This is a genomic window from Bradyrhizobium diazoefficiens, assembly GCF_016612535.1.
GTDB lineage: Bacteria > Pseudomonadota > Alphaproteobacteria > Rhizobiales > Xanthobacteraceae > Bradyrhizobium > Bradyrhizobium diazoefficiens_C.
This window is the reverse complement of record NZ_JAENXS010000002.1, coordinates 1,859,066-1,916,736: the sequence shown is the minus strand read 5'-3', so window position 1 is coordinate 1,916,736 and position 57,671 is coordinate 1,859,066. Positions and strand designations below refer to the sequence as shown.

The 57,671-nt window shown below is 63.7% G+C and carries 48 protein-coding genes (2 of these 48 running past the window's edge); 37 read left to right on the top strand and 11 right to left on the bottom strand.

What is annotated here, in order from left to right:
• Positions 1-497: the 5' portion of a formate/nitrite transporter family protein gene (locus JJE66_RS25880; protein WP_200517287.1), read on the bottom strand. 343 nt of this gene lie to the left of the window's left edge; 497 of the gene's 840 nt are visible here — the first part of the coding sequence; its start codon is at positions 495-497; its stop codon lies off the left edge, out of view.
• 694 nt (positions 498-1,191) lie between these two features.
• Here JJE66_RS25880 and JJE66_RS25875 point away from each other — a divergent pair.
• The 9 genes from JJE66_RS25875 (at position 1,192) to JJE66_RS25835 (ending at position 13,363) form a co-directional block, all read left to right on the top strand.
• Positions 1,192-2,574: an MFS transporter gene (locus JJE66_RS25875; protein ID WP_200517286.1), complete on the top strand. Its 1,383-nt coding sequence runs from the start codon at positions 1,192-1,194 to the stop codon at positions 2,572-2,574.
• A 120-nt stretch (positions 2,575-2,694) separates the two neighbouring features.
• Positions 2,695-3,123, top strand: a complete 429-nt coding sequence (locus tag JJE66_RS25870) for a globin family protein (protein ID WP_200518773.1) — start codon at positions 2,695-2,697, stop codon at positions 3,121-3,123.
• Between the two features lie 10 nt (positions 3,124-3,133).
• Complete coding sequence (locus JJE66_RS25865) at positions 3,134-4,351, top strand: FAD-dependent oxidoreductase (RefSeq protein ID WP_200517285.1); 1,218 nt, start codon at positions 3,134-3,136, stop codon at positions 4,349-4,351.
• Positions 4,352-4,353: 2 nt separating this feature from the next.
• Positions 4,354-7,056: a nitrate reductase gene (locus tag JJE66_RS25860; RefSeq protein WP_200517284.1), complete on the top strand. Its 2,703-nt coding sequence runs from the start codon at positions 4,354-4,356 to the stop codon at positions 7,054-7,056.
• 140 nt (positions 7,057-7,196) lie between these two features.
• The gene (locus tag JJE66_RS25855) at positions 7,197-9,170 is read left to right on the top strand and encodes a methyl-accepting chemotaxis protein (RefSeq protein ID WP_200517283.1); all 1,974 of its coding nucleotides are present in this window, start codon (positions 7,197-7,199) and stop codon (positions 9,168-9,170) included.
• A gap of 159 nt (positions 9,171-9,329) precedes the next feature.
• The gene (locus JJE66_RS25850) at positions 9,330-10,226 is read left to right on the top strand and encodes an SMP-30/gluconolactonase/LRE family protein (protein ID WP_200517282.1); all 897 of its coding nucleotides are present in this window, start codon (positions 9,330-9,332) and stop codon (positions 10,224-10,226) included.
• 19 nt (positions 10,227-10,245) lie between these two features.
• Positions 10,246-11,085: an aldo/keto reductase gene (locus JJE66_RS25845; RefSeq protein ID WP_200517281.1), complete on the top strand. Its 840-nt coding sequence runs from the start codon at positions 10,246-10,248 to the stop codon at positions 11,083-11,085.
• A 196-nt stretch (positions 11,086-11,281) separates the two neighbouring features.
• Complete coding sequence (locus JJE66_RS25840; protein WP_200518771.1) at positions 11,282-12,223, top strand: DMT family transporter; 942 nt, start codon at positions 11,282-11,284, stop codon at positions 12,221-12,223.
• 60 nt (positions 12,224-12,283) lie between these two features.
• Positions 12,284-13,363, top strand: coding sequence for a zinc-binding dehydrogenase (locus JJE66_RS25835; RefSeq protein ID WP_200517280.1), 1,080 nt, complete (start codon positions 12,284-12,286; stop codon positions 13,361-13,363).
• 120 nt (positions 13,364-13,483) lie between these two features.
• On the opposite strand, the gene ppk2 is transcribed toward JJE66_RS25835, so the two are convergent.
• On the bottom strand, positions 13,484-14,404 hold the full coding sequence (gene ppk2, locus JJE66_RS25830) for a polyphosphate kinase 2 (RefSeq protein WP_200517279.1): 921 nt from the start codon (positions 14,402-14,404) through the stop codon (positions 13,484-13,486).
• Between the two features lie 98 nt (positions 14,405-14,502).
• On the bottom strand, positions 14,503-14,964 hold the full coding sequence (locus JJE66_RS25825; RefSeq protein WP_045010019.1) for an Lrp/AsnC family transcriptional regulator: 462 nt from the start codon (positions 14,962-14,964) through the stop codon (positions 14,503-14,505).
• Between the two features lie 132 nt (positions 14,965-15,096).
• Here JJE66_RS25825 and JJE66_RS25820 point away from each other — a divergent pair, with 132 nt between their 5' ends.
• Together JJE66_RS25820 and JJE66_RS25815 are read left to right on the top strand one after the other, a co-directional pair.
• Complete coding sequence (locus JJE66_RS25820; RefSeq protein WP_200517278.1) at positions 15,097-17,460, top strand: transketolase; 2,364 nt, start codon at positions 15,097-15,099, stop codon at positions 17,458-17,460.
• Positions 17,461-17,765: 305 nt separating this feature from the next.
• The gene (locus JJE66_RS25815) at positions 17,766-19,196 is read left to right on the top strand and encodes an aldehyde dehydrogenase family protein (RefSeq protein WP_200517277.1); all 1,431 of its coding nucleotides are present in this window, start codon (positions 17,766-17,768) and stop codon (positions 19,194-19,196) included.
• Between the two features lie 200 nt (positions 19,197-19,396).
• On the opposite strand, the gene JJE66_RS25810 is transcribed toward JJE66_RS25815, so the two are convergent.
• Complete coding sequence (locus JJE66_RS25810) at positions 19,397-20,365, bottom strand: SMP-30/gluconolactonase/LRE family protein (protein ID WP_200517276.1); 969 nt, start codon at positions 20,363-20,365, stop codon at positions 19,397-19,399.
• Positions 20,366-20,455: 90 nt separating this feature from the next.
• Here JJE66_RS25810 and JJE66_RS25805 point away from each other — a divergent pair, with 90 nt between their 5' ends.
• The 3 genes from JJE66_RS25805 (at position 20,456) to JJE66_RS25795 (ending at position 22,391) form a co-directional block, all read left to right on the top strand.
• Complete coding sequence (locus JJE66_RS25805) at positions 20,456-21,280, top strand: NAD(P)-dependent oxidoreductase (RefSeq protein ID WP_200517275.1); 825 nt, start codon at positions 20,456-20,458, stop codon at positions 21,278-21,280.
• 89 nt (positions 21,281-21,369) lie between these two features.
• Positions 21,370-21,822 (top strand): universal stress protein, encoded by a 453-nt coding sequence (locus JJE66_RS25800; protein ID WP_200517274.1) that lies wholly within the window; start codon positions 21,370-21,372, stop codon positions 21,820-21,822.
• Positions 21,823-21,977: 155 nt separating this feature from the next.
• Positions 21,978-22,391, top strand: coding sequence for a hypothetical protein (locus JJE66_RS25795; RefSeq protein WP_200517273.1), 414 nt, complete (start codon positions 21,978-21,980; stop codon positions 22,389-22,391).
• A 105-nt stretch (positions 22,392-22,496) separates the two neighbouring features.
• Here JJE66_RS25795 and JJE66_RS25790 read toward each other — a convergent pair whose 3' ends face one another.
• Both JJE66_RS25790 and JJE66_RS25785 read right to left on the bottom strand, forming a co-directional pair.
• On the bottom strand, positions 22,497-23,426 hold the full coding sequence (locus JJE66_RS25790) for a hypothetical protein (RefSeq protein ID WP_200517272.1): 930 nt from the start codon (positions 23,424-23,426) through the stop codon (positions 22,497-22,499).
• A gap of 238 nt (positions 23,427-23,664) precedes the next feature.
• Positions 23,665-24,348 (bottom strand): GntR family transcriptional regulator, encoded by a 684-nt coding sequence (locus JJE66_RS25785; RefSeq protein ID WP_200517271.1) that lies wholly within the window; start codon positions 24,346-24,348, stop codon positions 23,665-23,667.
• A gap of 174 nt (positions 24,349-24,522) precedes the next feature.
• Between JJE66_RS25785 and JJE66_RS25780 the strand changes: the two genes are divergently transcribed.
• The 4 genes from JJE66_RS25780 (at position 24,523) to JJE66_RS25765 (ending at position 29,393) form a co-directional block, all read left to right on the top strand.
• Positions 24,523-26,241, top strand: coding sequence for an IlvD/Edd family dehydratase (locus JJE66_RS25780; RefSeq protein WP_200517270.1), 1,719 nt, complete (start codon positions 24,523-24,525; stop codon positions 26,239-26,241).
• Between the two features lie 61 nt (positions 26,242-26,302).
• Complete coding sequence (locus JJE66_RS25775) at positions 26,303-27,310, top strand: TRAP transporter substrate-binding protein (RefSeq protein ID WP_200517269.1); 1,008 nt, start codon at positions 26,303-26,305, stop codon at positions 27,308-27,310.
• Positions 27,311-27,477: 167 nt separating this feature from the next.
• A complete protein-coding gene (locus JJE66_RS25770; protein ID WP_200517268.1) occupies positions 27,478-28,056 on the top strand; it encodes a TRAP transporter small permease in 579 nt (192 codons plus the stop codon).
• Positions 28,053-29,393, top strand: a complete 1,341-nt coding sequence (locus JJE66_RS25765; protein WP_200517267.1) for a TRAP transporter large permease — start codon at positions 28,053-28,055, stop codon at positions 29,391-29,393. The genes JJE66_RS25770 and JJE66_RS25765 overlap by 4 nt, the downstream gene beginning before the upstream one ends.
• 9 nt (positions 29,394-29,402) lie before the next feature.
• On the opposite strand, the gene JJE66_RS25760 is transcribed toward JJE66_RS25765, so the two are convergent.
• Positions 29,403-30,197, bottom strand: a complete 795-nt coding sequence (locus JJE66_RS25760) for an enoyl-CoA hydratase/isomerase family protein (RefSeq protein ID WP_200517266.1) — start codon at positions 30,195-30,197, stop codon at positions 29,403-29,405.
• Positions 30,198-30,425: 228 nt separating this feature from the next.
• Between JJE66_RS25760 and JJE66_RS25755 the strand changes: the two genes are divergently transcribed.
• Positions 30,426-31,658 carry an NAD(P)/FAD-dependent oxidoreductase gene (locus JJE66_RS25755; protein ID WP_200517265.1) on the top strand — a complete coding sequence of 411 codons (1,233 nt, stop codon included), beginning with the start codon at positions 30,426-30,428 and terminating at the stop codon, positions 31,656-31,658.
• Here JJE66_RS25755 and rbsK read toward each other — a convergent pair whose 3' ends face one another.
• Positions 31,659-32,576, bottom strand: a complete 918-nt coding sequence (rbsK, locus tag JJE66_RS25750) for a ribokinase (protein ID WP_200517264.1) — start codon at positions 32,574-32,576, stop codon at positions 31,659-31,661. It abuts the gene before it with no gap.
• Between the two features lie 18 nt (positions 32,577-32,594).
• Entirely contained in the window at positions 32,595-33,488 is an 894-nt protein-coding gene (locus JJE66_RS25745) for a sugar kinase (RefSeq protein ID WP_200517263.1), read from the bottom strand.
• A gap of 210 nt (positions 33,489-33,698) precedes the next feature.
• On the opposite strand from JJE66_RS25745, the gene JJE66_RS25740 reads away from it, so the two are divergent.
• From JJE66_RS25740 to JJE66_RS25700, 9 genes are all read left to right on the top strand, one after another.
• Positions 33,699-34,547, top strand: coding sequence for a VOC family protein (locus tag JJE66_RS25740; RefSeq protein ID WP_200517262.1), 849 nt, complete (start codon positions 33,699-33,701; stop codon positions 34,545-34,547).
• A gap of 171 nt (positions 34,548-34,718) precedes the next feature.
• Positions 34,719-35,426, top strand: coding sequence for a TetR/AcrR family transcriptional regulator (locus JJE66_RS25735; protein ID WP_200517261.1), 708 nt, complete (start codon positions 34,719-34,721; stop codon positions 35,424-35,426).
• Between the two features lie 186 nt (positions 35,427-35,612).
• A complete protein-coding gene (locus JJE66_RS25730) occupies positions 35,613-36,422 on the top strand; it encodes an ABC transporter permease (protein ID WP_200517260.1) in 810 nt (269 codons plus the stop codon).
• Positions 36,423-36,476: 54 nt separating this feature from the next.
• Positions 36,477-37,469 carry an ABC transporter substrate-binding protein gene (locus JJE66_RS25725; protein ID WP_200517259.1) on the top strand — a complete coding sequence of 331 codons (993 nt, stop codon included), beginning with the start codon at positions 36,477-36,479 and terminating at the stop codon, positions 37,467-37,469.
• Between the two features lie 127 nt (positions 37,470-37,596).
• Positions 37,597-38,442: an ABC transporter ATP-binding protein gene (locus JJE66_RS25720; protein ID WP_200517258.1), complete on the top strand. Its 846-nt coding sequence runs from the start codon at positions 37,597-37,599 to the stop codon at positions 38,440-38,442.
• 215 nt (positions 38,443-38,657) lie between these two features.
• Positions 38,658-40,055, top strand: coding sequence for a hypothetical protein (locus tag JJE66_RS25715; RefSeq protein ID WP_200517257.1), 1,398 nt, complete (start codon positions 38,658-38,660; stop codon positions 40,053-40,055).
• Positions 40,052-41,203: a Gfo/Idh/MocA family protein gene (locus JJE66_RS25710; RefSeq protein WP_200517256.1), complete on the top strand. Its 1,152-nt coding sequence runs from the start codon at positions 40,052-40,054 to the stop codon at positions 41,201-41,203. The genes JJE66_RS25715 and JJE66_RS25710 overlap by 4 nt, the downstream gene beginning before the upstream one ends.
• 10 nt (positions 41,204-41,213) lie before the next feature.
• Complete coding sequence (locus JJE66_RS25705; RefSeq protein WP_200517255.1) at positions 41,214-42,419, top strand: dihydrodipicolinate synthase family protein; 1,206 nt, start codon at positions 41,214-41,216, stop codon at positions 42,417-42,419.
• Positions 42,419-43,282 carry a sugar phosphate isomerase/epimerase gene (locus JJE66_RS25700; protein WP_200517254.1) on the top strand — a complete coding sequence of 288 codons (864 nt, stop codon included), beginning with the start codon at positions 42,419-42,421 and terminating at the stop codon, positions 43,280-43,282. Before JJE66_RS25705 ends, JJE66_RS25700 begins: the two co-directional genes overlap by 1 nt.
• Before the next feature lie 139 nt (positions 43,283-43,421).
• Here JJE66_RS25700 and JJE66_RS25695 read toward each other — a convergent pair whose 3' ends face one another.
• Complete coding sequence (locus JJE66_RS25695) at positions 43,422-44,099, bottom strand: potassium channel family protein (RefSeq protein WP_200517253.1); 678 nt, start codon at positions 44,097-44,099, stop codon at positions 43,422-43,424.
• 6 nt (positions 44,100-44,105) lie between these two features.
• A complete protein-coding gene (locus JJE66_RS25690) occupies positions 44,106-45,326 on the bottom strand; it encodes a cytochrome P450 (RefSeq protein ID WP_200517252.1) in 1,221 nt (406 codons plus the stop codon).
• A gap of 106 nt (positions 45,327-45,432) precedes the next feature.
• Between JJE66_RS25690 and JJE66_RS25685 the strand changes: the two genes are divergently transcribed.
• The 9 genes from JJE66_RS25685 to JJE66_RS25645 form a co-directional block, all read left to right on the top strand.
• On the top strand, positions 45,433-45,975 hold the full coding sequence (locus JJE66_RS25685) for a phosphonopyruvate decarboxylase (protein WP_200517251.1): 543 nt from the start codon (positions 45,433-45,435) through the stop codon (positions 45,973-45,975).
• The gene (locus JJE66_RS25680; RefSeq protein WP_200517250.1) at positions 45,972-46,562 is read left to right on the top strand and encodes a thiamine pyrophosphate-dependent enzyme; all 591 of its coding nucleotides are present in this window, start codon (positions 45,972-45,974) and stop codon (positions 46,560-46,562) included. The genes JJE66_RS25685 and JJE66_RS25680 overlap by 4 nt, the downstream gene beginning before the upstream one ends.
• A gap of 66 nt (positions 46,563-46,628) precedes the next feature.
• On the top strand, positions 46,629-47,330 hold the full coding sequence (locus JJE66_RS25675; protein WP_200518770.1) for a TetR/AcrR family transcriptional regulator: 702 nt from the start codon (positions 46,629-46,631) through the stop codon (positions 47,328-47,330).
• Between the two features lie 2 nt (positions 47,331-47,332).
• Positions 47,333-48,526 carry an efflux RND transporter periplasmic adaptor subunit gene (locus tag JJE66_RS25670; protein ID WP_200518769.1) on the top strand — a complete coding sequence of 398 codons (1,194 nt, stop codon included), beginning with the start codon at positions 47,333-47,335 and terminating at the stop codon, positions 48,524-48,526.
• 79 nt (positions 48,527-48,605) lie between these two features.
• The gene (locus JJE66_RS25665; protein ID WP_200517249.1) at positions 48,606-51,701 is read left to right on the top strand and encodes a MexW/MexI family multidrug efflux RND transporter permease subunit; all 3,096 of its coding nucleotides are present in this window, start codon (positions 48,606-48,608) and stop codon (positions 51,699-51,701) included.
• 124 nt (positions 51,702-51,825) lie between these two features.
• Complete coding sequence (locus JJE66_RS25660) at positions 51,826-52,809, top strand: ABC transporter substrate-binding protein (RefSeq protein ID WP_200517248.1); 984 nt, start codon at positions 51,826-51,828, stop codon at positions 52,807-52,809.
• 156 nt (positions 52,810-52,965) lie between these two features.
• The gene (locus JJE66_RS25655; protein WP_200517247.1) at positions 52,966-56,097 is read left to right on the top strand and encodes a GAF domain-containing protein; all 3,132 of its coding nucleotides are present in this window, start codon (positions 52,966-52,968) and stop codon (positions 56,095-56,097) included.
• Positions 56,094-56,483: a response regulator gene (locus JJE66_RS25650; protein ID WP_200517246.1), complete on the top strand. Its 390-nt coding sequence runs from the start codon at positions 56,094-56,096 to the stop codon at positions 56,481-56,483. The genes JJE66_RS25655 and JJE66_RS25650 overlap by 4 nt, the downstream gene beginning before the upstream one ends.
• A protein-coding gene (locus tag JJE66_RS25645) for an adenylate/guanylate cyclase domain-containing protein (protein WP_200517245.1) crosses the window boundary here: on the top strand, positions 56,480-57,671 show its 5' portion. 59 nt of this gene lie beyond the right edge of the window; only the first 1,192 of its 1,251 coding nucleotides appear in the window; its start codon is at positions 56,480-56,482; its stop codon lies off the right edge, out of view. Before JJE66_RS25650 ends, JJE66_RS25645 begins: the two co-directional genes overlap by 4 nt.

Sequence of the window (57,671 nt, the reverse complement as noted above, 5' to 3'; positions counted from 1 at the left end):
ATGAACAGCGTCGCCATGCCGGCCGCGCCGTGGGCGGCGTAGCCGAGCGTCCGGCCTTCGCCGATGTTGCCGATCGCTGTGCCGACCTTGTCGGGGTCCTGCGTGAAACCGAACGTCGTGACGAACGCCATCATGAAGGCCACCGTCAGGGCGCCAGCGAAATTGCCGATGAAGACGAGGCCCCAGTTGCGCAGGACACCGCCGATCGTGACGCCGGGACGCTTGTCGAGCAGTGCCAGTGGCGAGAGCACGAAGACGCCGGTCAAGAGATCGAAGCCCAGCAGATAGAGCATGCAGAATCCGACCGGAAACAGCAGCGCGCCGATGATCGGCTGGCCGGTGTTGACGTTGATGGTGACCGCGAACCAGGCGGCGAGTGCCAGGATGGCGCCGGCCATGTAGGCGCGGATGATCGTATCCCTAGTGGACATGAAGATCTTGGATTCGCCGGCGTCCACCATCTTGGTGACGAATTCCGAAGGTGCGAGATACGACATCAACAGTTCCTTTGTTTATATGAACGATCGGCGAGGTCCCTGCCGGACCGGCGCCTCTGTCAGGCCAGTGAGCTTTCGTGCCCCGAGGGAACGCGTGCTGGAGAAGGACCATCGACATGCGCAACGGGATAGCGTCACGATGACCGCGCTTCGGCGGACCAGCGAACAGGCTTCGCACCCCAGTGGCCTTCGGTGGCATCGCGCCCCGACTCACTGTCAGTCATCGTTGACTAGGCAGAATGAAAGCAATCGATGTGCCAGACCGGTCGGCAACGCAGCGCGGCCGCAAGGGCCGAGTTTTGCCTTGTTTGGAAGGAGATAAGCCGCCCCCGCCCAACCCAATCGGTCGCGGCAGGCCGTTCGCTGGCGAAAAAACGGGCGCGTGCCCAAGTCTTGTGCGTCGCACAATCAGCGGGCGAATCGCCATTCAAGAAATGAGCGATCCGCAAGTTTTTGATGCAGTTTTAGGCATGATCAATATTTCATCATTCGACATAAGATATTGTTATTACTTGCATTTACCGTCTACCGCAATTTGGCACGGAGCTTGAATTACGGGTTCTGACGCCAGCGACGCCGTCACCGAGCAATCATTCAAATTGTGACACCGCCGAAAACGGGGGCTTCCCCCGAGCGTGCATCCCTGCGCCCGCGCCAGTCGGTGTCCCGCTTCCTAGTGAAAGGGAAATTTCCGATGAGGGAAGGCAATCCGACGTGGATTTCTGACTGGCGCCCCGAGGACGAGGCGTTCTGGAATGCGGGCGGCAAGACCGTCGCCCGGCGTAACCTGATCTGGTCGATCGTGGCCGAGCATATCGGTTTCTCCGTCTGGCTGATCTGGAGCATCGTCGCCACCAAGCTGCCGCAGGCGGGCTTTCACTATTCGACCGACGAATTGTTCCAGCTCGTGGCCGTGCCGGGCCTGATCGGCGCCCTGATGCGCTTCCCCTATACCTTCGCGGTGACGACCTTCGGCGGCCGCAACTGGACCATCTTCAGCGCCGCCGTGCTGTTCATTCCGACGCTGGCGCTGGCATACTTCGTGGGACAACCCGAGACGCCGTTCTGGATGATGCTGCTGATCGCCTCGACCGCGGGTCTCGGCGGCGGCAACTTCGCCTCCAGCATGACCAACATTTCCTTCTTCTTCCCGGACCGCATGAAGGGTTGGGCGCTCGGCCTGAATGCCGCCGGCGGCAATATCGGCGTCTCCAGCGTCCAGCTGCTGACGCCGATCCTGATGACGCTCGCCGTCATCAACCTGTTCCAGGCAGCGCCGGTCGGCGGCGTCTATCTCCAGAACGCCGGCCTGATGTGGGTGCTGCCGATCGCGATCGCGGTCTTCGGCGCGGTGTTCTTCATGAACAATTTGACCTCGGCCAAGTCGTCGATCAAGAACCAGCTCGCCATCGTCAAGCGCAAGCACACCTGGATCATGGCCCTCATCTACATCGGAACGTTCGGCTCCTTCATCGGCTACTCCGCCGCGTTTCCGCTGCTGATCAAGACCCAGTTTCCCACGGTCACGATCTCGATCGCGTTCCTCGGTCCGCTGGTCGGCTCGTTGTCGCGCCCGTTCGGCGGCTGGCTTGCCGACAAGGTCGGCGGCTCCATCATCACGTTCTGGAATTTCATCGCGATGGCGGCGGCGACGATCGGCGTGCTCTACTTCGTCGGCGAGAAGGACTTCACCGGCTTCCTGTCGATGTTCCTGATCCTGTTCCTGACGACCGGCATCGGCAACGGCTCGACCTACCGCATGATCCCCTCGATCTTCCGTGAGGAAAACCTGTTCAAGGTGCGCGGCAAGGGCGATGCGGCACGCGCGCTCGCGATGAAGACCGCGAGCATCGAGAGCGGTGCGGCTGTCGGCTTCATCGGCGCGGTCGGTGCCGTCGGCGGCTATCTGATCCCGAGCAGCTTCGGCAAGTCGATCGCGATGACGGGCGGACCGCAGGTCGCGCTCGCCATCTTCCTCGCGTTCTACGCCGTCTGTCTCGGACTGACCTGGTGGTTCTACCTGCGTCGCAGCCCGCAGGCTGAGGGCGCGCCAAGCCTTGCCGAAGCGCGAGTCTGAGCCTGATTCAAATCTCGCTTTTCCCCGTACGCGGGGAGAGGCCGTTCTGATGACGTTTGATCCATGAACTTTTTCCGCAATGGCGCGGACGAAGGCAAACCCAACAGACAGGACAACATCATGACGCGCGAGCAGATCACCCTCGTCCAGCAGAGCTTTTCCAAGGTCGCACCGATTTCGGAAGCCGCCGCCGTGCTGTTCTACGATCGCTTGTTCGAGGTTGCCCCGTCCGTGCGCGCGATGTTTCCCGAAGACATGACCGAGCAACGCAAGAAGTTGATGGGCATGCTCGCTGCTGTCGTCGGCGGTCTGTCGAACCTGGAGACAATTCTTCCGGCGGCGTCGGCGCTCGCCAAGCGTCACGTCGCCTACGGCGCCAAGGCCGAGCACTATCCCGTGGTCGGCGCGACCTTGCTGTGGACCCTGGAGAAGGGTCTTGGCGAAGCCTGGACGCCCGAACTCGCGACCGCCTGGACCGACGCCTATGGCGTGCTGTCCGGTTACATGATTTCCGAGGCCTATGGCGCACAAGCGCAGGCCGCCGAATAGGAGATGCCTTGTGAGTGAACCGCTGGTCATCGTCGGTAACGGTATGGCGGCCGCGCGTCTGGTCGACGAGCTCGCCAAGACCGCGCTCGGCCGCTACGCGATCGCCGTGATCGGTGAAGAGCCGCGGCTCGCTTACAATCGCGTGCTGCTTTCCTCGGTGCTGGCCGGCGAAACCGGCTCGCACGAAATCGAACTCCGGCCGGCGGACTGGTGGCGCCATCGCGGCGTTACCGTGCGCTACGGCTATCGCGTCACCGAGATCGACACCGGCCGCCGCGAGCTCAAGATCGCCGGTGAAGAGAGCATGGAATATTCCAAGCTCGTGCTCGCCGTCGGCGCGACGCCGCTGCGGCTGAACGTGCCCGGCGCTGACCTTGCCGGTGTGCACACGTTTCGCGACACGCGCGATGTCGACCTGCTGCTGTCGCTGGCGGCGGCGAAGAAACGCGTCGTTGTGGTCGGCGGCGGCCTGCTCGGGCTCGAAGCGGCCTATGGCCTGGCGAAAGCCGGTGCGCCCGTGATGCTGCTGCACCTGATGGATAGGCTGATGGAGCGCCAGCTCGATGGGCCGGCCGCCGATCTGCTCAAGACGCTGGTCGAGCGCAAGGGCATCCGCATCCTGCTCAATGCCTCGACCGCCCGCATCCATGGCGAGCGCCACGTCGAAGCCGTCGAGCTTGCCGATGGCAGCCGCATCGAGGCCGATGCGGTGATCTTCGCCGCCGGCATCAGGCCGAACATCGCGCTCGCCAAGGAGGCCGGCATTGCGGTCAACCGCGGCATCGTCGTCAACGACGAGATGCAGACCGCCTCTCCCGACATCTACGCCCTCGGCGAATGCGCCGAGCATCGCGGCACCTGCTATGGCCTGGTCGAACCGGCCTATGAGCAGGCGCGCGTGCTGGCGCGGCATCTCGGTGGCCGCCCCGCCGCCTATCAGGGCAGCGTGGTCTCGACCAACCTGAAAGTGTCCGGCGTCAGCGTGTTCTCAGCGGGCGACTTCATGGGCGGGGAGGGCAGCGAGAGCCTCGTGCTGAGCGACCGCCGCCGCGGCACCTACAAGAAGCTCGTGATCGCCGACGGATGTCTCACCGGCGCCGTACTGATCGGCGATACCGCCGACGCGCTCTGGTATCTCGAACTGATCCGCACCTGCGAGAAGATCGCCGCGATCCGCGCCGACATGGTGTTCGGCCGCGCGCTCGCCTGTCCTTCAAAGGCTGCCTGACGATGACGGCGATCGACCCGAACCTCCGCACCATCAACACGACCTGCCCCTATTGCGGCGTCGGCTGCGGCGTGCTCGCAACGCCCGACGGCGCAGGCGGTGCGGCAATCGCCGGCGACCCCGATCATCCCGCCAATTTCGGCCGGCTGTGCTCCAAGGGCTCTGCGCTCGGCGAGACCGTCGGACTCGAGAGCCGGTTGCTCTATCCGATGATCCGCTGCAAGGGCGTGCTGGAGCGCGTCGCCTGGAGCGATGCGCTCGACCATGTCGCGCACCGCATGAAGCACATCGTCGCGCGCGACGGCGCCGACGCGGTCGCCTTCTATCTCTCCGGCCAGCTTCTCACCGAGGATTATTACGTCGCCAACAAGCTGATGAAGGGCTTTGTCGGCACCGCCAATGTCGACACCAATTCGCGGCTCTGCATGTCGTCTTCCGTGGCCGGCCACCGACGCGCCTTCGGCGCCGACACCGTGCCCGGCTGCTACGAGGATCTCGACCAGGCCGATCTGCTGGTTTTCGTCGGCTCGAACGCGGCCTGGTGCCATCCCGTGCTGTTCCAGCGCATGGTGAAGAACCGGCAGGAGCGCGGCGCCCGCATGATCGTGATCGATCCGCGCCGCACCGACACCGCGAGTGACGTCGATCTGTTCCTTGGCCTGAAACCCGGCAGCGATACCGCGCTGTTCTCGGGCCTGTTCGTCCATCTCGTCGACAGCGGTGCGTTGGACCGGGACTACGTTGCCAACAACACCTCGGGCTTCGACGATGCGCTGGCGCGTGCACGCAACATCGCCGGCAGCGTCACCGCGACTGCGCTTGCGACGGGGCTGACCGAGCAGGACGTTGCGACCTTCTTCAAGATGTTCCGTGACACCGAGCGGGTCGTCACGCTCTACTCGCAAGGCGTGAACCAGTCGGCGCAGGGCACCGACAAGGTCAACGCCATCCTGAACTGCCATCTCGCCACCGGGCGCATTGGCAAGCCCGGCGCCTCGCCGTTCTCGCTCACCGGCCAGCCCAATGCGATGGGCGGCCGCGAAGTCGGCGGCCTCGCCAACCAGCTCGCCGCCCACATGAATTTCACGCCGCCGGACATCGACCGCGTCAGGCGGTTTTGGAAGGCGCCGCGCATCGCCACCCATGAGGGGTTGAAGGCGGTTCAGCTGTTCGAGGCAATCAACCGCGGCGAGGTCAAGGCGCTGTGGGTGATGGGCACCAACCCCGCGGTGTCGCTGCCCGATGCCGATTTCGTGCGCGAGGCGCTGAGGAAGCTCGAGCTGTTCGTCGTCTCCGAGAACGTGCTGTCGAACGACACCGTCGATGCCGGTCCGCATGTGCTGCTGCCTGCGCTCGCCTGGGGCGAGAAGTCGGGCACGGTGACCAATTCCGAACGCCGCATCTCGCGCCAGCGCTCGTTCCTGCCGGCGCCTGGCGAGGCGCGGCCGGACTGGTGGATCCTCAGCGAGACGGCAAAGCGCCTCGGCTTCGGCGACAGCTTCAATTACAAATCCGCCGCCGACATCTTTCGCGAGCATGCCGCGCTCTCGGCGTTCGAGAACAATGGCAGCCGGGATTTCGACATCGGCGCGCTCACTTCGCTGTCCGACGAAGCCTTCGACACGCTGAAGCCCGTACTGTGGCCCGCGCGTGAAGGCGCGGAGCCCGGCGAGCGCTTCTTCGCGGAAGGTGGCTTCTTCACCAATGACGGCAAGGGCCGCTTCATCGCGCCGGAGGTACCGGCGCTGCGCAGCGAGACCGGACCGTCGCGGCCCTTACGGCTCAACACCGGACGCATTCGCGACCAGTGGCACACCATGACGCGCACGGGTCTGAGCCGGCGGCTCGGTGCGCATCTGCCCGAGCCGTTCGTCGAGATCCATCCTGATGACGCCAACAAATACAACATCGTGCACGCCGGCTTCGCCCGCATCACCACCGACTACGGCCAGTGCATCCTGAAGGTCGTCGTCAGCGATCGGCAGCAGCGTGGTACGCTGTTCGCGCCGATCCACTGGAGCGCGATGAACGCTTCGCATGGCCGTGTCGGCGCGCTGGTCGCGCCGTTCACCGATCCATTCTCCGGACAGCCGGAATCGAAGGCGACGCCGGCTGCGATTGCGCCGTATGAATACGTCTTCCGCGGCTTTGCGCTGTCACGCAAGCAGCTCGATCTGCCGCCGAACCTGTTGTGGACCCGCGCAACCGTCATAGGCGGCTTCGGCTATCTCTTTGCCGACAATGCCGACCTTGCGCGCTGGCCGGCCTGGCTCGACGGCCTCGCCGGTGAGGACATCGCCGACTATCGCGATTTCGGCGGCGGCGTCTATCGCGCGGCCTCGTTCGCGGGTGACCGCATCGAGACCTGCCTGTTCGTCGGCCCCGCGCACGATGCCGGCGACTGGGAGGTGGTGAAGAGCGTGTTCGCGGCCGACCGCGTCACCGACGATCAGCGCCGCATGCTGCTGTCAGGCAAGTCGGCCGAAGGCGCCGCCTCGACCGGTCCGATCGTCTGCGCCTGCTTCGGCGTCGGCCGCGGCACCATCTGCGACACCATCGCGAGCGGCGCGCGTACCGCCGCCGAGATCGGCGCCAAGCTCAAGGCCGGCACTAATTGCGGCTCCTGCATCCCCGAACTGAAGCGCCTGATCGCAACGACCGAGCTGCCGGCGAAGCAGGCGAAGGTCGCGGGCGCGGCGGGGTAGGCCGGCCGCGTTGCCGGAATCGAGCTTGAGCCGCGCGCCGGCCGGTGGTTGCAAAAATATTAAGCAATTCCGGCTAGAACGGATCAATTTTCACGAATTGATACTCGTCGGGGCTGGAACGCATGTTGAGCAGACTTCGGTTGGCAGGCCGATTCCAATTTCGCCTGGGCAAGTTTCATCTTGGCCTGCGTACGCAGGTTCTCCTGCTCGGTGTCACCGGCGTGCTGATGGTGGGCGTGATCTATCTCGCCGGCCGACAGATCGAGGATCGAAGCCACAAGGTTGCTGACCGCTTCACGAAGCTCGAATCCGAGACGGCGCGTCTGTCCGAAAGCCTGTTGCAGGGGCGCGAGATTGCCACCGGATTTCTTCAGAAGCCGACCGACAAGAAGGTGGCCACGCATGATGAGACGCTGCGAGCCGCGACCGCCCATTTGACCGCAGTCGAGGAGCTTGCGGGTGCGCTGCCCGAGGATGATCCGCTCCGCAACGCGCTGTCATTTCGCCCCGTCATCAGCAGCTATGCCACCCGCTTTTCCAACGTGGTTGCGGCCCAGAAACTCGTCGGCTTCAACGAGAATGACGGATTGCAGGGCAAGCTGCGCACGGCCGTACATTCGGTCGAGAGCAAGCTCAAGACATTCGACCAGCCGCGGCTTGCCGTTCTGATGCTGATGATGCGGCGGCATGAGAAGGATTTCATGTTGCGCGGCGAGGAGAAATATGGGGACGAGCTGACCAAGCGCGTCGGCGAATTTCTTCCCGAGCTTGCGAAAGCCGATCTGCCTGATGACGCAAAGGCGGAGATCAGGAAGCTGATCGACAGCTACAAGGGCAGTTTCTTCGCCTTCATGGTTGGTCAGAGCACACTGAACGAAGAGGCTGAGGATCTGGCGCAGATCTACGACCGGTTGCGGCCCAATCTCGAGGCCGTCAGAGGCGCTGCCGGCAAGCGTTTGGATGCCGTCAGCAGCGAGCTTCGGGTCGTGCAGCGCTACGTGGTCTGGTCCATCGGTGTCACCGTCGTCATTATGATTGCGATCGCATTCTGGTTCGGGCGCAGGCTCACGGCGCCGCTGACCCGCATGGTGCAGGCAATGGAGCATCTGGCGAGCGGCGATCTCGACCGCCCGATCGAGCAGATCGACCGCCGCGATGAGATCGGCAAGATCTCGTCCTCGCTCTCCGTCTTCCACCACAAGCTGCTTGAGAACCGGCAATTGTCCGAGGCCCGGGAGCAGGCCAAGCGCGACGCGGAAGTCCAGCGCAAGCAGGCGATGCTGGACATCGCCGATCGTTTCGAAGCGGCGGTTGGCAATATCGTCGATGCCGTCACCGCCTCGTCCTCTGAAATCGAACTCGCCGCAAATGGATTGACCAATACGGCAGAGGGAACCAACGCATTGTCGGCGACGGTCGCCGCCGCTTCGGGGCAATCGTCGGCGAGCGTTCAGTCGGCGGCCGCTGCATGCCAGGCGATGGTCACGTCGGTCGGCGAAGTGGGCCGTCGGGTCGCGCAGTCGCATCGGGTTGCGCTCGCTGCTGTCGAGCAGGCCAACCGGACCAACAGCCAGATCGATGCGCTCTCGCAGACGGCTGATCGCATCGACGAGGTCGTGCGGATGATCTCGGCAGTTGCCGGGCAGACCAATTTGCTGGCGCTGAATGCGACGATCGAGGCGGCGCGTGCCGGCGAGGCGGGCCGGGGCTTTGCGGTCGTGGCCTCGGAGGTGAAGGCGCTCGCCGGTCAAACCGCGAAAGCGACGGACGAGATCGGCCGTCAGGTCGCGCAGATCCAGTCGGCCACGAAGCAGTCGGTGGGCGCGATCAAAGAGATCGGCGGTACCATCGAATCCATGGCGGATATCGCGTCCTCGATTGCAGCCGCAGTCGAAGAACAAGGCGCTGCCGCGCAGGCGATCGCGCGCGACGTTCAGCAGGCGGCGCAGGGTGCATCCGAGGTGTCGACCAGCGTCGAGAACGTCAGGCGCGGTGCATCCGACACCGGCGCCGCCGCCGGCCAGGTGCATGGCGCGGCGCTCGCTCTCCTCGACGAGAGCAAACGGTTGGGCAGCGAAGTCGAGCAGTTCCTGGCGACCGTTCGCGCGGCTTAGTCGCGTCGGGCGCTAGCTCCCTCCTCCGTCATTGCGAGCGAAACGAAACAGTGACGATGGCGGCGATAGCAACGGACTGCCATAACCAGCGTGCCGGTCGACGCGCCCTACATTGTCGCCTATGCTGCTACACTTCAGCAACAGCGACAACAAACAAAAATGTACCTGGAAACGCCGCCACGCCTGATCGAAACCAAAGTCTTCTCCGCCATGCCCGACACATTCCGCCGCAATGGCGTGCGGACGGATTGGGCCGACGCCAACCGGCCGGGCGTGCCGACGGACAGCTTCATCGAGGGGCCGTCATTCGACAGCGATGGCAATCTCTACATCGTCGACATTCCCTTCGGTCGCATCTTCCGCATTGCGCCTGGTGGCGAGTGGTCGCTCGCCGTCGAATATGAGGGCTGGCCGAACGGATTGAAGATCGCGGCCGACGGCCGCATCCTTGTCGCCGACTACATGCACGGCATCATGGAGCTCGACGTCAGGGCTGGCCGCGTCAAGCCGATCCTGACGTCACGCAATTCAGAATCGTTCCGCGGCTGCAACGATCTGCATCTCGGCTCCAACGGCGACATCTTTTTCACCGACCAGGGCCAGACCGGCCTCCACGATCCCAGCGGACGGGTTTATCGTCTGACGCCGGGCGGCCGGCTCGATTGCCTCATCGACACCGGCATCAGCCCGAACGGCCTGGTGCTCGACCCGACCGAGTCCGTGCTGTTTGTCGCGATGACGCGCGACAATGCGGTGTGGCGGTTGCCATTCATGCGAGACGGCAGCGTGTCGAAGGTCGGCCGGTTCTGCTCGTTGTTCGGCACCAGTGGTCCTGATGGCATGACCATGGATGCTGCCGGCCGGCTGTTCGTTGGCCACGCCTCGCTCGGCCACGTCTTCGTGTTCGCACCGAACGGCGAATTGATCGCGCGGATCAAGTCATGCGCGGGGCCCAATTGCACCAACGTTGCGATCGGTGGCGCGAAGAAGGATCGGCTCTATATCACGGAGTCGGCGACGGGCAGCGTCATGGTCGCGGACATCAGTGGCCTGTAGAGTATCTGAAGGATCAGACATGAACACAAATCCTTTCGGAAAGACCGGCGCAGACGTCTCCGTCATCGGGCAGGGCACCTGGTATCTCGACCATGGCGATCGCAAGCGCGCGATCGCGGCGCTTCAGCGCGGGCTCGATCTCGGCATGACCCACATCGACACCGCCGAGATGTATGGCGATGCGGAGCTCGTCATTGCCGATGCGATCGCGGATCGGCGCGACGAGGTGTTCCTCGTTTCAAAGGTACTGCCGAGCAATGCCTCGCGTCGCGGCACCATCACGGCTTGTGAGCGCTCGCTGAAGCGGCTGAAGACGGATCGTCTCGATTGCTATCTGTTGCACTGGCGTGGGTCGTATGCACTGGAAGACACCGTGACCGCGTTCGAAGAATTGGTAAAGGCCGGCAAGATCAAATCCTGGGGCGTCTCCAATTTCGACACCGACGATCTCGACGACATTCTCGATGTTTCGGGCGAAGGCAAGATCGCCTGCAATCAGGTGCTCTATCATCTCAAGGAACGTGCGATCGAGCATGCGGTGATCCCGTGGTGCGAGAAGCACGGCGTTGCAGTCGTCGCCTATTCGCCGTTTGGCCACGATGATTTTCCGGATGCGCGTAGCCAAGGCGGCGCGGTGCTGGGCCGCATCGCGGAGGCGCGTCGCGCGACGCCGCGTCAGGTCGCGCTGAGCTTCCTCACCCGTGCGACTACGGTGTTCGCGATCCCGAAGGCGTCGTCCGCCGAACATGCCGGCAAAAATGCGGCGGCCGGCAATCTCGTCCTGACGAAAGAGGAGATTTCGGCGCTGGATGCAGCGTTTCCGCGCGGTCCGAAGCCGCGTGGCCTGCCCATGCTGTAGTGCAGCAAAACGCGCTTTATTGCATTCTTAATGAAGCGTTGACGCGCGTCGACCTCAGTGCATATCGGCCTCCTGTTTTCGGAAGTTGTGAAAGCGGCGCATTTGTCGTTTTTTACAGCCGTTCCCGAATCGTATTTCCCAGGTTCCAGCCGTGACACCGCCGCCCGCCGTAGCCGCAAGGCTCGACAGTATTCCCATGCCCATGCCGGAGAAGAAGCAGGAGACGCGCCGCGCGCCTGCGCGCGTCGATCATCCCTTCAAGGGCATCGCGCTGGTGCTGCTGTCGACGGTGTTTCTCGGCTGCTCCGACGTCACCTCGAAATATCTGTCGTCGAGCCTGCCGTCGATCGAGATCACCTGGATCCGCTTCGTCACGTTTGCGGTGCTGTTCCTGCCGGTGATGCTGCCGGGCTCGCCTCTTCATGCAATGCGGACCGAGCGATTGGGCCTGCAAATCATGCGCGGGACGGCGCTGCTCGGCTCCTCGCTGTTCTTCATCACCGGCGTAAGCTACCTCCCCATCGCAGAAGCGTCCGCCACCGGCTTCGTCTCGCCGCTGTTCGTCACCGCGCTGTCGATCATCTTCCTGAGCGAGAAGGTCGGTATGCGTCGCTGGATCGCGACCGCGATCGGCCTGATGGGCGTGATGATCATCATTCGTCCGGGCTCGGCCGCGTTCCACGTCGCGGCGTTCTTCCCGATCGTCTCGGCGTTCTGCTGGGCCGCCGCGCTGATCATGACGCGCATGATGAGCGGGCGTGAGGCCGTCCTCACCACGATGGCCTATTCCGCGATCACGGGCGTTGTGATCATGACCGTGATGGTGCCGTTTGCCTGGGTGACGCCGAGTTGGACCGCGATCGGATTCGGTATCGTGATCGGTGTTGCCTCCACCGTCGGCCAGTGGATCATCGTACTCGCCTATCGCTACGGCGACGCCTCGGTGCTGGCGCCGTTCTCCTACACGCAATTGCTGTGGGTCAGCATTTTGGGCTTCTTCATCTTCGGCGAACTGCCGGACGTCTGGACCGTCACGGGTGCGGCGTTCATCGTCGCCAGCGGTCTCTACATCGCCCATCGCGAGCGCATCCGTCGCGCTCAGCTGCTGGTGCTGGAAGAGCGTTCTCCGAACCCCTGACGCAAGATCACGCGTCCCACTTCGTGGTATCAACGGCTCCAACACCATGGGAGGAGCCGGATGCGCGCTGCGATTTTCAGGAACGGTGAGATTGTTGTCGATCGGATGGCCCAGCCGAAGCCGGGCCCCGGCCAGGTCCTGGTCAAGACGCTCGCCTGCGGCATCTGCGGCTCCGACCTCCACGCGCGCCAGCATGCGCCCCGGATGGTGGAGATGGCCAGGAAGACCGGGCGCACGCCGATGGATCTGTCGCGCGATGTCGTGTTCGGCCACGAGTTCTGCTGCGAGATCGTCGATTACGGCCCGGGCACCACGGGCAAGCTCAAGCCGGGCACGCATGTCTGCTCGCTGCCCGCGCTGCTGACGGCGGAGGGTATCAAGGGCATCGGCTATTCCAACGAGTTCGTCGGCGGTTATGCCGAGCAGATGCTGCTCAGCGAGCCGCTGCTGCTGGAAGTGCCCAACGGCCTTGCGCCTGAGCATGCCGCGCTGACCGAGCCGCTCGCTGTCGGCGTTCACGCCGTGGCGAAAGCCAACATCCGCGGCGGCGAAGTGCCGCTGGTGATCGGCTGCGGTCCGGTCGGACTAGCGGTCATCGCCGCGCTGAAGATCAAGGGTCTACATCCGATCGTCGCCGCCGACTATTCGCCGGCGCGCCGCGCGCTCGCAACTCAGCTCGGTGCCGACATCGTCGTCGACCCCAGAGTGTCGCAGCCTTATGCGACCTGGGCCGAGCACGCACAGATGTCCGACGCGGAGAAGGCGGCGCGGCTGCCGTTCCAGGCCATGCTGCCGGCGCTGAAGCCTGCGATCATCTTCGAATGCGTCGGCGTGCCCGGCCTGCTGCAGCAGGTGTTCGAGGGGGCGCCGCGCGATGCCAGGATCGTCGTGGTCGGCGTCTGCATGGAGAGCGACAGGAGCGAGCCCATGCTCGGCATCATGAAGGAGCTCAACGTCCAGTACGTGCTCGGCTACACGCCCGAAGAGTTCGCGGCATCGCTGCGCCTGATCGCGGAAGGGCAGGTGGATGCTGCGGCGATGGTGACGGCGGAAGTGGGCATCGACGGCGTCGCAAAGGCCTTCGCCGATCTCGCCAATCCCGAGGCGCACACCAAGATCATCGTGCAGCCGTGGCGATAGTTTTGGCATCGTAGGGTGGGTTAGCCGAAGGCGTACCCACCACCGTCTGTTGCAGCGGAAGCGAAGGCTGGTGGGTTACGCTTCGCTAATTAATCCACCTTACGAGAGCAGGCGCCGCGATCAATACTTCGATGGCACGTACATCTCCGGCGGGATTGGGCCGCGGTGATAATCGGGATTGCGGACGCGCGGCGGCAGCACCACCTGTGTATGGCCGACCTCTTGATAGGGGATCTGGCTCAGCAGATGCGAAATACAGTTGAGCCGCGCGCGCTTCTTGTCGACGGCGTCGACGATCCACCATGGCGAATCCGGGAGATGCGTATGCTCCAGCATCGTCTCCTTGGCCTTGGTGTATTGCTCCCAGCGGCTCCGGGCCTCGACGTCCATCGGGCTCAGCTTCCACTGCTTCAGCGGGTCCCGGATGCGCATGGTGAAGCGGAACTGCTGCGTGTCGTCGGTGATCGAAAACCAGTACTTGACCAGAATGATGCCGGAGCGGATCAGCATCCGCTCGAACTCCGGCACCGTCTGGAAGAACTCCTGGTACTGCTCGTCGGTGCAGAAGCCCATCACGCGCTCGACCCCGGCGCGGTTGTACCAGCTGCGGTCGAACAGCACCATTTCGCCACCGGCCGGCAGGTGGGACACGTAGCGCTGGAAGTACCATTGCGTGCGCTCGCGCTCGCTCGGGGCTGGGAGCGCCGCGACGCGGCAGATGCGAGGATTGAGCCGCTGGGTGATGCGCTTGATGACGCCGCCCTTGCCGGCGGAGTCGCGGCCCTCGAACAGCACCACGACCTTCTTCTTCTCGCTCTGCACCCAGTCCTGGAGCTTCACCAGCTCGCCCTGGAGCCGCAGCAACTCCCGGAAATAGATCTTGCGGTCCACGGTCGGGTTGAGAACGTCGGTGTCGTCCAGCAGCTCGTCGAGACGGCCGTCGTCGAGCTCCATCTCCAGCTCCTCGTCGAGATCGTCGGCCATCTCCTGGATGATGCGCTCGCGCTTGGCGGTTTGGGCGGTACGGTCGGATGCGGTCATGGGTCTCTCTCGCGGGCTCGGATGCCTGTCGCCCACGACCATTGACGGGGTTTATTGCGCCCATGTGACAGTCGAGGTCGGGCGGTCTGGCGGCGCCGTCAGACCGGCAATGCGATCGAATATTTCACCTGGCTGAGCGCAAAGCTCGACTCGATCGAGGCGATGCCGTCGAGCCGGGTCAGCTTGGTCTTCAGGAAGGTCTCGTAGGAGGCGAGGTCGGCCGCCACCACGCGCAAGAGATAGTCGCGGTTGCCGGTCATCAGATAGCATTCCAGCACCTCGTCCCATTTCGAGATCGCCCGCGCAAAACGGTTGAGGTCCTCCTCCTTCTGCCGCGCCAGCTTGATCGAGATGAAGACGCTGACATGCAGCCCCAGCGCCTTCTGGTCCACGGTCGCGATATAGCGCGAGATCACGCCGCGCTCCTCCAGCAGTTTGACCCGGCGATGGCAGGGCGAGACCGAGAGCCCGACCTTGTCGGCGAGTTCCTGCATGGTCAGCCGGCTGTCGTTCTGGAGAGAGCTGAGGATCTTGCGGTCGATGGCGTCGAGCTCAGGCATTGGGATGAAACCTGTATTTCGTGGCGATAGATTGGGAAATTATCCCAATTCGGCAGGTATGGTGCGAAAAATTGAGAAGTTTGGTGGGGCCCGTAGGGGTAAGATCGGGGCCTTATTTCCCGGAGCATCGCCATGCCCGTCGATTCCGCGCGCCTCGAAATCCTGACCGCACTGGCCCGCAAGGCGCTGTGGCTGTCATCGTGGACCATCCACCATGCCAACCATGTCCGCGCCAACGCGGACGGCCTCAAGGTCGGCGGCCATCAAGCTTCCTCCGCCTCGCTCGCCACCACCATGTCGGCGCTCTATTTCTCGGTGCTGAAACCTGAGGACCGCGTCGCCGTAAAACCGCATGCGAGTCCGGTGTTCCACGCCATCCAGTATCTGTTCGGCCGGCAGAGCCGCGAGAAGCTCGAAAACTTTCGCGGCTTCAAGGGCGCCCAGTCTTATCCCTCGCGGACCAAGGACGTCGACGACGTCGATTTCTCGACCGGCTCGGTCGGCCTCGGCGTCGCGCAGACGCTGTTCGCCTCGCTGGTGCAGGACTACGTCAAGGCGCATGGCTGGATGAAGGATCGCCGCGAGGGGCGGATGATCGCACTGGTCGGCGATGCCGAGATGGACGAGGGCAACATTTTCGAGGCGCTGGCCGAAGGCTGGAAGCACGGCCTGCGCAACACCTGGTGGGTGGTCGACTATAACCGCCAGTCGCTCGATGCCGTCGTGCGCGAAGGCCTCTGGGAGAAGTTCGAGACCATGTTCCGTAATTTCGGCTGGGACGTGGTGATCGTGAAATACGGCCGCCTGATGCGTGAGGCGTTTGCGGAAACGGGCGGCGAAGCCTTGAAGCGCTGGATCGACAATTGCCCGAATGCGCTCTACGCCGCGCTGTGCTTCCAGGGCGGCGCCGCCTTCCGCAAGCATCTGCACGACGAGATCGGCGACCAGGGCCCGATCACCAGGCTGATCGACAAGCGCAGCGACGAGGAACTGCTGGCGCTGATGTCGAATCTCGGCGGCCACGACATGGCGAGCATGCTGGACGCGTTCGAATCCATCGATCACGACCGCCCGGTCTGCCTCATCGCCTACACCATCAAGGGCGTCGGCCTGCCGTTCCAGGGCCACAAGGACAACCATGCCGGCCTGATGACGGTTGCGCAGATGGAGACATATCGCGAGAGCCAGAACATCCGCCCCGGCCACGAATGGGACAAGTACGAGGGCCTCGCGCAGGATGCCGCGGAGCTCGATGCCTTCCTCGCGCGTGTGCCGTTCAACAAGGATGGCCGCCGGTTGAGCGCACCCGTCGTCGAGGTGCCTGCGCAGCTCGCATTCAAGCCGTCGCCGCAGATGTCCACGCAACAAGGCTTTGGCCTCGTGCTGAACGAGATCGCGCGCGGCGACAATGAGTTGGCGAAACGCATTGTGACGACCTCGCCCGACGTCACCGTCTCGACCAATCTCGGACCCTGGGTGAACCGGCGCGGCCTGTTCGCCAGTGCCGAGAAGGCGGACTTATTCCGCAGTGAGAAAATTCCATCCACGTTCAACTGGGATGCCTCGCCCAAGGGCCAGCACCTCGAGCTCGGCATCGCCGAGATGAACCTCTTCATCATGCTCTCCGCACTCGGCCTGTCGCACCACATCAATGGCGAACGGCTGTTGCCGGTCGGCACGCTCTACGATCCCTTCATCGAGCGTGGCCTCGATGCACTCAACTATGCGTGCTACCAGGATGCGCGCTTCATGGTGGCGGCGACGCCGTCAGGCATCACGCTCGCGCCCGAAGGCGGCGCGCACCAGTCGTTCGCGACGCCGCTGATCGGCATGGCGCAGGACGGGCTCGCCTCGTTCGAGCCGGCCTTCGTCGACGAACTCGCAGTCATTATGGGCTGGGGTTTTGACCACATGCAGCGCGATCCCGGCGAGGGTGGTTCCGTCTATCTGCGTCTCTCGACGCGCAGCATCGAGCAGGCGCAACGGATCATGACGCCCGAACTGCAGCAGGGCATCACCGACGGCGCCTATTGGCTTCGCAAGCCGGGGCCCAATGCCGAACTCGTGATCGCCTATACCGGCGCGGTCGCGCCTGAGGCAATCGAGGCGACCGGTTTCATCGGCGAGAGCCGCCGCGACATCGGCCTGCTCGCGATTACCTCGGCCGACCGCCTGCATGCGGGGTGGACCGCCGCGCGAAAATTGCGCCGCGATCGTCGTGGTGTGCAACACCTCAGCCACATCGAAAAACTGCTGGCGGAGCTCACCCGCGATTGCGGCATCGTGACCGTGATCGACGGCCATCCGGCAGCCCTCGGCTGGCTCGGCAGCGTCCGCGGCCATCGTGTCGAGGCGCTCGGCGTCGAGCAGTTCGGCCAGACCGGCAGCATCGCGGACCTTTATCGGCACTACGGCATCGATGCGAATGCGATCATCGATGCGGCCGAAAGCCTCACCACCGGCGCGCCGGTGCTCCATCGCAAGATGGCGGTGTAAATTCTCGTCGCCCCGGCGAACGCCGGGGCCCATACGCCGCGGCGGTTGTTGTGGGCCGCAGGTGGTAACCGGCTGAGCAAACCAACTGCGCCCTGTGGTTATGGGTCCCGGCCCCGTGCGCAATTGCGCACTAGGCCGGGACGACATCGTGAGTGAGGCCAGACCTTGCCTCGCTGCCGCCATCGGCTCATATACCTCCTGTCTGCCGCAACGCTGCACCCGCATATGGCGGGTTCAATTGCCGGCGCTTTCGTGCAAGGATGCCTGCCGAAACGCCCCCTCCAAGCCCCAAGAAGAGGTTAACGATGGTCAATCGCATGCAATTCTACATCGACGGCGCCTGGGTCGATCCCGCCGTCAAGAAGTCCACCCCAGTCGTCAATCCGGCGACGGAAGAGGCGATGTACGAGGTTGCGCTGGGCTCCAAGGCCGACGTGGACAAGGCTGTCGCCGCCGCCAAGCGGGCCTTTGCAACGTTCTCCCAGACCAGCCGTGACGAGCGCGTCGCGCTGCTCACGAAGGTCATCGAGGTCTACAAGGGCCGCCTCAAGGAGATCGGTGCCGCCGTCTCCGACGAAATGGGCGCGCCGCTGCCGATGGCCGAAAAGCTTCAGGCCGGCGCCGGTCTCGGCCACCTCATGACCACGCTCGACGTGCTCAAGAACTTTCATTTCGAGGAGCCTGTCGGCACCGCCATGGTGTTGCGCGAGCCGGTCGGTGTGGTCGGCATGATCACGCCCTGGAACTGGCCGCTCAACCAGATCGCCTGCAAGGTCGCGCCCGCGCTTGCCGCCGGCTGCACCATGATCCTGAAGCCCTCGGAGTTCACGCCGACCTCGGCGCTGATCTTCGCGGAAATCCTCCATGAAGCCGGCGTGCCGAAGGGCGTGTTCAACCTCGTCAACGGTCTCGGCCCCGAGGTCGGCGCCGCCATGAGCGAGCATCCCGATATCGACATGATCTCCTTCACCGGTTCGACTCGCGCCGGCATCGACGTGGCCAAGCGCGCCGCGCCGACCGTGAAGCGCGTCAGCCAGGAGCTCGGCGGCAAGTCGCCGAACGTCATCCTCGAAGGCGCCGACCTGCAGAAGGCGGTGACCGGCGGCGTGATGCACATGTTCAACAACTCCGGTCAGTCCTGCAACGCGCCCTCGCGCATGATCGTGCCGCTGTCGAAGATGAAGGAAGTCGCAGGGATCGCGAAGGCGGTCGCCGACAAGACCAAGGCCGGTGATCCCCGCGCCGAAGGCACCACCATCGGTCCGGTCGTCAACCGCGGCCAGTGGGACAAGATCCAGGGTCTGATCAAGAAGGGCATCGACGAGGGCGCAACGCTCGTCGCCGGCGGCCCGGGCCTGCCCGAAGGCGTCAACAAGGGCTTCTATGTCCGCCCGACCATCTTCGCCGATGTCACCCCCGACATGACGATTGCGCGCGAAGAAATCTTCGGGCCGGTGCTGACCATCATCGGCGCCAAGGACGAAGCCGAAGCCGTACACATCGCCAACGACACACCTTATGGCCTCGCCGGCTACGTCACGGGTGGTTCAGTCGAGGACGCCAAGCGCGTCGGTCGCCAGATCCGCGCCGGCAACGTCAACCTCCAGGGCGTGCCCAACGACCGCAGCGCGCCGTTCGGCGGCTACAAACAGTCGGGCAACGGCCGCGAGTGGGGCAAGTACGGCCTCGAGGATTTCCTCGAAGTGAAGGCCGTCGCCGGCTTCAACGCGGCGTAAGCTTTAGCGCCTGAACAAACGAAGCGCCGGAGCGGGAAACCGCTCCGGCGTTTTTTGTTTCGCTAATCTGTCGCGGCAATGCGAGGCCTTGTAGGGTGGGTTAGCGAAGCGTAACCCACCAAGGTCTGCTTCGCCGGCGAGAGAAGCGGTGGGTTACGCTTCGCTAACCCACCCTACGATTCTCGTGACGGCGGCGAGACCTATCCTCCCACCGCGCCCTGTGTGTTCACATACAGCGCGTAGATCGACTGGCTCGCCGCCATGAACAGGCGGTTGCGCTTGACGCCGCCGAAGCAGAGATTGGCGCAGCGCTCGGGCAGCGCGATGCGGCCGATCATGACGCCGTCGGGCGCGAACACCACGACGCCGTCGAGCTCGGGATCACCCATGCCCCAGCCGCACCAGAGATTGCCGTCGATGTCGCAGCGCATGCCGTCCGGCGTGCCGGGACCTGCATCGATGTGGACGCGCTTGTTGGAGATCGTGGTGCCGTCCGCGGAGACGTCATAGGCGAGGATTTTTCGATTGGGCACGCCGCGCGATTCCACGACATACAGAATCTTCTCATCGGGCGAGAAGCACAGCCCGTTCGGGCCGAGCACGCCTTCGGCGACGATGGTCGCCTTGCGGCTCACGGTATCGAGCCGGTAGACGTTCGGATCGATCTCGGGCTCGGCCTTGTAGCCCTCGTAATTGCCAAGCAGGCCGAAGGTCGGATCGGTGAACCAGATCGAGCCGTCGGACTTGACCACGATGTCGTTCGGCGAGTTCAGCCGTTTGCCGTCGAACGAATCCATCAGCACGGTGATCTCGCCGTCATATTCGGTGCGGGTCACGCGGCGGCCGCCGTGCTCGCAGGTGACCAGCCGGCCCTGGCGGTCGCGGGTGTTGCCATTGGCGAAATTGGAGGGCTTTCGGAAAACCGACACCGCGCCGGTCTCCTCCTCCCATTTGATGATGCGCTGGTTCGGGATGTCGCTGCACAACAGATACCGCCCGTCGCCGAACCAGACCGGGCCCTCGGCCCAGCGAAGGCCGGTCGCCAGCCGCTCCACGGCCGAGAGTTTTAACCAGTATTTTTCGAAGCGGGGATCGAGTGCTTTTATCGCCGGATCGGGGTAATAGGTCGCCGGCTGCCAGCCTTGAGCGTGGGACGATGCATCGTGCATGTGAATTCTCGTTATTACGTTCCCTCTGCCCAAATCTGCTATCATTAGAGACCTATGACCGCAAATCGGTCGCCAAAGACGAGGAAAGACATGCCGCGCATCTTGATGACGGGAGCTTCGGGCGGGATCGGAACGCGCCTGCGGAAACTGTTGCCGCCGATCTATCCGGATCTGCTGCTCTCCGACATCCGTCCGCCGGCCGATCTCGGGGCGAACGAGCAGTTCAAGGCCGCGGATCTGTCCGACCTGGCGCAGTGCGAAGCGATATGCGAGGGCGTCGACGGCATCATCCATTTCGGCGGCTATTCGGTCGAGGGCCCCTGGGACGACATCCTCCAGGCCAACATCATCGGCGGCTACAATCTGTTCGAGGCCGCCTACCGCAAGGGCGTCAAGCGCGTGGTGTTCGCTTCCTCGAACCACACGGTCGGCTTCTATCCGCGCCACCGCAAGATCGGCACCGACGTCACCGTGCGCCCGGACGGACGCTACGGAGTCAGCAAGGCGTTCGGCGAGGCGGTCGGCGCACTCTACGCCGACAAGCACGGGCTGAAGGTCACCTGCATCCGGATCGGCAATTGCGACGAGAAGCCGCTGGACCACCGCCGCATCGCGATGTGGCTGATGCCGGAGGATCTGGTGCAGCTCTGCCGGATCGGGCTCGAGCATCCCGACATTCATTTCGAGGTGTTCTACGGCGTGTCGCTGAACGAGCGCGCCTGGTGGGACAACCACCGCGCTTACGAGTTCGGCTACCGTCCCACGGGGCGCTCCGAGGATCACGTGGCGCACGCGATGGCCGAGCAGGCCAAGCTGAAGCCAGATCCGGTCGGCGATCACTTCCAGGGCGGCGCGTTCGCCAGCAAGGAATTCGACGGCGATACGAGCCGGATCATCGACTGGAAGAAGCGGTAGGGCATGAGCGTGTTGGGGGCGGCCAAATGTCTGTTTGGCCGCTCGGACCGAACTCAAGGGAAATTTTCGACGAGCAAGGGAGACCTCGAATGTATGCGAATCTTCTCTTGAGCACGGATGGATCTGACGTTGCGAGAAAAGGCCTTGAGCACGGGATCGCCTTGGCAAAGGCTCTGAACGCCAAGGTCACCGTCATCACGGTGACGGAACCGCTGCCGATCGACTACGGGGGCGGCCACGATTCAGGATGGATTCCCTCGCAGCAGGAGGTCGATAGCTTTGACGCTGCCTGCAGGGAACGTGCGGGTCGAGTGCTCGATCAAGCCAAAGCCATGGCGGAGCAGATTGGGATTTCTGCAGAACTCTTGCACGTTCCGAATGCTCACCCGGCTACTGCGATTATCGAAACTGCAAAGTCCAGGGGCTGCGATTTAATCGTGATGGCCTCTCACGGACGCCGCGGCCTCAGGAAGCTGTTTCTGGGGAGCCAAACATCGGAAGTCCTGGTGGACGGAAGCGTCCCGGTGTTGGTCGTGCATTAGCGGACGTAGGTGGTGTGAGGGACGAGGCCGGCATGACGGCCCGTTGATTCAGATCAACGTCCCGCCGGACATCGTCTGGCTCTCGATCTGTGCGATCGAAATCCAGCAACCGGTGCCCTGATCAAAGCTCAAGGGCGGCGGCGAGAGCCACGACAATGAGAATAAAATTGTCGGTCGTCGCAATGTTCGCGACCATCCTGTCAGGACTGTCGCGAGCCGCAACGCTCAGCGACGCCGAAGCCACGTTCCTCGACCAGCTCGTCACCGCATCCATGGTGCTCGAACAACGATGCGTCGGCTACGAGGTCGATGGCGCCGGCGGCGTTCAACTCGGCACCCGGCTTCTCGGCAGCCCCAACGTGGCGATGGCCATGATCGACGCCTATTCCGCGGCCATCAAAGCCCGTAATGGCGAGAGCTACGATCCCGGTAAATTCCGCGCTGAGGTGTCCGACGCGGCCGGCAAAACGTTCAAGCGTGTCTGGGCGGACTTGATCAAGGACCCGAAAGGGGCTTGCACCGACTATGGCGATGCCAGCGTGGATCGCGGCCTGCTGAGGCGGTACTGACGGCGTCTGGCGACAAGCGAACGCGTCTGCCCGGGGCATTGATTCTGCTGCCTGCAAGACGCGGCGGATGGATCTCCCGTGGGATTAGCGAGGTCGCTGGCGAAATCAACCGGCGGAGATATCGCGACTCATCTTTTGCAACCGCGTGAAAGCTGCCCACGCCTTTGGATATTCGGCGTCCTTTGAATCGATCGTGAGCAGTGCGCGGCACGCCTCGTTGATGTCTTCCGCTGAAGGACGCATTGAGATGTCGTTCGACGACTCCGCCTGCTTCCAGCGATCCTCCACGTCTTTCGCGAGTTTCATCGCTTCGGACGGGGTTCGTTTCCGGGTTGGCTTCGCAAGCAGGTGATTCGCAGGGAACGTGGGCCACGCGGCGGGAGGCCGCTCAGCGTGCCACTCACTCTCCTTGGCAACCTCGCGCGTGGCGGCCGGATTTGGCTGCTGCCTTGTGGCAGCATCCGGCGGAACGGTCCGGGCGGCCAGTTCGCGGACCTGCTGCTCCATTGTCCCACCAGACGACGATCCGCCCGCCGAGAGCGCGGGCGTCGTCAGCACGGACGCAGCGGAAGGCAGTCCTTCAGGGGCGACCTTCTGAACGGCCTTGACGACCGACGTCAGCCCGGGCGACGCAGCCGGCCGCTGCTGCACGACGTTGTCCTCGCCGGTAGGGCAGGGCCTGTATCCGGATTGATAGTGTGTGATCCGTCCGTCGTCATCGATGCGGGCGAAATCAGCGGCCACAGTGAAGACGAACGCGGCGTTGACGGATCGGCCGGACTTGTCCATCGCATTGACAGCGCCACAGACGTACCTCGCCGCGTCAGCCTCGACTGAACGTAATGTGCCGAACTTGGCAGAGTCCGGATTGATCAGCGCATGTCGGACTGCTGCTCGGGCCCGCTTATGTTCCGGGGAGAACGTGCTGATCAGAACGTCTGGGTTGAGGATGTCGGGCTGATAGTACAACCCATACTCAATGGCGAAAAATGCTCCGCCGAAGGCCACTGCTATCAGGAGACCGGGTACATTCATGTGATGGCTCCGGGCAATGGAGCCCGGCATGGTTGTTGTTTGTTTCGGTATGGTTGTTGTTTGTTTCTGTGACCATTTGCGATGGTGTCTTCTAACAGCCGGTTAATGGGTTGAGTAATTGAGAAGATTCTACCAGCAGATTAGCGGCTTGATTGGATGAGTTCCACCGAGTTCCGTCGCCGGCGCTGGTTCCATCCGGATGCACTGCTGCTGCGGTGACGACCGATCGGCGTGGGCGCTAGCGTTCTGTCTCGTCCGCAATCCGCGCCAGGTAATCCGACTTGCTGAATTGCATGTGGTCGACGCAGAGCTGTGCCAACGCCCAGCTGTCGCGGCCCTTCAACAGCTCGATCATCAACTCGTGCTGGCGCCGCGATTGCGCGAGCCCGTCGCGGTCGGCGAGGTTCTTGGCGCGCATCGGCAGCGTCAGGTTCATGTAGTCCTGGAGCGAGCGCACCAGATAGGGGTTGCCGCAGGCTGCGAACAGCGCGACGTGGAAGGCGTCGTTGGCTTCGTGGATGCCGCGCAGGTCGCGGATGTCGGCCTTCGCGCAATAGTCTCGTTGCAAGGCGGTCAACTCGTCGGTCAGGCCTTGCGGCACGGGCAGGGGGATCATCAGGGCGGCCTGCCGCGTCAGCATCTCCCGGACCTCGTAGATCTGCCGGACTTCCTCGGCCGAATAGAACCGCACGGTGGCGCCGACATTCTTTTCGCGGCGGACGATACCCCGGCGCTCCGCGTCCACCAGCGCTTGCCGCACGAAGTGCCGCGAGGTGCCGTAGCGCGACATCAGCGCATCCTCGGTCAGGCGCGCGCCCGGCGGGAGCCGGCCGAAGATGATGTCTTCCTCGAGCCGTGCGACGACATCGTCCGGATCGTCGCGCCGGACCGGCATGGCGTCTGCGGTGCGAATGTCGGACATGCCCTCAGCCTCCGGCTCAGGCCGGTCCGCCCTGTGGAGCAGGGACGGGCCGGATTGTCAATAATTTGTGTCTGCGAGAGGTGTCGCGGGCAGAAACGATCGCCCTCAGCACCTGCGTTATTGACAATCGGGGGGCAGGCTGTACCACAATGGCAAGGTGATTGGAGTGGCATGATGACGAGTGGCTTGCGCAAGGGTTTGACCAGCTACGGCGATGCCGGCTTCTCGCTGTTCCTGCGCAAGGCGTTCATCAAGGCCATGGGCTATTCCGACGATGCGCTGGAGCGCCCGATCGTCGGCATCACCAACACTTACAGCGACTACAATCCGTGCCACGGCAACGTCCCGCAGATCATCGAGGCCGCCAAGCGCGGCGTGATGCTGTCGGGCGCGATGCCGTTCGTGTTCCCGACGATCTCGATCGCCGAGAGCTTTGCGCATCCGACCTCGATGTATCTGCGCAATCTAATGGCGATGGACACCGAGGAGATGATCCGGGCCCAGCCGATGGATTCGGTGATCGTGATCGGCGGCTGCGACAAGACGCTTCCGGCGCAGGTGATGGCTGCGATCAGCGCCGATTTGCCGACCGTGGTCATTCCCGTCGGACCGATGGTGGTCGGACATCACAAGGGCGAGGTGCTGGGCGCCTGCACCGATTGCCGCCGTCTCTGGGGCAAGTACCGCGCCGGCGAGATCGACGACGTCGAGATCGAGGCGGTGAACGGCCGTCTCGCGCCGTCGGTCGGCACCTGCATGGTGATGGGAACGGCCTCGACCATGGCCTGTATGATCGAAGCCATGGGCCTGTCGCTGCCAATGAGCGCGACAATTCCGGCGCCCCACGCCGAGCGCTTCCGTCTCGCCGAGGCCAGCGGCCGCGTTGCCGCCGAAATGGCCAAGACCAAGGGGCCGAAGCCGAGCGAAGTGCTGACGCCGGCCTCGTTCAGAAATGCGCAGGTCGTGCTGCAAGCGATCGGCGGCTCGACCAACGGGCTGATCCATCTGACCGCGATGGCGCATCGCTCGCCGCACCGGCTCGACCTCGAGGTGTTCGACCAGATTGGCCGCGAGGTGCCGGTGCTGGTCGATCTCAAGCCGTCCGGCGAGCACTACATGGAGCATTTCCATCACGCCGGTGGCGTGCCGAAGCTTCTGGCGCAGCTCGGCAATCTCGTCGATCTCGATGCGAAGACGATTGCGGGGCAGACGCTGCGCGACGTCGTCGCCAATGCGGAGGACGTGCCCGGCCAGGACGCGATCCGTCCGCGCGACAATCCGATCAAGAAGGAGGGCGGTCTCGCCGTCCTGCACGGCAACCTCGCGCCGCGCGGTGCCGTCATCAAGCAGTCGGCTGCGAGCCCGAAACTGTTGCAGCATACAGGGCGCGCAGTGGTGTTCGAATCCGTCGAGGACATGACGCTCCGCGTGGACGACCCCGATCTCGACGTCACCGCCGACGACGTGCTGGTGCTGCGCAATGCCGGCCCCAAGGGCGCGCCGGGCATGCCCGAGGCGGGTTACCTGCCGATCCCGAAGAAGCTCGCACGGGGCGGCACCAAGGACATGGTGCGCATTTCGGACGCACGCATGAGCGGTACTGCGTTCGGCACCATCGTGCTGCACATCACGCCGGAATCCGCCGTCGGCGGGCCGCTGGCGCTGGTCAGGAACGGCGACAGGATTCAGCTGGATGTTGCCAAGCGCAGCATCGAGCTGCTGGTCGACGCGGCCGAGCTGGAGCGCAGGCGCGCGGCGTTGACGCCGGCCGCGGCGCCGGATGAAGCGCGGCGAGGCTATGCCTGGCTATTCAACGAGACCATCATGCAGGCCGACGAGGGCTGCGACTTCGACTTTATGCAGAGGACTGGACCAAAGACTGAGAAGGGCTGACAACCACTCGAAAGAGCGCCGAGACCGCACAAGCGCCCGGCGATTAAAACAGGGGGAGACGATGATGGTACGATCCACGCCAGGATTCCTACACGGCTTGGTGGCTGCGGCCGCCATGCTGTTCGTCACGGGAGCCGGGGCCCAGGAGGTGAAGCATTATCGCTTCGCCTATGATCAGCCCCGCAACACCGGCTATTCGATCGCCGGCGACCTCTTTGCCGACAAGCTCAAGGAGTTGAGCAAGGGCACCATGATCATCGACCAGTATCCCGGCGCGCAGCTGGGCCAGGAGCCGCAGGTGCTGCAGCTCGTGAAAGCCGGCGACGTCGAATTCTCCATCGTCTCCTCGGCCAACACCGCGACGATCTCGCCGCAGGCCGGCGTGATGTCGCTGCACTATCTGTTCCGCGACGAACAGCATGTGGTCAAAGGTCTCGCTGACCCGAAGGTGTTCGAAGCGCTCAAGACCATGATCGAGGAGACCACGCAGGGGCTGCATCTCATCGGCACGGGCTCGCAGGGCGTTCGCCACATGTACTCCAAGAAGGAGATCCATAATGTCGGCGACATCAAGGGTCTGAAGGTCCGCGTGCAGGCGACGGCGACCGAGGACACCATGTTCCCGGCCTATGGTGCCCAGACCGTGCACATGCCGTTCGGCAGCGTCTACACCTCGCTGCAAACAGGTGTCGTCGACGTCGCCGAGAACAGCATCAACGTCTATCTCGTCAACAAGCACTACGAGGTGGCGCCGGTGCTGAACATCACCGAGCACGAGGCCAACAACGCGCTGGTGTTCGTCTCCGACAAGCTCTGGCAGAGCCTTTCGGCCGAGCAGAAGGGCTGGGTGCAGACCGCGGCCAACGAGGTCAGCACCAAGGAGCCGGCGAAGGCATTCGATCTCGAACGTGCGGCGGCGGAGAAGCTCAAGAAGTTGGGCGTCAAGATCGTCGACAACGTCGACAAGAAGAGCTTTGCGGCGATCGCCGATCCTTATCTCGACAAGCTCGCCAAGGAGCTTGGCCCGCACGCCGAGAAGATCAAGAACCTGATCCGGTCGATCAATTAGGTCGCACCTACAGTTGCTTCCACGAGTCGTCCCGGCGAAGGCCGGGATCCATACTCCGCGGCGGAGCTTTGGGCACGGTGGCTGTCAGCTCGCTTTCATCACAACGGCCTGGGGCTATGGGTCCCGGCCCCCCGTGCGCAATTGCGCACTAGGCAGGGACGACATTGATGACCATCGCCGATAAACTCGTTCTGAGACGGCAGCGTCACCTCAAATGGCGCTGGCTCGACTGGCTCGAGCTCACGCTGATGATCCTCTGCGGCGTGCTGTGCTTCGGCTTCTCGCTGTCGGTCACCGCCGACATCGTCACCCGCACCATCGGCCATCCCTGGCTGTGGCTCCAGGAGGTCACCTCGACGCTGTTCATCTACGCGATCTTCATCGGGACGGCGGCGGCGACCCGGCGCAACGACCATCTCTATCTCACCGCGATCTCCGAGGCGATGCATGGCACGCCCAGGATCGTCGTCGAGGTCATCATCCGTCTCATCGTGCTCGGCGTCGCCTTCTGTCTGATCTGGTACGGCTACCAGAATTATTTGCGCGGCTTCGGCAGCTTTCGCCTTCCCTCGGGCACGCCGATCGCCTCGCTTTACGTCATCATTCCATTCTCCGGCATCCTGGTCGGCCTGTTCACCATCGAGCAGCTCGTCAACGGCCTGCGCAATGGCTTTGACCATCCCGAGCCGCCGGACGAAGATGCTGCACCCGTCGTCACCGAAGCGCAAATGAGGGCGCAGCCGTGAGCGCACCGGTTGTCCTGGCGTTGATGTCGATCTGCTTCCTGTCGTTCGGCTATCTCGGCGTGCCCGTGCCATTCTCGCTGATGGCCGGCGTCTTCATCGGCGCGATCCTGTCCGACGTCTCGCTCGCCGCGATCATTCAGAAGATTTTTGACGGCGTCGATTCCGAGGCGTTGCTGGCGATCCCGTTCTTCCTGCTGGTCGGCGAGCTCATGAGCTCGGCGAACGTGGTGGTGCGGATAGCGAATCTCTCGGTGTCACTGGTCGGGCATATCAGGGGCGGGCTGTCGCAGGTCGTGGTCGTCTTCAGCATGTTCTTTTCGGAGATGTCGGGCTCGACCACGGCCGACGTCGCGGTGATGAGCCGGGCGCTGGGCGGTCCTATGAAGCGGGAGGGCTATGAGCCTGCCTTCATCGCCGCGATCATCGCGTCGGCCTCGACCATTGCGGCGCTGGTGCCGCCGAGCATCACTGCGGTGGTCTATGGCGCGGTCGGCAACGTCTCGATCGCCGGCCTGTTCATGGCGGGCGTGGTGCCGGGCCTGATGATCGGCTTCGGGCTGATGATCTATTGCTATTTCTTCGGTCCGTCCGGCCTGCGCAAGCCGCGCGCGCCGCTGCGGCAAATCGTGTTCGCGGCCGGCGATGCGGCCCTGCCGCTGATGATCCCGGTGATCCTGCTCGGCGGTATCCTGACCGGCTGGTTCACGCCGACGGAGGCCGGCGTCGTCGCCGTGGTCTGGATCATCCTGGTCGTGATCCCCGCGCTCAACCGCGGGCATTTTCGGAAGATCCCTTACGATTTCTGCCTCGCGGGCCTGATCTTCTCGCTGCCGCTGATCACGATCGGCGCGGCCAACGCCTTCGGCTGGATGCTCGCCTATCTCCGCGGCGCCAGCTACATTGCCGAAATCATCACCTCGATCGCCGGCAATGATCCGCATCTGATCATGTTGCTGATGGTGCTGCTGTTCACCGTGGTCGGCGATTTCATCGAGCCGGTGCCGACCATCATCATCTTCATGCCGCTGGTCAACACGCTGACGGAGGCGGGCGACATCAACGGCGTCCACATGGGCGTGGTGCTGATCGCGACGCTCGCTTTCGGCCTGATCACGCCACCCTATGGGCTGGTGCTGCTGATGGCCTCGAAATTCGTCGGCGTCAGCTTTGGCAAGGCGCTCCGCGCGGCGCTGCCGATCTATGTCGTGTTCTTCGCCACCATTGCATTCGTGATTTATTTCCCGAGCGTGGTGCTGTGGCTGCCGCAGAAAGTGCTGCCGGAATCGGTCGGCTGCTTCAAGTCGCCGGCGGGGACGGGTTACATCTGCCCCAAGTGAGCTCCGAGATCACTTGCCCTTGCTTGTGAACTTCTTCACGGCGACACGGAATTCCTCCGTGCTCATCGCCATGATGATCTTGTGCTCCTCGGCATCGAGCTGCTGTTTTATCGGCGTGGTGGCAGCCGCATAGACCAGCGATTTGGTACCGGCGATCGCGGCCGGCGGATTCTGCGCCAGACGCTCGGCGAGTTGTCGCGTCGCCGCCTTCAGCTCGGTCGCGGGAACGGTCTTGGCGACCAAGCCCCACTCATACGCCTGCTGCGCCGTAAAGTTGTCCTCGGCCAGGAAGATCTGCAGCGCGCGGCGGGAGCCAACCGTGCCGACGATCCCGACCGTCGAGCCGCCATCCGGCGACACGCCGATCTTGGCATAGGCCGGGGTGAATTTGGCGTCGTCCGCGGCGATGCAGAGATCGGTGACGAAAGCGAGCCCCATGCCCGCGCCGGCGGCCGAGCCGTGCACGCTCGACAGCGAGATTTTCGGCATGCGCCGGATGATCTCGATGAAGGAATGATAGTGCCTCAGGAGTTGGCCTACGACCGGCGTCACATTGTTGGCCTCGGCCGCAGCCCCAATCGTCTGCAGATCGCCGCCCGCCGAGAAGGCGCGGCCTTCGCCCTCGAGCACCACGACCCTGATGGCGTCATCGCCTTCGATGTAGGTTGCGAGCTGCTCGAGCTTCTGCGCGATCGCGAGGTTGATCGCGTTGAACGCGCCGGCGCGGTTGAGCGTGATGGTTGCGATCGGGCCGTCGATCCGCAGCAGAGCGGGATCATCGGGTTGGGAAACGGGAGCTGGCATCTGAGATATCCCCGGCATGAGTTCGTCGCGAGCCACTAAATCGCAGAAGGCGAGGGGTGACAATCCCCGCCTGCCGCCCTTGCGCGGCCCGAAGCGATAGGCTCAAATGGGGCTGCCTTCGTTTAGGGACGGACACGAGCGCCGGCTCCTCTTGGGCGAGCAAGCCAAAACCAGCAAGAGAGGAGACGACATGGGTGACGCTCGTGTCTCCAGAAGTGGGCTGTTCCAATGATGGATGGTCCGGTGATCATTGTCGGTGCCGGCCATGCCGGCTACCAGGTCGCGGCATCGCTGCGCCAGACGGGCTTTGCCGAGCGCATCTGCCTGATCAATGACGAGGCGCATCTGCCCTATCAGCGGCCGCCTCTCTCCAAGGCCTACATCAAGGGCTCCGCCGGGCCGGAAAGCCTGATGTTCCGGCCGGAGAAATTCTACCAAGACCAGAGGATCGAGCTGATCGCCGGCCGCGCCGTGTCGATCGACCGCTCTGAGCGCAAGGTGCTCCTCGCCTCCGGCGAGACGCTTGCCTATGGCCACCTCGTGCTGGCGACGGGCGCGCGCAACCGACTCCTTGATTTGCCGAATGCGAATCTGCCCGACGTGAAATATCTGCGCATCCTCGACGAGAGCGAGGCGCTACGCGCGATCATTCCGTCGAAGGCACGGGTGGTGGTCATCGGCGCCGGCTTCATCGGCCTGGAATTCGCCGCGACCGCGCGGATCAAGGGGCTCGAGGTCGACGTGCTCGAGCTCGCCCCGCGCGTGATGGCGCGCGCGGTGACCGCCGAGGTCTCGGAGTATTTCCAGGCGCGACATCGCGAGGCCGGCATCCGCATTCACCTCGGCGTGCAGGCAACCTCGATCGAGGCCCAAGGCGGCAAGGATACCGGCAACGTCACCGGCGTCTCCTTGAGCGACGGACGACATCTGCCCGCCGATCTCGTTGTGGTCGGCGTCGGCGTGCTGCCGAACATCGAGCTTGCGGCCGAAGCCGGGCTGCCGGTCGCCGCCGGCATCATCGTCGACGAATATCTTTCGACGGCCGATCTAAACATCTCCGCGATCGGCGATTGCGCGCTGTTCGCGAGCCCGCGCTTCGGCGGCTCGTTGCGGCTGGAATCGGTGCAGAACGCCACCGATCACGCCCGCTGCCTTGCAGCGCGGCTCACCGGGGATCGGAAACCATACGATGGCCATCCCTGGTTCTGGAGCGACCAGGGCGACGACAAGCTCCAGATCGCAGGCCTCACCACCGGCTACGACCGCGTCGTGCTGCGTGGCGATCCCGCGAAGAAAGCCTTCTCGGCGTTCTGCTACAAGGGCGACAAGCTGCTCGGCATCGAGTCGATCAACCGTGCCGGCGATCACATGTTCGGCCGAAGGTTGCAGGGCATGAACCGCTCGATCACGCCGGAGCAGGCCGCCGATGAGAGCTTCGACCTGAAGAGCGCGCTGTCGTGATCAGCCCGCGCTGAGCACCGCAGCCACTTCCGCGGCCGTCGGCATCGACGGCCCGGCACCCATGCGCTGCACGCTGATCGAAGCGGCGGCGTTGGCGAAGGCGAGGGCGGCGCGCAACGTGACGCCATCGGCCAGTTGCGCCGTGAGTGCGCCCACGAAACAATCGCCGGCGCCGGTGGTGTCGACCGCCTTCACCACGCGTCCCTGCACCGCGAATTCCTCGCTGCCGGCGAGCGCGAGCACGCCGCGTTTGCCTAGCGTGATGCAGATGATCTGATCCGGCCGCGCCTGAAGCTGTCTTGCGACGGCGACGATCTTGGCGGCCTCGTCGCTGTCGGAAAGCTCGGTGCCTGCAAGGAAGCCGAGCTCGGTCTCGTTCAGCACGAGGATGTCGACGAGCGCGAGCAGCTCGCCGGACATTTTTTGCGCCGGAGCCGGGTTGAGCAGCGTCGTCGCCCCAACCGCCCGCGCACGCTGAAAGAACGCGGCAATCGTCGGCAGCGGGATCTCGAACTGGCTGACGGCGACGTCACCCTTCGCCAGCGGGACGTCCGCGACGTCGTCCGCGCTGACCAGCGCATTGCTGCCGGGAATCACGACGATGGTGTTGTCGGAGGCTGCGACCGTGATGATCGCGGTGCCGGTATGCGTCTCGGGCGTCTCGCGGATGGAGCCGGGATCGATGCCCTGCGCGTTAAGGAACGTCCTCAGCTCAGTCCCGAACGAATCCTTGCCGAGCCGCCCGATCAGCGTGGTCTTCGCGCCGAGCCGCGACGCCGCCACCGCCTGGTTGGCGCCTTTGCCGCCCGGAAAATACAGCACCTGCTGACCCGCGACGGTCTCGCCGACCTTGGGGTGGCGATCGGCCGTCGCCACCACATCCATGTTGATGCTGCCGGCGACGAAGACGCGTCCCATGACTTGTCCTTATGAATCCTACGCCCTGACCTCGAACTCGTGCCTGACCTTGGCGATGTCCACAAGGGTCGGCAGGCCGGCCTCGTTGCCGAGGCGCTGGATCTTGAAGGTCGAGGCGGCGCGGGCGAAATCGAAATGCTCGCGCCAGCTTTTGCCGGGATGCGCCAGATAGGAGTAGACATAGGCGCCGTGGAAGACGTCACCGGCACCATTGGTGTCGATCACGCGCTCGCGCGGGATCGGCATCGCCGGCATAGTCTCGACCGTGCCGGTTTCGTTGTACCAGAGCAGGCCCTTCTCACCCATGGTGATGCCGCCGATCTTGCAGCCTCGGCTCTTGAGATAGTCGAGCATCTTCTCCGGCGTGAGATCCATCTGCTCGCACAGTCGCTCGGCGACGATCGCGACGTCGATGAATTCGAGCAGCTCATGCGTGTTGGTGCGCAGGCCGCCGCCGTCGAGCGAGGTCAGAATGCCGGCCTCGCGGCACACTTTTGCGTAGTGGATCGCAGCATCGGGCTGGTGGCCGTCGATGTGCAGCGCGCGGCAGCCGGCGAGATTGAGCATCGGGAACGGATGGATGTGCTCGTCGTCGCGGCAACGGACGATGGCGCGTTTGCCGTCCTTGGGCATGATGAAGGACAGCGACGACTGGTTCACCTTTCGCCCATGCAGCGAGATCGCGTATTTCGCGCACATGTCCTGGAACATGCGACCCAGCCAGTCATTGGCCGCCGTGGCAATCAGGTCGGGAACGATGCCGAGCTTGGCGCAGCAGAAAGCCGCCGTAACCGCGTTGCCGCCGAAGGACACCGCGTAGTCCGAGGCCACGTGCTTCTCGTCGCCGGTGGGCATGTGGTCGGTGATGAAGACGACGTCGATATAGGTCTGTCCGATAAAGAGAGCCTGCATTGGTTGTCCGTGATGCGCTTGGTGGTTCGGCCGGCGGGCTTACTCTAACACCGGTTCCGCGTCGGGGACGCTGAAAATATTCGCGAAACCGCCGCTCCGAGCGCTTGAGGTCGGCATGGGGCCGGAATACGACCAACGCTAGACAATGCCAAGCCCGGACAAACGCTGTCTTTCGGCCGCCTTGTTCCGAGTCGACAAAATGGGGGGAAGATGATCACCGGCCTCGATCACGTCGTCGCTCTGGTCAAGGATATCGGTGCGGCCAAGGCGGCCTATCAGACCCTCCTCGGGCGCGCGCCGGCCTGGCAGAATTCCGGCGAGGGCGCCGACCGGGTGCTGTTCACCCTCGACAACATGACCATCGAATTGATGGCGCCAAGCGGCTTCACCGCGACCGCCGACCGCATGCGCGCGCTGCTCGACGATCAGGAGGGCGTGCTCGCCAGCCTGTGCTTTCGTGTCGCAGATATCGGCAAGATGCACCGGCGGCTGGACCGGGTGGCGCTCAAGCCGGATTCCGTCGCCGAGGTCGAGAGCACCGACGACGCAAGCGGCGCGGCTCTGCACTGGAAGCGCACGCGGGCCGCGACCGAGCTGACGCGCGGCGTGCGCATGTTCTTCCTCGAGCTTGCCGAGGAGCGCCCGCTGTCGCTCGCAACCGACACCGCGCCGATCGACGCGCTCGACCATGTCGTGATCACGACCGAGGATTCCGATCGCGCCGCCGCGCTCTACGGCGCGCGGCTCGGGCTTGATCTCGCGCTCGACCGCTCCCACCACGACTGGGGGCAGCTGATGTTCGTCCGCTGCGGCGATCTCATCGTTGAGGTGGTACGCCGCCCCGTCGCAGGCGGCGATCCTCTGCATGACCGTCTCTGGGGCCTAAGCTGGCGGGTCGCCGACATCGACGCCACCCGCGCCCGGCTGATCGCCGCCGGCCTCGACGTCACCGAAGTGCGCAACGGCCGCAAGCCGGGCACGCGGATCATGACGGTGCGGAACGGCACCTGTGGAATCCAGACCGTGCTCTTGGAGCGATCGCCGAAGCCGATGGATTGAGGCCGTCATCCCGGGGCGTCGCGCAGCGACGAGCCCGGAATCCAGTCGTCCAGTGACTTCGCCGCACGATGGATTCCGGGCTCGAAGGACGCGCCCCGGAATGACAGAACGTTCTCAAACGGCCGCGCACGTGTTACATCCACACCCAGAGCACCCAGCGAGCACCCGGTTTTGGCGAAGGCAAAGCGAACTCTGAAATGGCAGCGCGATCCCGAGGGGATGCGGCTGCGCATTCTCGAAGCCGCCAAGCAGGAGTTTTCCGCTCACGGGCTCGCCGGCGCGCGCGTCGACCGCATCGCGGCTAACGCCGGCGCCAACAAGCGCATGCTCTACTATCACGTCGGCAACAAGGACGAACTCTATCTCGCGGTGCTCGAGGGCGCCTATGACAAGATCCGCAGCGAGGAGCGGGGACTCGATCTCGAACACCTCGAGCCGCCCGAGGCCATCCGGCGGTTGATCGAATTCACCTGGGGTTACTTCCTGCGCAATCCCGAATTCCTGTCGCTGCTCCAGACCGAAAACCTCGCCCGCGCCAAACATTTGAAGCGCTCGGCCAAGGTCAAGTCGATGCACTCGCCCTTCGTCGAGATGATCCGCACCGTGGTGCGGCGCGGCGTCGAGAGCGGCGATTTCCAGGTCACGGTCGATCCGGTGCAGCTCTACATCTCCATCGCAGCGCTCAGTTTCTTCTATCTCTCGAATTCGGCCACGCTCGGCGTGATCTTCGGCCGCGACCTGCTCGCCAAGGACGCCAAAGACGAGCGGCTCGCGCATATGGCTGGCCTTGTGCTCGCGGCGCTGACGGGGCGGTCGGCGGAGCTGTTCGCGATCGCGAAGCCGTCGAAGCCACGCAGCGTGGTGGCGCAGACGGCGTAGTTCGTAGCCCGGATGGAGCGCAGCGCAATCCGGGACCCCTGTCGTTGATGGCACCATCCCGATTACGCTGCGCTCCATCCGGGCTACGGGTCGCGAAGGCCCAAAACGTCACAGGGAAAGCTCTGGACAGTATTTATCCAACGGGTTAATTTCTTCCCGAACGAAGAAGACGACCGGGAGTGAGACGTGGCTGAGTTGAAGCCGCAGAGTGCGGTGTCCAAGATGCTGAACGCGGCCTGGATCCGGCCGTTTTTGTTCCTGGTGTTCATCGTCGTGGCCTGGGACCTCGCGATCCGGCTGTTCAAAATCCCTGCCTACCAGATCCCGGCGCCGGCCGACGTCGTCGCTGTCCTGTGGACCGACTGGCCGGAATTGCTGCGCCAGAGCTGGCCGACGACCTATGCGACCGTCTGCGGCTTCCTGCTGTCGGCGTTGTTCGGCATTCCCGTCGCGATGCTGATCGCGGGCTCGAAGACGGTGGAGAGCTACGTCTATCCGCTGCTGGTGTTTTCCCAATCCGTGCCGAAGATCGCGATCGCACCTCTGTTCGTGGTCTGGTTCGGCTTCGGCATCATTCCGAAAGTGATCTCGGCCTTCCTGCTCGGATTCTTTCCGGTCGTGGTCTCGGCCGTGCAGGGCTTCAAATCGGTCGACCCCGACATGGTCGATCTCGCCCGCGCCATGCAGGGCAGCCGCTTTCAGGTGTTTTGTGCGGTGAACCTGCCGCACGCGCTGCCGGCGATCTTCTCGGGGTTAAAAGTCTCGGTGACGCTCGCCGTGGTTGGCGCCGTCGTCGGCGAGTTCGTCGGTTCTAATTCCGGCATCGGTTATGTGATGCAGCGTTCGATCGGCACCTTCGACCTGCCGACGATGTTCGCGGCGCTGGTGATCCTGGCGCTGCTCGGTGTGATCCTGTTCTGGATCGTCGACCGGATCGAGAAACTGGTCATTCCCTGGCATGTCAGCCAGCGCGAGGACGTGATTTTCGCCTCCTAACTCAAGCAACGAACGGCACCAACGGCTGAAACATAACGACAAGGGAGAGTGACGATGAAGCGGTGGATAGGAGTTGTCTCGGCGGCGCTGATGGCGTTTGCGGTTACGCCGGCGCAAGCGGCCGACAAGGTCGTGTTGATGCTGAACTGGTACGTCTATGGCGAGCATGCGCCGTTCTATTACGGCAAGGACAAGGGCATTTATGCCGCCGAAGGCATCGACCTCGAGATCCAGGAAGGCCGCGGTTCGGCTGCGACCACGCAGGCCGTTGCCGCCAAGACCGCCGATTTCGGCTATGTCGACGTTCCCACCATGATGCGCGCCGCGATCAAGGGCGCGCCGGTGATCGCGACCGGCGTGCTGCTCCAGACCAGCCCGATGTCCGTGATGGGCTTTGCCGACAAGAACATCAGGAAGCCCGAGGACATCAAGGGCAAGACGGTGGCGATCACGCCGGCGGACTCCATGACCCAGATCTGGCCGCTGTTCCTGAAGAAGACCGGTCTGAAGGAGAGCGACTTCCACACCGTTGCCGGCGACGGCCAGACCAAGCTTAACGCCGTCATCAACGGCCAGGCCGATCTGCTGCTCGGCTACGTCATGGACCAGTCGATGAAGATCAAGGACGCCACCGGCAAGGACGTCTACCCGATCAAGTTCGCCGACTACGGCATCAACATGGTCTCCTCCGGCATCATCGCCAACACCGACTACGTGAAGGCCAATGCCGATCTGGTCCGTCGCTTCATGTCGGCGACGACCAAGGCGGTCGAAGCCGCCGAGAAGGAGCCGAAGGCGGCGGCGCAGTCGATCCTCGATGCCAACCCCAAGGGCGGCAAGATCGACACGCTGACGCAGGGCTTTGAGCTGACCATTCCACTGTACCGGACCGCGGAGACCAAGACCAAGCGGCCGTTCCAGGTCACCGACCAGAACATGACGGATACGGTCAATCTGATGGTCGAATATGGCGGGCTTGATGCCAAGGCCAAGGACAACCCGAAGGCGTTCTATACAAACGATTATTTGCCGAAGAGCGGCACGTGAGCGCCTCCGTCATTGTGAGCGAAGCGAAGCAATCCAGGCTGCCTCTGCGGAAAGACTCTGGATTGCTTCGTCGCTTCGCTCCTCGCAGCGACGGTGCCGACATTTGTGTTCGATTGGATGGGACTGAATGATTCCGAACAAGGCCAGTTCGGCGGACCAGCCGGCCGCGCATTTGAGACTGGTGAGCGGCCGGGCGGCCGGCGATGCGTCGGGCATCACGCTGTCCGGCGTGTCCAAAACCTACCGGACGCGCGACGGCGACGTGCCGTCGCTGCGTCCGCTCGATTTCCACATCAACGACGGTGAGTTCTTCGTCGTGGTCGGCCCGTCCGGCTGCGGCAAGTCCACGCTGCTCAAGCTGATCTCCGGTCTGTTGCCGCCGACAGCAGGCGAGATCCTGGTCGAAGGCGAGAAGGTGACGAAGCCGCACGGCAATGTCGGCATCGTCTTTCAGAACGCACTGCTGCTGCCCTGGCGCAACATTCTCTCCAACGTGATGCTGCCGATCGACATGAAGCGGCTGCCGCGGGACGAATATCTCGCCCGCGCCAAGGCGCTGCTGAAGCTGGTCGGGTTGGAAGGGTTCGAGAAGAAGCTGCCCTGGCAGCTCTCCGGCGGCATGCAGCAGCGGGCCTCGATCTGCCGCGCGCTGGTGCATGACCCCAGGATCATGCTGATGGACGAGCCGTTTGGTGCACTCGATGCGCTGACGCGTGAGCGGATGAACGTTGAATTGATGCGGATCCAGCGCGAGACCAGGAAGACGGTGCTGCTGATCACGCATTCGATTCCCGAGGCCGTGTTCCTCGCCGATCGCGTGCTGGTCATGACCGAGCGGCCCGGCGCGGTCGCCGCGATCTACGACGTGCCGCTGCCGCGCCCGCGCTCGCTCGACGCGATGGCCGACCCGGTTTTCACCGAGCTCGTGCAACGCATCCGCAAGCATTTCTTCTCGCAGGGGTCGTTGGACTAACGCAATGCGATTGGCTCTTGTCACAGCCACGACAACGGTGCGCTCCCTCCCCCGCCTGCGGGGGAGGGTTGGGGAGAGGGTGTCTCCGCCGGCGAGAACCCGCAAGAGGAGAAAGCCCTCACCCGGCACTTCGTGCCGACCTCTCCCGCATGCGGGAGAGGTGCACCGCGCCCGTGGCGAAACCTCGCTTACCAACTTCGTTAGGCCGTAACACCATGGCGCCGCGCCTGAAGCTGCGAGACATCGCGTTCTTCGAACGACCCGTGCAGTTCGCCCGGCCGTTCCGCTTTGGCGCGATTACCATCAACGCGACGCCGCAGTTGTTCGTGCGGGTGGAGATCGAGGTCGAGGGCAGGGGAATCGCCGTCGGCGCCAGCGCCGAGCTGCTGGTGCCGAAATGGTTCGACAAGCGGCCGGAGCTGTCGCCGGCGCAGACGGTCGATGGCTTGCGCCGCTCGCTGGGGATTGCGCGCGGGCTCTATCTTGCGCGGACCGGATTTCTGACGGCGTTCGATCTGCATGCCTTGTGCATCGGCGCGCAGGTCGCAACCTGTGCGAAAAAGAACATTCCGGCGCTTGCCGCGGCTTACGGCCCGGCGGAGATCGACAAGGCCATCCTCGACGCACTGCTGCGCGCCGCCGAGACCAATTTCTTCGACGGAATGGCCGGGAACATCGCCGGGATCGATGCGCGGCTGTCGCCCGACCTGAAAGAAGCGGATATCGCGACGTTCCTCTCCGGCCGCAAGCCGCTGGCGCGTGTTGCGATCAGGCATACCGTCGGCCTCGACGACCGCGTCGAAGGCGAGGGCGGCGTTGCCGATGCGCGCGAGAACGCTGGTGCGAATTACTTCAAATTGAAGCTGTCTGGCGATCCCGCGGCGGATGCGATGCGGTTGACGCGCATCGGCAAGGAACTCGATACGCTGGGGCGCGATTACAAAGTGACGCTCGACGCCAACGAGCAATACGCGGATCTGACCCCGCTGCAGGCGCTGATCGACCGGCTCGATCGCGAGCCCGCGTTGCGGTCGATCGCTTCGCGCCTGCTCTACATCGAACAGCCGATGCCGCGTGATATCACCCGGCAATCGCCGCTCGGATCGCTCGCCGCACGCGGCTTCATCATGGACGAGGCCGATGATTCCTACGACGCTTTCCCCGCGGCGCGCGCACTCGGCTATCACGGCATTTCGTCGAAATCCTGCAAGGGACTCTACAAGTCTATCGTCAACGCGACGCGCGCGGCGAAGTGGAGCACAGGCGGCGACAAGTTTTTCGTCACGGGCGAGGACCTGACCTGCCAGGCTGGCCTTGCCGTGCAGCAGGATCTCGCGCTCGGCGCCTTCATCGGCGTCACCCACGCCGAACGCAACGGCCATCACTATGTCGACGGCTTCGGCGAGACCCCCGCCGCCGAAGCGCAGGCTTTCGCGGCCGCGCATCCCGACCTCTATGCCGATGCCGGCCAAGGCATCCGGCTCTCCATTCATAACGGCGATCTTCTCACGGGATCGCTTCACACAGCAGGCTTTGCGACGTCGGTCCATCCGGACTGGTCGGCGCTCCGCCCGCTCGAACAGTCAAAACCACTTAAGGAGCAATTGGCATGACCACCCAACGCCTCGGCCTCATCATGAACGGCGTCACCGGGCGCATGGGGCTCAACCAGCATCTGATCCGCTCGATCGTCGCGATCCGCGACCAGGGCGGCGTCCGCTTGAACAACGGCGACCGCATCATGCCCGATCCGATCCTGGTCGGGCGCAGCGCCGAGAAGGTCGAGGGGCTTGCCAAGCGCTACAATATCACGCGCTGGACCACCGACCTCGACGCCGCGCTCGCCGACAACAACGACACCATGTTCTTCGACGCCGCAACCACGCAGGCGCGACCGGGACTTCTGACCCAGGCCATCAATGCCGGCAAGCATGTCTATTGCGAGAAGCCGATCGCGACGAATTTTGAAGAAGCCTTCGAGGTCGTCAAGCTCGCCAACGCCAAAGGCGTCAAGCACGGCACGGTGCAGGACAAGCTGTTCCTGCCCGGGTTGAAGAAGATCGCCTTCCTGCGCGATTCCGGCTTCTTCGGCCGTATCCTCTCGGTGCGCGGCGAGTTCGGTTATTGGGTGTTCGAGGGCGGCTGGCAGGAGGCGCAGCGGCCGTCCTGGAATTACCGCGACGAGGACGGCGGTGGCATCATTCTCGATATGGTCTGCCACTGGCGCTACGTGCTCGACAATCTCTTCGGCAACGTCCAGAGCGTGGTCTGCATCGGCAACACCGACATCGCCGAGCGGTTCGACGAGCAGGGCAAGAAGTACAAGGCGACCGCGGACGATTCCGCCTACGCGACCTTCCAGCTCGAGGGCGGCGTCATCGCCCATATCAACATGTCCTGGGTCACCCGCGTCTACCGTGATGACCTCGTGACGTTCCAGGTCGATGGCACCCACGGCTCGGCGGTCGCGGGCCTCACCGACTGCATGATCCAGGCGCGGCAGGCGACACCTCGGCCGGTGTGGAATCCGGACGAGAAGCGGCTGCATGATTTCTACGGCGACTGGCAAAAGTTGCCCGACAACGTCACCTACGACAATGGTTTCAAGGAGCAGTGGGAGATGTTCATCCGCCACGTCTACGAGGATGCGCCCTACAAGTTCACCCTGCTCGAAGGCGTCAAGGGCGTGCAGCTCGCCGAATGCGCGCTGAAGAGCTGGAAGGAGCGACGCTGGATCGACGTCGCCCCGATCAAGGCCTGAGGAGGGACATATGAACAAGCCCGTCCTGCCCAAGCCTGCTTCTTCAATGTCGTCCTTGTCGCTCAAGCTGCCGAAGGCCGACCGGTCGATCGAGACCTACCGGCTCGCCGCCTCGCGCACCTTTCCCGCAAAACTCGAGGGCACGCTGAATCGCATCGCGTTCTCGGCCGTGCACACGGTGGTCGATCCCTTCGCAGATAACGATCCCTGGCTCTCCGTCGCCGTCGACTGGGACAAGACCATCGCCTTCCGCGAGCATGTCTGGGACCTCGGCCTCGGCGTCGCCGAAGCCATGGACACCGCACAGCGCGGCATGGGGCTGGACTGGCCGACCTCGCTGGAGCTGATTACGCGTTCGGTATCTGCTGCCAAACGGCGCAATGCGCTGGTGTTCTCCGGCGCCGGCACCGATCACCTCGCAGTCGAGGATGCCAAGAGCCTCGACGACGTGATTCGCGCTTATGAAGAGCAGCTCGCCGCCGTCGAGAAGATCGGCGGCCGCATCATCCTGATGGCGTCGCGCGCGCTGGCCAAGCTCGGCCGCAACGCGGACGACTACGCCAAGGTCTACGATCGGGTACTGTCGCAGGTTCGCGAGCCCGTGATCATCCATTGGCTCGGCGACATGTTCGATCCTGCGCTGACGGGATATTGGGGCACCAAAGATCTCGACAAGGCGATGGACATTGCGGTGGCCATCATCAACGGCAACGCGGCCAAGGTCGATGGCGTCAAGGTGTCGTTGCTCGACAAGCAGCGCGAGATCGACATGCGCAGGCGCCTGGATAAACGCATCAAGATGTACACCGGCGATGACTTCAACTATGCCGAGCTGATCGCCGGCGACGAACAGGGCTTTTCGCACGCGCTGCTCGGCATCTTCGATGCGATCGCGCCGGCGGCGTCCTACGCGCTGTCGCGGTTGGCGGCCGGTGACGAGGCCGGCTTCCACGACGTGCTGGGGCCGACGGTGCCGCTGTCGCGCCACATCTTCAAGGCGCCGACGCGATTCTATAAGACGGGCGTGGTGTTCATGGCGTATCTCAATGGCCACCAGGACCATTTCACCATGGTCGGCGGGCAGGAGAGCGCACGCTCGATGCTGCATCTGGCCGAGCTGTTCCGGCTGGCCGATCAGGCCGGCCTGCTCGCCAATCCTGAACTGGCGACGCGGCGGATGAAGACCGTGCTGGCTTCGCACGGACTGGAAGACTGATGCGCGATTTCTCGTCCGACCACAGCTGGCTCTCGCTGAACACGGCAACCGTCCGCAAGCAGGGGGATCTCGCCGAGATCATCGATGCCTGTGCGAAGCACGGCATCCGCGCCATCGATCCTTGGCGCGACCAGGTCGCGGCCGTTGGGCTCGACCGCGCCGTGCGCGCGGTGCGCGACGCCGGCCTCGATCTCTCCGGCTATTGCCGTGGCGGCATGTTCACTTCCGATGCATCGCGCCGCACCGAAGTGCGCGACGACAACCGCCGCAGCGTCGACGAAGCCAAGGCGCTGGGCGCGCCCTGCATCGTCCTGGTCGTCGGCGGTCTGCCGCAATATTCGCGGCCGGGCAGTGAGGCCTCGAAGGACATCGTGGCGGCCCGCGGGCAGGTCGAGGAAGCACTGGCCGAAATGCTCGATTACGCCAAACAGGCAAAGCTGCCGCTGGCGATCGAACCCCTGCATCCAGCTTACGCGGCCGACCGCGCCTGCGTGAACACCACAAAACAGGCGCTCGACATTTGCGACCGGCTCGATCCTCATCGGACCGGCATGCTCGGCGTCGCGCTCGACGTCTATCACATCTGGTGGGACCCGGAGCTGATGGGCCAGATCGCGCGCGCAGGCCAAGATCGCCTGCTTGCATTCCATGTCTGCGACTGGCTGGTGCCAACCAAAGACATCCTCAACGACCGCGGCATGATGGGCGACGGCGTCATCGACATCAAATCCGCGCGCGCCGCAGTCGAGGCGCAGGGCTATGCTGGCTTTTCTGAAATCGAGATCTTCTCGAATGACTGGTGGAACAAGCCCATGGACGAGGTGCTCCGCACCTGCATCGCGCGGCACAAGACCGTGGTGTAGCCGTCCGGGCGAGGATTGCGCGCGCGTCGCGGATTCGATCGATGTGTCAGACGGTTCGGCGGATCGAGCGAGGGTTTTCCACCGACCCGCGTTCTACTGTGCATGGGGTTGTTTTCATCATTTTTGTTGGCAGGGCGCGTCACGAATCCTGATCGCGGTGTTCGATTTCGAGCGTGACCAGTCGCGCCAGCAGCGTCGCCGGAAAGAGCTGACCGAAAATGGCTTCCATGTTGCACAAGCTGCGCGCAACGGGGTGCAGCGGCGCGACGTCGCCATATCCGGTCGTGGTCATGGTTGCGAAGCTGAAATAGATGACCTCGCTGGCGAGCCTGGGACTGTCTTCCACCTTCATGCTGACGAAGGCGTCCGGATCCAGCGAGCCGATGAAGGTGTAGAGTGCCGCGAAGATCACGGCGACCGTCAGATACAGCAGCACCGCGCCGATGACGCGGTGATAGGTTACGCGTCCCGGCGCGAAGGTCTGGCGCGCCACCGCCCAGGCCATCGTCGTTCCCACGATGAACCACGAGCCCGCGAACAGATTGAGGTCGAGGATCGACGGCGATCTGATCCGCAGGATCGCGCCGGTCACGATCATGCCGAGCGCAACCAGCATCGCGACGACCGCGATGGGGCTGCCGGAAATCACGAAGATGCCGCAGACCAGCAGCAGCGCCAGCACGAGCTCGGAAACCTGGAATGCAAAAAGCCCAAGCGCCTGCAACGGCGAGACTACGAACATCATGATCATCAGCAGCCCTGTCAGCACCGTCAGGGCAGGATCGGCCCAGCGTTCGCGCAATTGATCAATGTTCATGACGCCTCAGCCGATCGAGCAGGGCACGCTCAGGAAGCCGCGGAACCGGACGCGGCCGCCGCGCACTGGTTCGCCACTCACGGCATAGTCCGGGAAGCGGGCCAGGAAGCGCGAGATCGCAATCGCGCCTTCGAGCCGTGCCAGCGCCATGCCGGCGCATTGATGTGCGCCAGTGGCGAAGGCGAGATGCCGGTTCGGCGTACGCGCGACGTCGAAGCGTTCGGGGTCGGGAAATTGCGCGGGATCGCGATTGGCCGCACCGATACACAGCGTGATCGACGTGCCCGCTTCGAGTGTGACGCCACCAAGCTCGACGGGCTCCGTCGTCATGCGGTTGCCGAGCTGGTTCGAGCTTTCGTAGCGAAGGATCTCTTCGACGGCGGTCTTGATCATGTCTGGATTGTCGATCAGCCGCTGCTTCTGGTCCGGGTTTCGGTCGAGCGCGACGAGGCCGTTGCCGATCAGATTGGTGGTGGTCTCGTGGCCGGCATTGAGCAGGAAGATGCAATTGTGCAGCAGCTCCTTTTCGGTCAGGCGTTCGCCGTTGTCTTCGCCCTGGATCAGGCGCGTCAGCACGTCCCGTTCGGGATTGCCGGGCTTTCGGCGCCGGCGGGTTACCAGCGTATCGAGATAGGCAAGGAAATCCGTCACCGCCTTGTTGCCGCGCGCGGCGACTTCGGTCGATACGACCGGCTCGAGCGCGCCAAGGATCGCCAGCGACCACTCGCGCAATGGCGCGCGTTCGTCATGGGGCACGTCGAGCAGATTGCCGATCACCTCGATGGGGATGGAGGCCGCGAAGTCCTCGATCAGCTCGCACTGTCCCTTGGCGGCGATGGCGTCGAGCAGGCCATCGACCAGCCTGATCAGGTCGCCCTCCATCCCAGCGATCGCGCGCGGCGACAGCGCGCCCATGATCAGGCGCCGCACGCGGGTGTGCGCCGGCGGATCGTTGAATACGAGGCTGGTGGTGTGGTGCTCGTAGAGCGGGGTATCGCCGTATTTCGGCGCGAACTCGCGTTTCTTGTCCGAGCTGAAGGATTTGGTGTTCTTGTAGGTGGTGACGAGGTCGTCGTAGCGGGTCAGCAACATTGTGCCGCTCGGCAGGCGCTTGACCGGTTCGTTCTCCCGCAGTGCACGATAAGTCGGGTAGGGGTCGTCGTAGAATTCGCTCGTCAGCTTCGCCAGGTCGAAATTGGCCGCCAATTCTTTCGCATCTGCGTTCATGCGCCATACTCACCGGTTGAGACCGATATGCCGTTTTCGCTCTTTCGAGCCGTGCTGATCACCGTCTACAGTCTCGCCGTGATTTGCTAGCCGACCGGACAGGAAAATGCACGCCCGCGCTGACGCTTCCGACACGGCCCCGAACTGGCCCGACGATATTTTCGCGACATTGCAACGCTTCGACGTCCGGCAGGTGCCTTACGTGCCCGATGCCGGCCATTCGAAGCTGATCCAGCGCGTGCTGGATTCTTCCACGATGCGCGGCATTCCGCTGACGACCGAGGAAGAGGGCGTGGCGCTGCTGGCCGGCGCCTGGACCGGCGGCCAGCGCGGTGTGCTGCTGATGCAATCCAGCGGCGTCGGCAATTGCATCAACATGCTGTCGCTGATTCCGATCCTGCGCTTTCCGTTCCTCACCCTCGTGACCATGCGCGGCGAGTGGGGCGAGTTCAATCCGTGGCAGGTGCCGATGGGCTCGACCACGCAGGGCGTGTTCGAGCTCTACGGCGTCAAGGTGCTGCGCGCCTCGAATGCAGCCGAGGTGCCGGCCGTATTGGAGGCGGCCGCGGCGCAAGCCTACAACGCGCTCACACCCACCGCCGTCCTGCTGTCGCAGCGCCTGATCGGCGCCAAGGTTTTTACCAAATGAGCAAGGCCAATCTCCTCGATCGCCGCCAGGTGGTGTCCGCGCTGCTTGCGAACCGGAAGGACGTGGTTGCGATCGGCGGCCTCGGCGCCTCCACCAACGACATCACCGCCGCGGGCGATCATGCCCGCAACTTCTATCTCTGGGGCGGCATGGGCGGCGCTGCGATGATCGGACTGGGCCTGGCGCTGGCGCAGCCAAAATTGCCGGTGCTGGTCATCACCGGGGACGGCGAAATGCTGATGGGCATGGGGAGCCTTGCCACCATCGGCCTGCAGAAGCCGTCCAACCTCTCGATCGCAGTGCTCGACAACGAGGCCTATGGCGAGACCGGCGGCCAGACCAGCCACACCTCCGCGGCCGCCGACCTCGTCGGCGTCGCCAAGGCCTGCGGCATCGCCGACAGCCGGGCGATCTCGACCATGGCCGAGGTTGAAGCCTTCGCCAGAGCGCTCCACGACCTTTCGGCGGGACCGCGATTTGCCAATGTGAAGATCGACAGCGCCAACGTCGCGCGGATTTTGCCGAGCCGGGATGGGACTTACATCGTCAACCGGATCCGCGGCGATCTCGGCTTCCAGCCGATCTAGAACCCATGAAGGTTGCATTGCACCATTCTGCTTGACTTTGGCGTGGGTGAGTGCTTACTCACTCGCATGAGCTCACTGAGAATGACGAGCGACCTGAGGCGTCAATTGATCCTCGGTGCCGCAAAACGCTGTTTCGCCCGACACGGCTATACCGGCACCACAACCAAGAGCGTGGCGGCCGCCGCTGCCATTTCCGAGGCGCTGCTGTTCAAGCATTTTCCGTCCAAGGCGGCGCTCTACGCCGAAATCCTCAGCGACGAATGCGAGGCGGACCCTGCGTTGATGGAGCTGCTCGAGCGGGAGCCTTCGACGGCTACTCTGGTCGAACTGATCCGCGGCATGGTCCAGCACTTCCTGCTGATCGCAGACGGTCTCGACCAGGAGGAGGCCCAACGCCTGCGACTGACGGTCACGAGCCAGTTGGATGACGGCGAATTCGGCCGTCTGCTGTATGCCAAGATCGAGAATCTGATCGGGGCGATCTTCGTCGCCTCGCTGGAGCGGGCGGTCACGGCCGGTGACGCGCGGCCTTGCGGCATCGAGCCGCTCAACCTGTTCTGGTTTGCGCATCATACGGTGATGACGGCTGCGCTGGCCAGGTTGCCGGCCACGCCCTGCCTCGTCTACGGCAAGGCGAACGACCTGGAGCGGCAGCTGTGTGAGTTTCTCTTGAGGGGTATCGGACTTAACGACGCCGCAATTGCCTCGCATTTGGGCCACGATCAGGCCGCTTGTGCCGGCCAGACGGCGATTGCAGAAAGCGCATGACAATGAACATCGTGACCGAACACAAGATTTCGGGCGAACCGATCGACAACAAGGCTCCCAAGCGCCCGGTCCGGCCGGTGCTCTGGTTCATCATCGTCGGCACGCTGCTGGGCGCGCTCGTCGGTGGCCTGGTCTGGTTCAACTATTTCCGCGGCCAGATGATCAAGCAGTTCTTCGCCAACAACAAGCCGCCGCCGACCTCGGTCAGCGCAGCCGAGGCGAAGTCCGAGGTGGTGCCGAACCTGCTGACCGCAGTCGGCAGCCTGGTCGCCGTACATCAGGTCGACGTCAGCGCAGACGTCAACGGCCGTGTCACCGAGATCAAGTTCGAGCCGGGTTCGCATGTCGACGCCGGCACGCCGCTGGTGCAACTGTTCGACGCGCCGGATCAGGGCGACCTCGCCAATTACAAGGCGCAGGCGACCGTCGCACAGCTTTCGCTCGATCGCGCCAAGCAACTGGCCGCGCGCCAGTTCGGCCCGCAAGCGACCGTCGATACTGCACAAGCCGCCTATGACCAGGCCATGGCCGGCATCGCCAAGACCGAGGCGCTGATCTCGCAGAAGCTGGTGCGTGCGCCGTTCGCCGGCGATCTCGGCGTCCGCAAGGTCGAGCTCGGCCAGTATCTGACGGCCGGCACGGCGATCGTGTCGCTGACCGATCTGTCGGAGCTGTGGGCGAATTTCACCGTGACGGAAAAGGACTCCGGCAACCTCAAGGTCGGCCAGCCCGTCCGGCTGAAGGTCGACGCCTATCCGGGCCGCACCTTCGACGGCAAGATTACCACGATCGAGCCGCAGATCGCGACCGACACCCGCAACATTCGCGTGCAGGCGACAGTCGCCAATCCGGAGAAGATCCTGAAGCCCGGCATGTTCGTGACCACCACGGTGGTGCTGCCGGACAAGCCGGCCGTGATCACCGTGCCGGAGACGGCGGTCGATTATACGCTGTACGGCGACTCCGTGTTCGTGATCACCGAAAAGAAAGGCGAGGACGGCAAGACCAGCCTGAGCGCGGTTCGCACCTTCGTGCAGACCGGCAACCGGGTCGATGGTCGTGCTGAAATCGTCAAGGGCCTGAAGCCGGGCGACAAGGTCGTCGCCGTCGGCCAGCTCAAGCTGCAATCGGGTGCGGCGGTGTCGATTTCGACCGACCCGGCTCCGCAGATCCCGGCGCAGCCGCCGCGTTACTGACGATGCGCTCGCATGATCCGGCACGGCCGGATCATGCCTCATAAGCCCAAGAAATCGAGATCGAATCGAGATCGCCGCGATGCGCTTTACTGATATTTTCATCAAACGCCCGGTCCTGTCGATCGTCGTCAGCCTGCTGATCCTTCTGATCGGCCTGCGCGCGGCGACGACGCTGCCGATCCGGCAATATCCAAAGCTGTCGAACACGGTCATCAACATCACGACCGTCTATCCCGGCGCATCGGCCGACCTGATCCAGGGCTTCATCACCACGCCGATCGAGCAGGCGGTCGCCTCCGCCGAGGGCGTCGACTACATCACCTCGTCCTCGGTGCTCGGCACCTCGACGATCCAGGTCTACATCAAGCTGAACTTCGATCCCAATCAGGCACTCACCGAGGTGCTCGCGAAGACCAACTCGGTCAAATATCTGATCCCGAAGGAATCCAACGACCCGATCGTCACCAAGACCACGGGCCAGACCACGGCCGTGATGTATCTTGGCTTCTCCTCGGACGAGCTGTCGGGCTCGGCGATCTCCGACTATCTCACGCGCGTGGTACAGCCCGTGCTGTCAACGGTCGACGGCGTGGCGTCCGCCGACATCCTGGGCGGCCAGACCTTTGCGATGCGGCTGTGGCTTGACCCGATGAAGATGGCCGGCCGCAACGTCTCGCCGGCAGATGTCTCCGCGGCGATCGCCGCGAATAATTTCCAATCCGCGGCGGGCCAGACCAAGGGCTATCTGATCGTCTCGAACATATCGACAAACACCGGGCTGACCGACGTCAACCAGTTCAAGAAGATGATCGTCAAGGCCAAGGACGGCGGCTTCGTGCGGATGGAGGACATCGCCACCGTCGAGCTTGCCGCGCAGAGCACGGATGCGAGCGTCGCGTTCAATGGCGAGCATGCGATCTTCATCGGCGTGCAGGCGACCCCGCAGGGCAACCCGCTGACCCTGGTGAAGGGCGTGCGCGCGCTGTTCCCCGAGCTCGAGCGCAATTTGCCGCCGTCGATGAAGATGAAGGTCGCCTACGATTCGACCAAGTTCATTCAGTCGTCGATCGACGAGGTCGAGAAGACGCTGGGCGAGGCCGTGATCATCGTCATCGTGGTGATCTTCCTGTTCCTGGCGTCGTTCCGCTCCGTCATCATTCCGGTCGTCACGATCCCGCTGTCGATGATCGGCGTCTGCACGCTGATGCTGATGTTGGGCTTCAGCTTCAACCTGCTGACGCTGCTGGCGATGGTGCTCGCGATCGGGCTTGTGGTCGACGATGCCATCGTGGTGGTGGAGAACATCCATCGGCATCTGGAAGAAGGGAAGACACCGGTGCAGTCTGCACTGGAAGGCGCGCGCGAAATCGTCGGCCCGGTCGTCTCGATGACGATCACGCTGGCCGCCGTGTATGCCCCGATCGGCTTCCTCGGCGGACTGACCGGCTCGCTGTTCCGCGAATTCGCCTTCACGTTGGCGGGTTCGGTGATCGTGTCGGGCGTGATCGCGCTGACGCTGTCGCCGATGATGTGCTCGGTGCTGCTGAGGAACACGGAAGAAGGCCGGTTCGCAAAGCTGGTGAACAGGGTGTTTGGCGCCGTCACGCGATGGTACGGCCGACGGCTCGACCGCTCGCTCGACTACAAGGCCATCACCGGCCTGTTCGCGGTGACGATCCTCGGGCTCGTGGGCTTCCTCTACATGCACACCTCGAAGGAGCTCGCACCCGAGGAAGACCAGGGCATCGTGTTCGCGGTGACCAAGGCACCGAAATACGCCAACATCGACTATGTCGACTTCTATGGTGAGAAGCTCGACAAGGAATTCCAGAAGTTCCCCGAAACCGATCTGCGCTTCGTGCTGAACGGCATCAACGGCCCGCAGGGCGGGATTGCCGGCATGTTGCTGAAGCCGTGGGACGAACGCAAGCGTTCCTCGATCAAGCTGAAGCCGCTGGTCCAGGCCGAGCTCTCCAAGATCGAGGGTGTTCAGGCCTTTGCATTCAACCTGCCGCCGCTGCCGGGTGGCCCCGGCGGCCTGCCGGTGCAGATGGTGATCAACTCCACCGCCGGGTTCCAGACGGTCTATGAGCAGATGGAGAAGCTGAAGGACGCCGCGCGCAAGAGCGGCATGTTCATCGTCTCCGACAGCGATCTTGCTTACAACCAGCCGAACGTGGAGGTGACGATCGACCGCACCAAGGCCCAGGACCTCGGCGTCAACATGCAAAATCTCGGCAGCACGCTGGCGATCCTGCTCGGCGGCAACTACACCAACCGCTTCAATCTCGAGGGCCGTTCCTATCAGGTCATCCCGCAGGTGCCGCGCGGCAAGCGGCTCTCGCCGGAATCGCTGGGCGGCTATTACGTGACCACCAACACTGGCCAGCAGCTCCCGCTGTCGACGGTGGTCTCGATCAAGACCAAGACCGCTCCGAACTCGCTGACGCACTACAATCAGCTCAATTCGGCGACGTTCTCGGCCGTGCCGATGCCCGGCGTGACGGTCGGTGCGGCGGTCGACTTCCTCGAAAGCGAGGCGAAGAAGCTGCCGCAGGGCTTCAGCCATGACTACCTGGCCGACTCCCGACAGTATGTGCAGGAAGGCAATCAGCTCGCGATCACCTTCGGCTTCGCGTTGATCATCATCTTCCTGGTGCTGGCGGCCCAGTTCGAGAGCTTGCGCGATCCGCTGGTGATCATGATCTCGGTGCCGATGGCGATCGTGGGCGCGTTGATCCCGCTGTTCTTCGGCGTCGCCACCATGAACATCTACACCCAGGTCGGTCTGCTCACCCTGGTCGGCCTGATCACCAAGCACGGCATCCTGATGGTGGAGTTCGCCAACGAGCTTCAGGTCAACGAACGGCTCGACCGCCGCTCGGCCATCGAAATGTCCGCGCGCATCCGCCTCCGGCCGATCCTGATGACGACGGCCGCGATGGTGACCGGCCTGATCCCGCTGCTGACCGCGTCCGGCGCCGGTGCGGCCAGCCGCTTCTCGATCGGTCTCGTGGTCGTCGCCGGCATGTCGATCGGCACGCTGTTCACGCTGTTCGTGCTGCCTGCCGTCTATGTCGTGCTGGCGAGCGACCATCGCGCGGCGGCCGATTCCGAGCGGAACAAGCAGGTCAACGAGCTCGACGTCGGCGCCAAGGCGCTACGCCCGACCTGACCAAGGTTCAATTTGCGTACGAAAGCGGCAACAGCCTTCGCTGTTGCCGCTTTTTTTTGGTGCGCAACATCCCGTATGATGATGGCTGGAGCGCGGAGCGTGGGTGCCTGTGGCAGGTCGTCGGATGAAGAGACGCGAATTTCTGGCAGTGCTTGGCGGGGCGGCGCTGGCGCGGCCGGGCGTGGCGTCGGCCGATACGCCAGGCCGCATCTATCGCCTTGGAACGGTGGCGCCGATTGCGCCGGTGACGGCGGAGAGCCGGGGCGGCAAGATCCTGATTAAGGTGCTTGAACAGCGTGGATTCAAGCTCGGCCAGAACTTGACCTTCGAGGCGCGGGGCGCGCTTGGCGACGTCGCAATGCTGCCTGCGCTGATCGCGGAGCTCAAGGCCAGGAACGTCGATGTCATCGTCATCATTGGTTATCCGACGGCGATGGCTGCCAAGGCAGCCGGCATAGCCACCGTCGCGGCCAGCGGCGTCGGTGATCCCGTCGAAACCAGGCTGATCGAAAGCCTGGCGCATCCGGGCGGCAAGATCACCGGGATTTCGGACGTCGCAGCGACGCTGAGTGCCAAGCGGCTGTCGCTGCTCAAGGAGGTATCGCCGAAGCTGACCAAGGTCGCGATGCTCTGGAACAAGGACGACCTCGGCATGACCATGCGTTACCAGGCGTCCGCGAAGGCGGCCCAGGCGCTCGGCCTGACCGTGCAGGCGTTAGGTGTCCGCGAACCCGACGATTTCAACGAAGCTTTTTCAGCGATGAATGACGATTTGCCCGACGGCATCCTGATGGTGGCGGACGCGCTGACCATTCTCAATCGCGCGCGCGTGTTCGAGTTCGCTGCCGTCCGAAGGCTGCCGGCGATCTACGAATTCGACCAGTTTGCCCGCGACGGCGGCCTGATGTCCTATGGTGCCGACTCCTCGGAATCCTTCGAGCGGGCGGCGGCCCTGGTCGCCCGCATCTTCAACGGGGCCAACCCCGGCGATTTGCCGTTCGAGCTGCCGACCCGCTATCCCCTTGTGATCAATCTCAAGACGGCCAAGGCGACCGGACTTGAAATTCCGCCCACCTTGCTGGCACTTGCCGACGAAGTCATCGAATAACCTTGTGCGCTGCAGCGAGAGACAAGGTCCGGCCTTCTTGCTAGAGCGTTTTCGAGCGAAATGGATACCGGTTCGCGTAAAGAAAACGCGTCAAAACAAGAATCTAGAGCCCCGTTCCGATTCCATCGGAACGGAAAGGGCTCTAGGCTTGGGGGAATGAGCATTTCCGTCCATCCCGACACCCCGCAAACCAGGCCGCTGCCGAGCGCGGCCGGCGGCGCTGCTGTGTCCGCGGAAGTGGGGCGGGGGATCAGGACCCGACTGTTCACCAAATATGTTGCGCTGTTCGTGGCCGTGGTCGCCGTCGCCCTGCTTGCCAACGGCCTGTTCGAGGTCTTCTTCTATTATCGCGAGCACAAGGCCGCGCTGATCCGGGTCCAGCACGAGCAGGCCGAGGCCGCGGCTGCCAAGATCAGCCAGTTCGTCAAGGAGATCGAGAGCCAGCTCGGCTGGACGACCCAGCTGCCATGGTCGGCGGGCTCGATCGAGCCGCGCCGGTTCGACGCCCTGCGGCTGCTGCGTCAGGTCCCCGCGATCACCGAGCTCGCTCAGGTGGACTCGACCGGCAAGGAGCGCCTGCGCGTCTCACGGCTGGCGATGGACGCGATCGACAGCGGCATCGACCTGTCCAGCGATCCGAAGTTCACCGAAGCCGTCGCGCACAAGGTCTATTACGGGCCGGTGTATTTCCGGAGGGAGTCCGAGCCCTACATGACGCTGGCACTGGCCGGCGCGAGGAAGGATGCCGGCGTTAGCATCGCGGAGGTCAACCTCAAGCTGATCTGGGACGTTGTGTCCCAGATCAAGGTCGGCGAGCACGGGCACGCCTATGTGGTCGGCCCGCAGGGACGCCTGATCGCGCACCCCGACATCAGTCTCGTGCTGCGCAATACCGACATGTCGGGGCTGGCGCAGGTGCGCGCCGCGCAGGCCGGTGGCGGGGTCATGCCAGACGCTTTGCAGGAAGCGACCAACATCCAGGGACAGGAGGTTCTGACGGCATCCGCGCCGATCAACCCGCTCGGCTGGACCATGTTCGTCGAGATGCCGGTCGAGGAGGCCTATGCGGCGCTCTATGCCTCGCTGGAGCGGCTTGCGATCGTGCTGCTTGCGGCCTCGATCTTTGCGGTGCTTGCCGGAATATTCCTCGCACGCCGCATGGTCGGCCCGATCCAGGCGCTGCGCAGCGGCGCCGAGCGCATCGGCAGCGGCGATTTCGGCCAACGGATCACGGTCAAGACCGGAGACGAGCTCGAGGAGCTCGCCGAGCAGTTCAACCACATGGGCGAGCGCCTGCAGGAATCCTATGCCGACCTCGAAAACAAGGTCGAGCAGCGGACCGCGGAATTGAGCGAGTCATTGCAGCAGCAAACCGCGACGGCCGAGGTGCTGCGGGCTATCAGCAATTCCTCCGGCGACCTGCAGCCCGTCTTCGACGTGATGCTCGCGAATGCCACCCGGATATGCGAGGCAAAATTTGGAATGATGCTCTTGGTGGAGGGCGATTCCGCCCGATGCGTGGCTCTTCACAACGCACCAGAGGCCTTCGCCGAACAGCGGCGGCGCGAACCGCTGTTCCGTCCCGGCCCGGACACGGCGATGGGCCGGCTGCTTCGTAGCAAGCAGGCGGTTCATGTCATCGATTCGAAGGCCGAGCGCGCTTACATCGAGGGCGATCCGGTGCGCCGGGCCAATGCCGATCTCGCCGGAGCGCGTACTATCCTTGCGGTCCCCTTGCTCAAGGACACCGAGGTCATCGGTGCAATCGGCATTTTTCACCAGGAGGTCCATCCGTTTACGGAAAAACAGATCGAGCTGGTGACCAATTTTGCAAACCAGGCCGTGATCGCCATCGAGAATACGCGGCTGCTCAAGGAATTGCGTCAGCGCACGGACGACCTTAGCGAATCGCTCCAACAGCAGACTGCGACCGCCGAGGTCTTGAAGGTGATCAGTCGCTCGGCGTTCGACCTGCAGACTGTCCTGGATACGCTCGTGGAATCCGCGGCGCGCCTGTGTGATGCGGACGAGGGGACGATTTTCCGTCCCATGGATGATGGGTATCGGCTGGCGGCCAGCCATGGACTTGCCGACTCTCAGAAAAGTCACCTCGCCACGTTCACGACCGTGCCGGAACGGGGAAGCGTCGTCGGGCGGACCCTGCTGGAGGGGAAGACGATCCATGTTCCCGACGTCCAGGCGGATCCGGAGTTCGCGCCCTCTGCGGCCCGACGGAGCGCCGACATACGCACCATGCTCGGCGTACCGCTATCGCGGGATGGTGCGCCGATCGGCGTATTCGTATTGACGCGTCACCAGGTGCGGCCGTTCAGCGCCAAGCAGGTCGAACTTGCGACCACCTTTGCCGACCAGGCGCTGATCGCGATCGAAAACGTCAGGCTGTTCGACGAAGTTCAAGAACGCACCAGGGAGCTCTCGCAATCGCTCGACGAGCTGCGCGCCGCCCAGGGTCGCCTGATCCAGACCGAGAAGCTGGCGTCGCTCGGCCAGCTCACCGCGGGAATCGCCCACGAGATCAAGAACCCGCTCAACTTCGTCAACAATTTTTCGTCGGTCTCGACCGAGCTGATCGACGAACTCAATGAGGTGCTGCAATCGGCCGGGCTTGCCGACAAGACAAAAGAAGAGGTCGACGAACTGACCCACATGCTCAAGGGCAATCTTGAGAAAGTCGTGCAGCACGGCAAGCGCGCCGATTCCATTGTCAAGAACATGCTGCTGCATTCGCGCGAAGGCTCCGGCGAGCATCGCCTCGCCGACATCAACGCGATCGTGGAGGAGAGCCTCAATCTCGCCTATCACGGTGCCCGTGCCGAAAAACCCGGCTTTAACGTTACGTTGAAGCGCGATTTCGATCGGGCCGCAGGCATGGTCGACATCTATCCCCAGGAGATCACGCGCGTCTTCCTCAATCTGATCTCGAACGGCTTCTATGCGGGGACCAAGCGCAAGGAAAGCGCCGCGGACGGTTTCGAGCCGACCTTGAGTGCCGAGACGAAAGACTTGGGCGGCAGGGTGGAGATCCGGATCCGCGACAACGGCACGGGCATTCCGCAGGAGGTGAAGGAGAAGATGTTCAATCCCTTCTTCACCACCAAACCGGCCGGCGAGGGCACCGGGCTCGGCCTCTCCATGAGCCACGACATCGTCGTGAAGCAGCACGGCGGTACGATCGACGTGAATACCGAGCCCGGTGTTTTCACCGAATTCATCATCACCCTGCCGCGGACCATGGCAGCAGGAAATACTGCCGGAGGCACGACTTGAACGTTTACATCTTGGTCGTCGATGACGAGCCCGACGTCGAGGCGTTGTTCCGGCAGCAGTTCCGGCGGGACCTGCGGGCCGGTCGCTTCCACATGGAATTCGCGCTCTCGGCGCCCGATGCGCTCAGGCGCGCGGCCGAGGTGCGTGATCCCTCGCTAATCCTGATCCTGTCGGACATCAACATGCCCGGCATGAGCGGACTTGACATGCTGCCGAAGGTGCGTGCCGACCATCCGCATGTTCCGGTCATCATGATCACAGCCTATGGCGACCTCGAGACGCGCAGGAAGGCGATCGAAAGTGGCGCCACGGGGCTCCTCACCAAGCCAATTGACTTTGCGCAATTGCGCCAGGAGATCGACACCAGGCTCGAGCAGGCGGCATGACCCCGACCATTCTCTTCGTCGACGACGAGCCTGATCTGGAGGCGCTGATCCTGCAAAAGTTCCGCAGGCAGATCCGCGACGGGCTGGTCAACTTCATATTCGCGCGCGACGGCGTCGAGGCGCTGGAGTCGATCGAGCAGAATCCGCTTGTCGACCTGGTGGTCTCGGACATCAACATGCCGCGGATGGACGGGTTGTCGCTGCTCGCGAAGCTCCAGGAGGCCGAGGACAAGAAGTCGACCATCATCGTCTCCGCCTACGGCGACATGAGCAACATCCGCACCGCGATGAACCGTGGCGCGTTCGACTTCCTGACCAAGCCGATCGATTTCCTCGACCTGGAAACCACGATCCAGAAGACCATCAGCCACATCGAGATGCTGCGCGAGGTGCGGCGGCGCCAGATGGAAGCCGAGCGCGCGCATGCCGCGCTGTCGCGTCATTTCTCGCCCGAGCTCGCCAAGCGTCTGGTGGCAAGCGGCGAGGGTCAGGGGATCGAGGTGCAGTGGCGCGATGTCGCGACCATTTTCACCGACATCACCGGATTCACGTCGCTGGTCGAGACTGCGCCGCCCGAGACGCTGGGCGAGCTTCTCAACGAATATGTCGGCGGGATGACCGAGGTCGTCTTCGCCCATGAAGGGACAGTCGCGAAGATCATCGGCGATGCGCTCCAGGTGCTCTTCAATGCACCCGGCGATCAGCCTGACTATGCGACGCGCGCGGTCGCCTGCGCACATGATCTCGATCGTTGGGCGCAGGATTTTTGCGCGCGTCAGAGGGCAAAGGGCGTGAATTTTGGCGTCACCCGCATCGGCATTCACGCAGGCGCGGCACTGGTCGGCAATTTCGGGGGCAACCGCTACTTCGATTATACCGCGTATGGAGATACCATCAACATCGCGGCACGGCTGGAAGCTGCGAACAAGCAGTTGGGGACCCGCATCTGCATCAGCTCCAGTGTCGCCGAGGCGGCCGAGAATTTCCGGGGGCGTCCCGTAGGCGATTTGGTGTTGCGCGGACGCAGCGAACCGTTGCGCGCCTTCGAGCCGCTGCCGCAGGAAAAATTCGTGGCGTCCGCGACGGCGCAATATTCGGAGGCCTTTGCCAAGATGGAAGCCGGCGACGTCGCGGCCATGCCGGCCTTTGCTGCGCTGGTCGGCATGTATGCCGACGATCCTCTCGCCG

Excerpts from the sequence above, each read along its gene's own strand:
- JJE66_RS25795 (WP_200517273.1), top strand. The coding sequence starts at position 21,978 with ATGAGAATAAAATTGTCGGTCGTCGCAATGTTCGCGACCATCCTGTCA.
- JJE66_RS25775 (WP_200517269.1), top strand. The coding sequence starts at position 26,303 with ATGATGGTACGATCCACGCCAGGATTCCTACACGGCTTGGTGGCTGCG.
- JJE66_RS25875 (WP_200517286.1), top strand. The coding sequence starts at position 1,192 with ATGAGGGAAGGCAATCCGACGTGGATTTCTGACTGGCGCCCCGAGGAC.
- JJE66_RS25840 (WP_200518771.1), top strand. The coding sequence starts at position 11,282 with ATGCCCATGCCGGAGAAGAAGCAGGAGACGCGCCGCGCGCCTGCGCGC.
- JJE66_RS25705 (WP_200517255.1), top strand. The coding sequence starts at position 41,214 with ATGAACAAGCCCGTCCTGCCCAAGCCTGCTTCTTCAATGTCGTCCTTG.
- JJE66_RS25790 (WP_200517272.1), bottom strand. The coding sequence starts at position 23,426 with ATGAATGTACCCGGTCTCCTGATAGCAGTGGCCTTCGGCGGAGCATTT.
- JJE66_RS25815 (WP_200517277.1), top strand. The coding sequence starts at position 17,766 with ATGGTCAATCGCATGCAATTCTACATCGACGGCGCCTGGGTCGATCCC.
- JJE66_RS25760 (WP_200517266.1), bottom strand. The coding sequence starts at position 30,197 with ATGCCAGCTCCCGTTTCCCAACCCGATGATCCCGCTCTGCTGCGGATC.
- JJE66_RS25655 (WP_200517247.1), top strand. The coding sequence starts at position 52,966 with ATGAGCATTTCCGTCCATCCCGACACCCCGCAAACCAGGCCGCTGCCG.
- JJE66_RS25685 (WP_200517251.1), top strand. The coding sequence starts at position 45,433 with ATGCACGCCCGCGCTGACGCTTCCGACACGGCCCCGAACTGGCCCGAC.
- JJE66_RS25845 (WP_200517281.1), top strand. The coding sequence starts at position 10,246 with ATGAACACAAATCCTTTCGGAAAGACCGGCGCAGACGTCTCCGTCATC.
- JJE66_RS25675 (WP_200518770.1), top strand. The coding sequence starts at position 46,629 with ATGAGCTCACTGAGAATGACGAGCGACCTGAGGCGTCAATTGATCCTC.
- JJE66_RS25780 (WP_200517270.1), top strand. The coding sequence starts at position 24,523 with ATGACGAGTGGCTTGCGCAAGGGTTTGACCAGCTACGGCGATGCCGGC.
- JJE66_RS25710 (WP_200517256.1), top strand. The coding sequence starts at position 40,052 with ATGACCACCCAACGCCTCGGCCTCATCATGAACGGCGTCACCGGGCGC.
- JJE66_RS25825 (WP_045010019.1), bottom strand. The coding sequence starts at position 14,964 with ATGCCTGAGCTCGACGCCATCGACCGCAAGATCCTCAGCTCTCTCCAG.
- JJE66_RS25740 (WP_200517262.1), top strand. The coding sequence starts at position 33,699 with ATGATCACCGGCCTCGATCACGTCGTCGCTCTGGTCAAGGATATCGGT.
- JJE66_RS25680 (WP_200517250.1), top strand. The coding sequence starts at position 45,972 with ATGAGCAAGGCCAATCTCCTCGATCGCCGCCAGGTGGTGTCCGCGCTG.
- JJE66_RS25700 (WP_200517254.1), top strand. The coding sequence starts at position 42,419 with ATGCGCGATTTCTCGTCCGACCACAGCTGGCTCTCGCTGAACACGGCA.
- JJE66_RS25670 (WP_200518769.1), top strand. The coding sequence starts at position 47,333 with ATGAACATCGTGACCGAACACAAGATTTCGGGCGAACCGATCGACAAC.
- rbsK (WP_200517264.1), bottom strand. The coding sequence starts at position 32,576 with ATGGGACGCGTCTTCGTCGCCGGCAGCATCAACATGGATGTGGTGGCG.
- JJE66_RS25810 (WP_200517276.1), bottom strand. The coding sequence starts at position 20,365 with ATGCACGATGCATCGTCCCACGCTCAAGGCTGGCAGCCGGCGACCTAT.
- JJE66_RS25805 (WP_200517275.1), top strand. The coding sequence starts at position 20,456 with ATGCCGCGCATCTTGATGACGGGAGCTTCGGGCGGGATCGGAACGCGC.
- JJE66_RS25800 (WP_200517274.1), top strand. The coding sequence starts at position 21,370 with ATGTATGCGAATCTTCTCTTGAGCACGGATGGATCTGACGTTGCGAGA.
- JJE66_RS25695 (WP_200517253.1), bottom strand. The coding sequence starts at position 44,099 with ATGAACATTGATCAATTGCGCGAACGCTGGGCCGATCCTGCCCTGACG.
- JJE66_RS25725 (WP_200517259.1), top strand. The coding sequence starts at position 36,477 with ATGAAGCGGTGGATAGGAGTTGTCTCGGCGGCGCTGATGGCGTTTGCG.
- JJE66_RS25860 (WP_200517284.1), top strand. The coding sequence starts at position 4,354 with ATGACGGCGATCGACCCGAACCTCCGCACCATCAACACGACCTGCCCC.
- JJE66_RS25770 (WP_200517268.1), top strand. The coding sequence starts at position 27,478 with ATGACCATCGCCGATAAACTCGTTCTGAGACGGCAGCGTCACCTCAAA.
- JJE66_RS25820 (WP_200517278.1), top strand. The coding sequence starts at position 15,097 with ATGCCCGTCGATTCCGCGCGCCTCGAAATCCTGACCGCACTGGCCCGC.
- JJE66_RS25745 (WP_200517263.1), bottom strand. The coding sequence starts at position 33,488 with ATGCAGGCTCTCTTTATCGGACAGACCTATATCGACGTCGTCTTCATC.
- JJE66_RS25660 (WP_200517248.1), top strand. The coding sequence starts at position 51,826 with ATGAAGAGACGCGAATTTCTGGCAGTGCTTGGCGGGGCGGCGCTGGCG.
- JJE66_RS25785 (WP_200517271.1), bottom strand. The coding sequence starts at position 24,348 with ATGTCCGACATTCGCACCGCAGACGCCATGCCGGTCCGGCGCGACGAT.
- JJE66_RS25720 (WP_200517258.1), top strand. The coding sequence starts at position 37,597 with ATGATTCCGAACAAGGCCAGTTCGGCGGACCAGCCGGCCGCGCATTTG.
- JJE66_RS25715 (WP_200517257.1), top strand. The coding sequence starts at position 38,658 with ATGGCGCCGCGCCTGAAGCTGCGAGACATCGCGTTCTTCGAACGACCC.
- JJE66_RS25850 (WP_200517282.1), top strand. The coding sequence starts at position 9,330 with ATGTACCTGGAAACGCCGCCACGCCTGATCGAAACCAAAGTCTTCTCC.
- JJE66_RS25755 (WP_200517265.1), top strand. The coding sequence starts at position 30,426 with ATGATGGATGGTCCGGTGATCATTGTCGGTGCCGGCCATGCCGGCTAC.
- JJE66_RS25690 (WP_200517252.1), bottom strand. The coding sequence starts at position 45,326 with ATGAACGCAGATGCGAAAGAATTGGCGGCCAATTTCGACCTGGCGAAG.
- ppk2 (WP_200517279.1), bottom strand. The coding sequence starts at position 14,404 with ATGACCGCATCCGACCGTACCGCCCAAACCGCCAAGCGCGAGCGCATC.
- JJE66_RS25870 (WP_200518773.1), top strand. The coding sequence starts at position 2,695 with ATGACGCGCGAGCAGATCACCCTCGTCCAGCAGAGCTTTTCCAAGGTC.
- JJE66_RS25835 (WP_200517280.1), top strand. The coding sequence starts at position 12,284 with ATGCGCGCTGCGATTTTCAGGAACGGTGAGATTGTTGTCGATCGGATG.
- JJE66_RS25665 (WP_200517249.1), top strand. The coding sequence starts at position 48,606 with ATGCGCTTTACTGATATTTTCATCAAACGCCCGGTCCTGTCGATCGTC.